The sequence below is a fragment of the Bradyrhizobium shewense genome (assembly GCF_900094605.1).
Lineage (GTDB): Bacteria > Pseudomonadota > Alphaproteobacteria > Rhizobiales > Xanthobacteraceae > Bradyrhizobium > Bradyrhizobium shewense.
On the sequence record NZ_FMAI01000019.1, the window covers coordinates 56,617 to 110,526 of the forward strand.

The 53,910-nt window shown below is 64.9% G+C and carries 57 protein-coding genes (1 of these 57 only partly in view); 33 read left to right on the forward strand and 24 right to left on the reverse strand.

Annotated elements, in window-relative coordinates:
* The 4 genes from mdh to GA0061098_RS29885 form a co-directional block, all read right to left on the reverse strand.
* Positions 1–4, reverse strand: the 5' portion of a protein-coding gene (mdh, locus tag GA0061098_RS29870; RefSeq protein WP_008145224.1) for a malate dehydrogenase. It extends 965 nt beyond the left edge of the window; 4 of the gene's 969 nt are visible here — the first part of the coding sequence; it begins with the start codon at positions 2–4; the stop codon falls past the left edge of the window.
* A 249-nt stretch (positions 5–253) separates the two neighbouring features.
* The gene (gene zapE / locus GA0061098_RS29875; protein WP_091964949.1) at positions 254–1,438 is read right to left on the reverse strand and encodes a cell division protein ZapE; all 1,185 of its coding nucleotides are present in this window, start codon (positions 1,436–1,438) and stop codon (positions 254–256) included.
* Between the two features lie 210 nt (positions 1,439–1,648).
* Positions 1,649–2,185, reverse strand: a complete 537-nt coding sequence (gene thpR / locus GA0061098_RS29880; RefSeq protein ID WP_091965126.1) for an RNA 2',3'-cyclic phosphodiesterase — start codon at positions 2,183–2,185, stop codon at positions 1,649–1,651.
* A gap of 174 nt (positions 2,186–2,359) precedes the next feature.
* Entirely contained in the window at positions 2,360–2,998 is a 639-nt protein-coding gene (locus tag GA0061098_RS29885) for an arylesterase (protein ID WP_165637697.1), read from the reverse strand.
* A gap of 55 nt (positions 2,999–3,053) precedes the next feature.
* Between GA0061098_RS29885 and GA0061098_RS29890 the strand changes: the two genes are divergently transcribed.
* The 4 genes from GA0061098_RS29890 (at position 3,054) to GA0061098_RS29905 (ending at position 8,271) form a co-directional block, all read left to right on the forward strand.
* On the forward strand, positions 3,054–3,773 hold the full coding sequence (locus tag GA0061098_RS29890) for an ABC transporter ATP-binding protein (RefSeq protein ID WP_091964953.1): 720 nt from the start codon (positions 3,054–3,056) through the stop codon (positions 3,771–3,773).
* Positions 3,770–6,340, forward strand: coding sequence for an ABC transporter permease (locus GA0061098_RS29895; protein WP_091964955.1), 2,571 nt, complete (start codon positions 3,770–3,772; stop codon positions 6,338–6,340). Before GA0061098_RS29890 ends, GA0061098_RS29895 begins: the two co-directional genes overlap by 4 nt.
* Before the next feature lie 281 nt (positions 6,341–6,621).
* Positions 6,622–7,413, forward strand: a complete 792-nt coding sequence (locus GA0061098_RS29900; RefSeq protein WP_028139228.1) for a Bax inhibitor-1/YccA family protein — start codon at positions 6,622–6,624, stop codon at positions 7,411–7,413.
* Positions 7,414–7,740: 327 nt separating this feature from the next.
* Complete coding sequence (locus GA0061098_RS29905) at positions 7,741–8,271, forward strand: GNAT family N-acetyltransferase (protein ID WP_091964956.1); 531 nt, start codon at positions 7,741–7,743, stop codon at positions 8,269–8,271.
* Positions 8,272–8,420: 149 nt separating this feature from the next.
* Here the strand turns inward: GA0061098_RS29905 and GA0061098_RS29910 are convergent, their stop codons facing one another.
* From GA0061098_RS29910 to acnA, 3 genes are all read right to left on the reverse strand, one after another.
* Positions 8,421–8,789, reverse strand: coding sequence for a DUF2794 domain-containing protein (locus GA0061098_RS29910; RefSeq protein WP_091964958.1), 369 nt, complete (start codon positions 8,787–8,789; stop codon positions 8,421–8,423).
* A gap of 597 nt (positions 8,790–9,386) precedes the next feature.
* Positions 9,387–10,163, reverse strand: a complete 777-nt coding sequence (locus GA0061098_RS29915) for a DUF1223 domain-containing protein (RefSeq protein WP_091964960.1) — start codon at positions 10,161–10,163, stop codon at positions 9,387–9,389.
* A 235-nt stretch (positions 10,164–10,398) separates the two neighbouring features.
* The gene (acnA, locus tag GA0061098_RS29920) at positions 10,399–13,119 is read right to left on the reverse strand and encodes an aconitate hydratase AcnA (protein ID WP_091964962.1); all 2,721 of its coding nucleotides are present in this window, start codon (positions 13,117–13,119) and stop codon (positions 10,399–10,401) included.
* Between the two features lie 239 nt (positions 13,120–13,358).
* On the opposite strand from acnA, the gene ccmA reads away from it, so the two are divergent.
* From ccmA to GA0061098_RS29945, 5 genes are all read left to right on the forward strand, one after another.
* Positions 13,359–13,961 (forward strand): heme ABC exporter ATP-binding protein CcmA, encoded by a 603-nt coding sequence (gene ccmA, locus GA0061098_RS29925; RefSeq protein ID WP_091964964.1) that lies wholly within the window; start codon positions 13,359–13,361, stop codon positions 13,959–13,961.
* A 301-nt stretch (positions 13,962–14,262) separates the two neighbouring features.
* Positions 14,263–14,931: a heme exporter protein CcmB gene (ccmB, locus tag GA0061098_RS29930; RefSeq protein WP_028150494.1), complete on the forward strand. Its 669-nt coding sequence runs from the start codon at positions 14,263–14,265 to the stop codon at positions 14,929–14,931.
* 91 nt (positions 14,932–15,022) lie between these two features.
* Entirely contained in the window at positions 15,023–15,817 is a 795-nt protein-coding gene (locus tag GA0061098_RS29935; RefSeq protein ID WP_091964966.1) for a heme ABC transporter permease, read from the forward strand.
* Positions 15,814–15,996, forward strand: coding sequence for a heme exporter protein CcmD (gene ccmD / locus GA0061098_RS29940; RefSeq protein WP_091964968.1), 183 nt, complete (start codon positions 15,814–15,816; stop codon positions 15,994–15,996). The genes GA0061098_RS29935 and ccmD overlap by 4 nt, the downstream gene beginning before the upstream one ends.
* Entirely contained in the window at positions 15,993–16,589 is a 597-nt protein-coding gene (locus GA0061098_RS29945; protein WP_091964970.1) for a DsbE family thiol:disulfide interchange protein, read from the forward strand. Before ccmD ends, GA0061098_RS29945 begins: the two co-directional genes overlap by 4 nt.
* Positions 16,590–16,744: 155 nt before the next feature.
* Here the strand turns inward: GA0061098_RS29945 and GA0061098_RS29950 are convergent, their stop codons facing one another.
* Entirely contained in the window at positions 16,745–17,347 is a 603-nt protein-coding gene (locus GA0061098_RS29950) for a septation protein A (protein ID WP_091964972.1), read from the reverse strand.
* A 3-nt stretch (positions 17,348–17,350) separates the two neighbouring features.
* The gene (gene ftsY, locus GA0061098_RS29955) at positions 17,351–18,298 is read right to left on the reverse strand and encodes a signal recognition particle-docking protein FtsY (RefSeq protein ID WP_028139238.1); all 948 of its coding nucleotides are present in this window, start codon (positions 18,296–18,298) and stop codon (positions 17,351–17,353) included.
* Between the two features lie 60 nt (positions 18,299–18,358).
* On the opposite strand from ftsY, the gene GA0061098_RS29960 reads away from it, so the two are divergent.
* Complete coding sequence (locus tag GA0061098_RS29960) at positions 18,359–19,060, forward strand: RluA family pseudouridine synthase (protein WP_165637691.1); 702 nt, start codon at positions 18,359–18,361, stop codon at positions 19,058–19,060.
* Between the two features lie 138 nt (positions 19,061–19,198).
* The gene (locus GA0061098_RS29965) at positions 19,199–20,308 is read left to right on the forward strand and encodes a DUF2336 domain-containing protein (RefSeq protein WP_091964974.1); all 1,110 of its coding nucleotides are present in this window, start codon (positions 19,199–19,201) and stop codon (positions 20,306–20,308) included.
* Positions 20,309–20,323: 15 nt separating this feature from the next.
* On the opposite strand, the gene mtaB is transcribed toward GA0061098_RS29965, so the two are convergent.
* Positions 20,324–21,577, reverse strand: coding sequence for a tRNA (N(6)-L-threonylcarbamoyladenosine(37)-C(2))-methylthiotransferase MtaB (mtaB, locus tag GA0061098_RS29970; RefSeq protein WP_091964976.1), 1,254 nt, complete (start codon positions 21,575–21,577; stop codon positions 20,324–20,326).
* Positions 21,577–22,452 carry a diaminopimelate epimerase gene (dapF, locus tag GA0061098_RS29975; RefSeq protein ID WP_091964978.1) on the reverse strand — a complete coding sequence of 292 codons (876 nt, stop codon included), beginning with the start codon at positions 22,450–22,452 and terminating at the stop codon, positions 21,577–21,579. Before dapF ends, mtaB begins: the two co-directional genes overlap by 1 nt.
* A 227-nt stretch (positions 22,453–22,679) precedes the next feature.
* Between dapF and GA0061098_RS29980 the strand changes: the two genes are divergently transcribed.
* Positions 22,680–23,468, forward strand: coding sequence for a GyrI-like domain-containing protein (locus GA0061098_RS29980; protein ID WP_091964980.1), 789 nt, complete (start codon positions 22,680–22,682; stop codon positions 23,466–23,468).
* Positions 23,469–23,473: 5 nt separating this feature from the next.
* Complete coding sequence (locus GA0061098_RS29985; RefSeq protein ID WP_165637692.1) at positions 23,474–24,187, forward strand: SIMPL domain-containing protein; 714 nt, start codon at positions 23,474–23,476, stop codon at positions 24,185–24,187.
* Between the two features lie 177 nt (positions 24,188–24,364).
* Here the strand turns inward: GA0061098_RS29985 and GA0061098_RS29990 are convergent, their stop codons facing one another.
* Complete coding sequence (locus GA0061098_RS29990; RefSeq protein WP_165637693.1) at positions 24,365–25,429, reverse strand: MBL fold metallo-hydrolase; 1,065 nt, start codon at positions 25,427–25,429, stop codon at positions 24,365–24,367.
* A 332-nt stretch (positions 25,430–25,761) separates the two neighbouring features.
* Here GA0061098_RS29990 and ffh point away from each other — a divergent pair, with 332 nt between their 5' ends.
* From ffh to GA0061098_RS30025, 7 genes are all read left to right on the forward strand, one after another.
* Positions 25,762–27,309, forward strand: a complete 1,548-nt coding sequence (gene ffh / locus GA0061098_RS29995) for a signal recognition particle protein (protein WP_091964984.1) — start codon at positions 25,762–25,764, stop codon at positions 27,307–27,309.
* 86 nt (positions 27,310–27,395) lie between these two features.
* Positions 27,396–27,728 (forward strand): 30S ribosomal protein S16, encoded by a 333-nt coding sequence (rpsP, locus tag GA0061098_RS30000; protein ID WP_008133080.1) that lies wholly within the window; start codon positions 27,396–27,398, stop codon positions 27,726–27,728.
* A 9-nt stretch (positions 27,729–27,737) separates the two neighbouring features.
* Positions 27,738–28,295 carry a ribosome maturation factor RimM gene (gene rimM / locus GA0061098_RS30005; protein ID WP_091964985.1) on the forward strand — a complete coding sequence of 186 codons (558 nt, stop codon included), beginning with the start codon at positions 27,738–27,740 and terminating at the stop codon, positions 28,293–28,295.
* A 33-nt stretch (positions 28,296–28,328) separates the two neighbouring features.
* Entirely contained in the window at positions 28,329–29,084 is a 756-nt protein-coding gene (gene trmD, locus GA0061098_RS30010; protein WP_091964987.1) for a tRNA (guanosine(37)-N1)-methyltransferase TrmD, read from the forward strand.
* Positions 29,085–29,194: 110 nt separating this feature from the next.
* Positions 29,195–29,575, forward strand: coding sequence for a 50S ribosomal protein L19 (gene rplS / locus GA0061098_RS30015; RefSeq protein WP_091964989.1), 381 nt, complete (start codon positions 29,195–29,197; stop codon positions 29,573–29,575).
* Positions 29,576–29,985: 410 nt separating this feature from the next.
* Positions 29,986–31,392 (forward strand): 3-isopropylmalate dehydratase large subunit, encoded by a 1,407-nt coding sequence (gene leuC / locus GA0061098_RS30020; RefSeq protein WP_091964991.1) that lies wholly within the window; start codon positions 29,986–29,988, stop codon positions 31,390–31,392.
* A gap of 94 nt (positions 31,393–31,486) precedes the next feature.
* Positions 31,487–31,696, forward strand: coding sequence for a hypothetical protein (locus tag GA0061098_RS30025; RefSeq protein ID WP_091964993.1), 210 nt, complete (start codon positions 31,487–31,489; stop codon positions 31,694–31,696).
* A 53-nt stretch (positions 31,697–31,749) separates the two neighbouring features.
* On the opposite strand, the gene GA0061098_RS30030 is transcribed toward GA0061098_RS30025, so the two are convergent.
* From GA0061098_RS30030 to GA0061098_RS30040, 3 genes are all read right to left on the reverse strand, one after another.
* Positions 31,750–32,277 carry a hypothetical protein gene (locus GA0061098_RS30030; RefSeq protein ID WP_091964995.1) on the reverse strand — a complete coding sequence of 176 codons (528 nt, stop codon included), beginning with the start codon at positions 32,275–32,277 and terminating at the stop codon, positions 31,750–31,752.
* 143 nt (positions 32,278–32,420) lie between these two features.
* Positions 32,421–32,681: a hypothetical protein gene (locus GA0061098_RS30035; protein ID WP_091965132.1), complete on the reverse strand. Its 261-nt coding sequence runs from the start codon at positions 32,679–32,681 to the stop codon at positions 32,421–32,423.
* 47 nt (positions 32,682–32,728) lie between these two features.
* Entirely contained in the window at positions 32,729–33,004 is a 276-nt protein-coding gene (locus GA0061098_RS30040; RefSeq protein ID WP_165637699.1) for a hypothetical protein, read from the reverse strand.
* Positions 33,005–33,256: 252 nt separating this feature from the next.
* Between GA0061098_RS30040 and GA0061098_RS30045 the strand changes: the two genes are divergently transcribed.
* The 5 genes from GA0061098_RS30045 to GA0061098_RS30070 all read left to right on the forward strand — a co-directional run bounded on the left by GA0061098_RS30045 (position 33,257) and on the right by GA0061098_RS30070 (position 37,032).
* On the forward strand, positions 33,257–33,655 hold the full coding sequence (locus GA0061098_RS30045) for a metallopeptidase family protein (protein ID WP_091964999.1): 399 nt from the start codon (positions 33,257–33,259) through the stop codon (positions 33,653–33,655).
* Positions 33,656–33,736: 81 nt separating this feature from the next.
* Positions 33,737–34,342, forward strand: coding sequence for a 3-isopropylmalate dehydratase small subunit (gene leuD / locus GA0061098_RS30050; RefSeq protein ID WP_091965001.1), 606 nt, complete (start codon positions 33,737–33,739; stop codon positions 34,340–34,342).
* Positions 34,343–34,422: 80 nt separating this feature from the next.
* Positions 34,423–35,208: a glycosyltransferase family 32 protein gene (locus GA0061098_RS30055; protein ID WP_091965003.1), complete on the forward strand. Its 786-nt coding sequence runs from the start codon at positions 34,423–34,425 to the stop codon at positions 35,206–35,208.
* Positions 35,209–35,425: 217 nt separating this feature from the next.
* On the forward strand, positions 35,426–35,845 hold the full coding sequence (locus GA0061098_RS30065) for a hypothetical protein (protein ID WP_091965007.1): 420 nt from the start codon (positions 35,426–35,428) through the stop codon (positions 35,843–35,845).
* Between the two features lie 338 nt (positions 35,846–36,183).
* Positions 36,184–37,032, forward strand: coding sequence for a Crp/Fnr family transcriptional regulator (locus tag GA0061098_RS30070; protein ID WP_245323695.1), 849 nt, complete (start codon positions 36,184–36,186; stop codon positions 37,030–37,032).
* 4 nt (positions 37,033–37,036) lie between these two features.
* Here the strand turns inward: GA0061098_RS30070 and GA0061098_RS30075 are convergent, their stop codons facing one another.
* Complete coding sequence (locus GA0061098_RS30075; protein ID WP_091965011.1) at positions 37,037–37,918, reverse strand: HpcH/HpaI aldolase/citrate lyase family protein; 882 nt, start codon at positions 37,916–37,918, stop codon at positions 37,037–37,039.
* 169 nt (positions 37,919–38,087) lie between these two features.
* On the opposite strand from GA0061098_RS30075, the gene GA0061098_RS30080 reads away from it, so the two are divergent.
* Positions 38,088–38,729: a carbonic anhydrase gene (locus GA0061098_RS30080; RefSeq protein ID WP_091965013.1), complete on the forward strand. Its 642-nt coding sequence runs from the start codon at positions 38,088–38,090 to the stop codon at positions 38,727–38,729.
* A 62-nt stretch (positions 38,730–38,791) separates the two neighbouring features.
* On the opposite strand, the gene GA0061098_RS30085 is transcribed toward GA0061098_RS30080, so the two are convergent.
* Positions 38,792–39,826 carry an aspartate-semialdehyde dehydrogenase gene (locus tag GA0061098_RS30085; protein ID WP_091965015.1) on the reverse strand — a complete coding sequence of 345 codons (1,035 nt, stop codon included), beginning with the start codon at positions 39,824–39,826 and terminating at the stop codon, positions 38,792–38,794.
* A 116-nt stretch (positions 39,827–39,942) separates the two neighbouring features.
* On the opposite strand from GA0061098_RS30085, the gene GA0061098_RS30090 reads away from it, so the two are divergent.
* Entirely contained in the window at positions 39,943–40,731 is a 789-nt protein-coding gene (locus GA0061098_RS30090) for a hypothetical protein (RefSeq protein WP_091965017.1), read from the forward strand.
* Positions 40,732–40,888: 157 nt separating this feature from the next.
* Positions 40,889–41,278 (forward strand): hypothetical protein, encoded by a 390-nt coding sequence (locus tag GA0061098_RS30095; protein WP_201760161.1) that lies wholly within the window; start codon positions 40,889–40,891, stop codon positions 41,276–41,278.
* Between the two features lie 150 nt (positions 41,279–41,428).
* Here GA0061098_RS30095 and GA0061098_RS30100 read toward each other — a convergent pair whose 3' ends face one another.
* Both GA0061098_RS30100 and leuB read right to left on the reverse strand, forming a co-directional pair.
* Positions 41,429–42,070, reverse strand: coding sequence for a DapH/DapD/GlmU-related protein (locus GA0061098_RS30100; RefSeq protein ID WP_091965020.1), 642 nt, complete (start codon positions 42,068–42,070; stop codon positions 41,429–41,431).
* 131 nt (positions 42,071–42,201) lie between these two features.
* A complete protein-coding gene (gene leuB / locus GA0061098_RS30105; protein ID WP_091965022.1) occupies positions 42,202–43,314 on the reverse strand; it encodes a 3-isopropylmalate dehydrogenase in 1,113 nt (370 codons plus the stop codon).
* A gap of 131 nt (positions 43,315–43,445) precedes the next feature.
* Here leuB and GA0061098_RS30110 point away from each other — a divergent pair, with 131 nt between their 5' ends.
* On the forward strand, positions 43,446–44,645 hold the full coding sequence (locus tag GA0061098_RS30110; protein ID WP_091965024.1) for a YbfB/YjiJ family MFS transporter: 1,200 nt from the start codon (positions 43,446–43,448) through the stop codon (positions 44,643–44,645).
* 109 nt (positions 44,646–44,754) lie between these two features.
* Here GA0061098_RS30110 and GA0061098_RS30115 read toward each other — a convergent pair whose 3' ends face one another.
* From GA0061098_RS30115 to GA0061098_RS30130, 4 genes are all read right to left on the reverse strand, one after another.
* The gene (locus tag GA0061098_RS30115; protein ID WP_091965026.1) at positions 44,755–45,537 is read right to left on the reverse strand and encodes a molybdopterin-binding protein; all 783 of its coding nucleotides are present in this window, start codon (positions 45,535–45,537) and stop codon (positions 44,755–44,757) included.
* A 10-nt stretch (positions 45,538–45,547) separates the two neighbouring features.
* Complete coding sequence (locus GA0061098_RS30120) at positions 45,548–46,177, reverse strand: cytochrome b/b6 domain-containing protein (RefSeq protein WP_091965028.1); 630 nt, start codon at positions 46,175–46,177, stop codon at positions 45,548–45,550.
* A 182-nt stretch (positions 46,178–46,359) separates the two neighbouring features.
* On the reverse strand, positions 46,360–46,914 hold the full coding sequence (locus GA0061098_RS30125) for a fasciclin domain-containing protein (protein WP_091965030.1): 555 nt from the start codon (positions 46,912–46,914) through the stop codon (positions 46,360–46,362).
* A gap of 334 nt (positions 46,915–47,248) precedes the next feature.
* A complete protein-coding gene (locus tag GA0061098_RS30130) occupies positions 47,249–48,010 on the reverse strand; it encodes an SDR family oxidoreductase (RefSeq protein WP_091965032.1) in 762 nt (253 codons plus the stop codon).
* An 85-nt stretch (positions 48,011–48,095) separates the two neighbouring features.
* On the opposite strand from GA0061098_RS30130, the gene GA0061098_RS30135 reads away from it, so the two are divergent.
* On the forward strand, positions 48,096–49,625 hold the full coding sequence (locus GA0061098_RS30135; RefSeq protein ID WP_091965034.1) for a malonate--CoA ligase: 1,530 nt from the start codon (positions 48,096–48,098) through the stop codon (positions 49,623–49,625).
* 185 nt (positions 49,626–49,810) lie between these two features.
* Here the strand turns inward: GA0061098_RS30135 and GA0061098_RS30140 are convergent, their stop codons facing one another.
* Positions 49,811–50,671, reverse strand: a complete 861-nt coding sequence (locus GA0061098_RS30140; protein ID WP_091965036.1) for a sulfite exporter TauE/SafE family protein — start codon at positions 50,669–50,671, stop codon at positions 49,811–49,813.
* Positions 50,672–51,190: 519 nt separating this feature from the next.
* On the opposite strand from GA0061098_RS30140, the gene sdhC reads away from it, so the two are divergent.
* From sdhC to sdhA, 3 genes are read left to right on the forward strand one after another with little or no spacing between them, the layout of a single operon-like run.
* Entirely contained in the window at positions 51,191–51,589 is a 399-nt protein-coding gene (sdhC, locus tag GA0061098_RS30145; RefSeq protein ID WP_018318928.1) for a succinate dehydrogenase, cytochrome b556 subunit, read from the forward strand.
* The gene (sdhD, locus tag GA0061098_RS30150; RefSeq protein WP_091965038.1) at positions 51,586–51,990 is read left to right on the forward strand and encodes a succinate dehydrogenase, hydrophobic membrane anchor protein; all 405 of its coding nucleotides are present in this window, start codon (positions 51,586–51,588) and stop codon (positions 51,988–51,990) included. The genes sdhC and sdhD overlap by 4 nt, the downstream gene beginning before the upstream one ends.
* 4 nt (positions 51,991–51,994) lie before the next feature.
* The gene (sdhA, locus tag GA0061098_RS30155) at positions 51,995–53,830 is read left to right on the forward strand and encodes a succinate dehydrogenase flavoprotein subunit (RefSeq protein WP_091965040.1); all 1,836 of its coding nucleotides are present in this window, start codon (positions 51,995–51,997) and stop codon (positions 53,828–53,830) included.
* Positions 53,831–53,910: the final 80 nt, after the last annotated feature.

The following is a 53,910-nucleotide window of genomic DNA, read 5'->3' on the forward strand; positions in this document are numbered from 1 at the left end:
CCATGTGAGCCTGTCCTTTAGACACGTAAGGTGGGGAAAACTGAGAGGGTGGTTATCCCTTTCGCCTCCCCCGTTCAAGTCGCCGGATGCCCAATTGTCGGGCTTGGCGCGATTCCAGCCCGCAGACCTTAAGCCGTCATTCCGGGGCGCCCGCGCCATCGCGCGGGCGAACCCGGAATCTCGAAATGGTAGCGCAAGATTCCGGGTTCGCGCTGGTGCGCGCCCCGGAATGACAGCGCTAGCGAAATAGGACTTAAGTCTCTACCAGCCCCTTGGTGGAGCCGCTTGCGGTGGAATCCTTGCGGCCGTGAGCCAGCGCCAGATAGGATTCCGAGCTCATCTCGATCAGGCGCGAGGCCGTCCGCTTGAACTCCATGGCCTCGGTGCCCTCATGGGCCAGGTAGAGCGAGATCGGGTTGGCGTCAGCCGAGGCCATCAGCTTCACGGCATTGTCATAGAGCGCGTCGATCAGCGTGATGAAGCGCTTGGCAGCGTTGCGCTGGGACTGGTCCATCACTGGAATATGGTCGACCAGGATGGTGTGGTAGTCGTGCGCCAGCCTGAGGTAGTCCGATGCCCCCAGCGGCTTCTCGCAGAGATCGGCAAACGAGAACCGCGCCACGCCATGGGCCGAGCACGGCACGTGCAGGATGCGGCCCTTGATCGAAATGTCGCGCGACTTGCATTTGGCGCTGCCCGACATCCGCGACCAGGCGCGGTCGAGCGCTGCGTCCGCATCAGCGTCCGCCGGCGTCAGCCACATCGGCACGCCCTGAAGTTTTTCCAGCCGGAAATCGGTGCGCGCATCGAGCCGTGCGACGTCCATGTGGTCGGTGATCTGCTTGATGAAGGGCAGGAACAGCGACCGGTTCAAGCCGCCCTTGTAGAGATCGTCGGGTGCGACGTTGGAGGTCGCGACCACGACGGTGCCGAGCTCGAACAATTTGGCGAACAGTCGTCCCAGGATCATCGCATCCGCGATGTCGGTGACGTGGAATTCGTCGAAGCAGAGCAGCCAGCTCTCCTCGAAGATCGCGTTCGCGGTCAGCGCGATGACGTCGCTATCGGCGATCTCGCCGCGCGCGATGCTCTGGCGATAATCGTAGATGCGCTCATGCACGTCCGCCATGAATTCGTGGAAATGCGCGCGCCGCTTGTGCTCGACCGAGGCGTGCTGGAAGAACAGATCCATCAGCATGGTCTTGCCGCGGCCGACCTCGCCATGGATGTAGAGCCCGCGCGGCGCCTCATCCTTGTCACTGCTGAACAGGCGGGCGAGCAGGCCCTGTTTGCGCTGCGGCTTGTAGTCCGCGAGCCGCAGGTCCAGCGCGGCATAGGCTTCGGCGACTTCGGCTTGCGCAGCATCGGCCTCGATCGCGCCGGACGCGATCTGGGCCTGATAGGCTTCGCTGAAGGGGGAACTGGGGGTCGAGAGCATGGCCCTTTACCGCCAGAGACCGGCGGAAATTGCAAGCCGTGAATCGAGGTCAGAGGTATGCGCTTTCGTGTCCCGGACGCGCTGCAGCGCCACCAGCGCGTTCACGCGCGTCTTTGACGCGCTATGCGCTGCTGCGCAGAGCCTGGACCCACTATTTCGTTCATCGCGGAGCACTGGGCCCCGGCTCTGCGGCCGGGGCACGAGCGCGAGCTACGCACACAGCTCGTAGGCGTCCTCGACGACATACGGCCCGCCGCCAGTGGAGGCGCGCGACGAGAACAAGACAAACCGCTCCGCCATGAACGCCTTGCTCGGGAAGTAGCCACGCAGCGAGAGATAGTCGGCGACGTCGCGATCGGAGGCATCGTGCAGCCGGGCGAGCGTGACATGCGGGATGAATTTGCGGCCTTCAGGGTTGAGGCCGATCCGCTGCATCATGCGCTCGAGCTCGGCCTGCAATTCCATCAGCGGCTTGCTCGGCGCGATCGTCGCAACGACCGCTCTCGGCTTGCGACCGCCAAAACTCGTCAGTCCCTGCACCTTCACCTCGAAGGGCTTGCGGTCGACGCGAAACAGCATCGATGCGATCTCGTTGGCGGACAGGCCGTCGATATCGCCGATGAAGCGCAGGGTGACGTGATAATTTTCGGGATCGATCCAGCGGGCGCCGGGAAGGCCACCCCGCAAATTGGAAAGCGTCTGGCTGACTTCGGCCGGGATTTCCAGACCAGTGAACAAACGCGGCATCGTTTCGCACTCCCGATGCTTGGGCATGATCCGTGGGACAGATCATATCCAAATTTTAGAGCCGGTGACGAATCACCGGCACCCTGATTCCTATCGCAGTTGTGTGACTCTGCGAAGCATCGCGCGCCTCACCCCGGTAAAACCCTGGGTATGACGGTTGGCGCTGCCCGCTTTTCAACGTCGTTGCTCAGCGATGGTGCCAAGGAATGCCTCCGCGGTGGGCATGATGTTGCCGACGATGATGTCGACGCCGGCCGCAGTCGGATGAATGCCGTCGGCCTGGTTGAGCTTGGCGTCGGCCGCAACGCCCTCGAGAAAGAACGGATAGAGCGGCACGTCGAATTTCTTCGCCAGATCCGGATAAATCGAATTGAAGCGCGCGGCATAATCGGCGCCGTAGTTCGGCGGGGCCAGCATGCCGCACAGCATCACCGCGATCTTGCGCGCCTTCAGCCGCTGGACGATGTCGGTCAATGCGGCGCGCGTCAAATCGGGATCGACGCCACGCAAGGCGTCGTTGGCGCCGAGCTCGACGATGACGCCGTCGGTTCCGTCGGGGACCGACCAGTCGAGCCGGTCGCGGCCGCCCGAGGAGGTGTCGCCGGACACGCCGGCGTTGGTCATATCGACGGCTATACCTTTGTCCTGCAAGGATTTTTTGAGCTTGGCCGGAAACGAATCCTGGCCCGAGAGGCCAAGGCCCGCACTCAAGGAATCGCCGAGGACCACGAGCTTGATCGGCTTGGCCGCCGGCTGGGCCTGCAACGACGGCGTCGTCGCGATCGTCATCAGCATCAACACGGCTATGTGCATGAACAATCCGTAACGCCTCTCGACCGCGCTATCGGAGTTGCCATATGACCGGACCATGGACACTCGCATCGAACCCTCGTCGCTCACCGCTGCCGCGGACACCATCGCCATCTCCAACGTCAATCTCTCATTGGGCACGGGCGCGGCACGCGTTCACATCCTCAAGGATATCAGCTTGCGGGTCGCCTCGGGCGAGACGGTCGGCCTGATCGGCCCGTCAGGCTCGGGCAAATCCACGCTGCTGATGGTGATGGCGGGGCTGGAGCGTCCTGATAGTGGAGAGGTGGTGGTATCGGGCACGCCTTTCAATGCCCTCGACGAGGACGCGCTGGCCCGCTTCCGTGGCCGCCAGGTCGGCATCGTCTTCCAGTCCTTTCATCTGATCCCGACCATGACGGCGCTGGAGAACGTCGCGGTGCCGCTGGAGCTCGCCGGCAATCCCGATGCCGCAACGCGCGCGGCGCAGGAGCTGCAATCGGTCGGGCTCGGCGACCGCCTGCATCATTATCCGGCGCAATTGTCCGGCGGCGAGCAGCAGCGCGTCGCCCTCGCCCGCGCGCTGGCGCCCGATCCCGCGATCCTGGTCGCGGACGAGCCGACCGGCAATCTGGATGAGGCCACGGGAAAACAGATCGTCGACCTGCTGTTCAGCAAGCATGCCGAGCGTGGCATGACGCTGGTGCTGGTCACGCACGATTCCTCGCTCGCGCATCGCTGCGACCGCGTGATCCGGCTGCGTTCGGGCCGCATCGACACGCAGTCTGCGTCGGCATGAGCGCCTCGGCCGAACGGTTCGCGAAGCCAAACGGCGTCGCGCTGTCGCTGCGTTACGCGCTGCGCGAATTGCGCGGCGGCCTGCGGGGTTTCTACGTCTTCATCGCCTGCATCGCGCTCGGCGTGATGGCGATCGCCGGCGTCGGCTCGGTGTCGGCGAGCCTCTCCGACGGGTTGGCCCGCGAGGGCCGCACGCTGCTCGGCGGCGACGTCTCCTTCGTGCTGTTCCAGCGCGAAGCGAAACCTGAAGAGGTCGCCTTCCTGCGCTCACGCGGCACGGTCTCGACCGCGGCGACCTTGCGCGGCATGGCGCGCGCGGCCGACGGCCAGCTCGCACTGGTCGAAATGAAGGCGGTCGACGACACCTATCCGATGCTGGGACAGCTGACGCTGGCGCCACAGCTGCCGATGTCCGACCTGCTCGCAGAGCGCGATGGCGCCTTCGGCGCTGCCGCCGATCCGACGCTGCTGGCGCGGCTCTCGCTCAAGACCGGCGACCGCGTCACCATTGGCGCTGCGACCTTCCAGATCCGCTCAACCGTCGAAGCCGAACCCGACAAGCTCGCTGGCGGCATCGGCTTCGGCCCGCGCTTCCTGATCAGCGAGGCCGGCCTGCGCGCCACCGGCCTGATCCAGCCCGGCAGCCTGGTGCGCTGGGTCTACCGGGTGAAGTTGCCCGATACGGCGAACAACGAGCGCGCCACCGAAGCCTTCATCGCCGACGCGCGGAGCGCCGCGCCGCAGGCCGGCTGGGAGATCCGCAGCCGCTCCAACGCCTCGCCGCAGCTCGAACGCAACATCAACCGCTTCACCCAGTTCCTGACGCTGGTGGGCCTTGCCGCGCTGCTGGTCGGCGGTGTCGGCGTCGCCAATGCCGTGAAGAGCCATATCGACCGCCGGCTCGAAGTGATCGCGGCCCTCAAAGCCGTCGGCGCCACCGGGCGCGACGTGTTCGGCATCTATCTCGCGCAAGTTCTCCTGCTCGCGGGCATCGGCTCGATCATCGGCCTTGCGCTCGGCGCCGCCATGCCGTTCGCGATCGTCGGCCTGTTCGGCAAGCTGCTGCCGCTGCCGGTGGTGCCGGCCGTGCATGCCGACGAGCTGGCGCTGTCCTTCGTTTATGGCCTCCTGACCGCGCTCGCCTTCGGCCTGTGGCCGCTCGGGCGCGTCCACGACGTGCCGGTGGCCGCGCTGTTCCGCGACACCATCAGCTCGGAATGGCATCGGCCGCGCGCGAGCTATCTCGTGTTCATGGCCGTCGTGATCGCGCTGCTGATCGCGGTCGTGATCGGATTGTCGTTCGACAAGCGCATCGCGGCGGTGTTCGTGGCCTCCTCGGTCGTCGTGTTCGCCCTGCTACGCGGCATCGCCGCCCTGCTGATGGCCATCGCGCGGCGGCTGCCGCGGACGCGGCTGCCGATGCTGCGGCTGGCGATCGCCAACATCCACCGGCCGGGCGCGCTGACGCCCTCGGTGGTGCTGTCGCTGGGGCTCGGCCTCGCCGTGCTCGTCACCATCACCCAGATCGACGGCAATCTGCGCCGGCAGTTCCTCGCAGCACTGCCGGACCGCGCGCCGTCCTTCTTCTTCATCGACATCCCGAGCACGCAGGCCGAGCAGTTCGACGGCTATCTGCGCCGGATCGCGCCGGGCGCGACGGTCGAGGACGTACCGATGCTGCGCGGCCGCATCGTCGCCGCGCGCGGCGTGCGCGCCGAGGAGCTCAAGCCGACCACCGACTCCGAATGGGTGCTGCAGAGCGACCGCGGCCTGACCTATACCGGCGAGCTGCCGAAAGGCTCCAAGGTGGTCGAGGGCGAATGGTGGAGCGCCGATTATTCCGGCCCGCCGCTGGTCTCGATGGAGAAGAAGATCGCCGACGGGCTCGGCCTCAAGCTCGGCGACGAGGTCGTGGTCAATGTGCTCGGCCGCGACATCCCGGCTAGAATCGGCAATCTGCGCACCATCGACTGGCAGGGGATGGGCATCAACTTCGTTCTGGTGTTCTCTCCGAACGCCTTCAAGGGCGCCCCTCACACCCACATCGCGACGCTGACGGAAACCGGCGGAACTGCGGCAGGCGACGGCAAGATCATCAAGCAGGTCGCCGACGCCTATCCGATGGTGACGAGCGTGCGCGTGCGCGAGGTGATGGAGACGGTCGGCTCTGTCGTGACCAATCTGGCGCTGGCGATCCGCGGTGCCAGCGCCGTGACCCTGATCTCGGCGATCCTGGTGCTCGGCGGCGCGCTCGCCGCCGGCCATCGCCACCGGGTCTACGATGCGGTGATCCTGAAGACGCTGGGCGCGACGCGGCTGCGGCTGCTCGGCGCCTATGCGCTCGAATACCTCCTGATCGGGCTCGCGACCGCGGTGTTCGGCGTGATCTCCGGCAGCATCGCGGCCTGGATGATCGTGACGCGGCTGATGACGCTGAGCTTCGTCTGGCAGGCCGGCAGCGCGGCCGGCGTGGTCGCGGCCGCGCTCGTCGTCACCGTCGGGCTCGGGCTCGCGGGCACGCTGCTGGCGTTGAACAAAAAGCCCGCCACGGTGTTGCGGAATTTGTGACAAAATGTAGCGGAGGGCCGCACGAGAGCGAAATCGCACGATTTCTGCGATTAACCACGACTGCTCGTCAGGTTCGCGTCAGGATTGCCGCCAAGGGCGACATTCAGCCGCGCGTGGAAGGTTGCAGCGAATGTGTTAGTTTCCCACATATCGAATGGGTTCGGAGCCCCGATTGTTAGCCAAAATTTAGTCGGTTGGCGTCGGTATCCGAGATAGAGTTTGACGAACCGGCGGCATGGCGACCCTCGTGCCGGACCGGACCAACCAACGGGAATTCGACCATGTCGGACCTAGACCGTAACTACGCTTCTCCTTTCGGCAGGGCCGCCGGGCGTGTTGACGCCGCGACGGTCGATGCCGGCCTGCGCGCCTATATGCTGCGCATCTACAACTACATGAGCATCGGCCTCGCCATCACCGGCCTTGCCGCGCTCGGTGTCTACATGGCTGCCGTGACTGATGTCCCGACCGCGGACGCCGTCCGCGTCGGCAAGCTGTTCCTGACGCCGTTCGGGTACGCGATGTTCGTCAGCCCGCTGAAATGGCTGTTCATGCTCGCGCCGCTTGCCATGGTGTTCGTGATCTCGGCGGGCATCAACCGTCTGGCTCCCTCGACCGCCCAGATCCTGTTCTGGGTGTTCGCGGCGCTGATGGGTATCTCGCTGTCGTCGATCTTCCTGGTGTTCACGCACACCTCGATCGTGCGGGTGTTCTTCATCACCGCGGCCACCTTCGGTGCGCTGAGCCTCTACGGCTACACCACCAAGCGTGACCTGACCGGCATGGGCTCGTTCCTGTTCATGGGCCTGATCGGCATCATCATCGCGAGCCTGGTGAATCTATTCCTGGCGAGCTCGATGCTGCAGTTCATCGTGTCGGTGGTCGGCGTGCTGGTGTTCGCGGGCCTCACCGCCTGGGATACCCAGCGGCTGAAGAACGACTACATCTACGGCTACGCCTCGGCTGGCGGTGACATCGCAGAGCGTGCGGCCATCACCGGCGCGCTGTCGCTGTACCTGAACTTCATCAACCTGTTCACGCTGCTGCTGCAGCTCCTCGGTCAGCGCGACTAAGCGCAACGACGAGAGAACGGATAGGAACCCCGGCCGAAAGGCCGGGGTTTTTATTTGGGCGCGAGGTGGCGCCCGTAGCCCGGATGGAGCGCAGCGCAATCCGGGACAGTCCTTTCCGCGGATTCGGCGGCCCCGGATTAGCTCCGCTCCATCCGGGCTACAAGACCACGAGTGCCGCCTCTCCCTCCTCGTCATTGCGGGCGCAGCGAAGCAATCCAGAGTCCCTCCGCGGATGCATTTCTGGATTGCTTCGCTGCGCCCGCCATGACGGGTGTGGCAACACCGTTGCCCCTTTCAGCGGAAGCGGGAAGGCTCTAATCTTCCGCCATGTCCGCACCTGAAATCAGGCCTGCAACCGAGGCCGACCTTCCCGCCATCACCGCCATCTACCAGCAGGCCGTCCGCGAGGGCACCGCGACGTTCGAGCTGGAACCGCCTGACCTCGTGGAGATGACGCGCCGTTATCGCGCGCTGGTCGACGGCGGCTATCCCTATTTCGTCGCCATCCTCGACGGCCGCGTCGCCGGCTATGCCTATGCCGGCGCCTACCGCCCGCGCCCGGCCTACCGCTTCACGGTCGAGAACTCGATCTATCTCGATCCCTCCTTCCACCGCCGCGGTGTCGGATCAAAGCTGCTGGAGCGGCTGGTCACCGAATGTGAGGCGCGCGGCTTCCGCCAGATGATCGCGGTGATCGGCGATTCCGCCAATGCCGGCTCGATCGGCGTGCACACCAGGGGCGGCTTCAAGATGATCGGCACACATCCCAATGTCGGGCTGAAATTCGGCCGCTGGCTTGATACGGTGATGATGCAGCGCGACCTCGGCGAGGGCGCGAAGACGGTGCCGGGGAAGTAAGCTCGGTCTTGTGGCCCGGATGGGGCTCGCCACATCACTGCTGCCGTAGGGTGGGCAAAGCGAAGCGTGCCCACGATTCGTGGCGATTGAGAAACGGTGTGGGCACGGCGCTTTGCGCCTTTGCCCACCCTACGGCACCGGTCGTGCGGCTACACCACCGCCAGCTTCCGATCGATCACCAGCAGCACGCGCTCCAGCTCGTGGCCGCGGCGCAGGATCAGGCCCGTCGCCGAGATCACGCTGTACATGCCCTGCTTGCGCGCGAGCCGCGGATCCTTCTCGATGCGATAGATCGGTACTTCCGAGGCACGGCGATAGACCGAGAACACGGCGCGATCCCTCAGGAAGTCGATGGCATAGTCGCGCCATTCGCCGTCGGCGACCATGCGGCCGTAGAGATTGAGAATACGGTGCAGCTCGAGCCGGTTGAACGTCACCCGGCTCAGTTGCGTCGTCGCCGCGGCGGGGCGCGCCGCCGCGCGCTGCTCGCTCGGATCGGCATCCTCCGACAGACTCATGGAGCGCTTCCTCATCGCACGGCATGACCCGAATCCGCGAAGACCGTCCCCGGAACCTGGATCATGACAGCTGCATGATTGCGCCAACCGGCCACCGCCGCAAGGGGCTCCTGATTCAACCGGTCGAATCGGTTACGATTCGGGGCACACGCTATGGTGGAACTCCCTCGCGGCAAACCGTCACGGGATCGTTAGCAGGAATCATACTCTCGCCGCTTTTCCGCCTAGCGACTGCCGCCCTGCATTGCGAAAAGACTCACGTGCGTTGACCCGGTCCTTTCGGTTCCGGATTCCTCAGCCCCCAGCCCCCCGGGGTCGAACAGGATCGGGTCTGTACGCGCAACAAGGAGGGCCAACGCAAGTTGGTCCTTTTTTGTTTGTGTCGGGATGTTTCTGCTTCGGCGAAATTCTTCTCTCATCAGCGCCAACAGTCTCTCCCCTCATCCTGAAGGAGCCGCGCGTCCTTCGCGCGGCGTCTCGAAGGATCGAGGCCGAGCTGCGTGAGCGGGGCGATGCGAAGCATCGTCCGGTAGACGCGCGCAAGGGCGCGCTCCTCACCATGAGCGTGGCAGTGAGTACGACGCGAGAGAATTGAAATCAGTGCAGCGACGTGTAGGCCGCGCCCAGCATCGAGCCGGGCTTGTCGCGGCTGCCGTCCTGGACATAGACCACCGCGCCGTCGACGCCGTCGCGCGTGAGGTTCTCGATCGGCACCGTCCAGCTTTCCGAACGCCCGGTCCAGTCGCCGACCTTGAGCAGGCTGCGCACCACGTTGTGATAGGTGACCTGTTGTCCGCGATTCTCGCCGCGGGTGATTGCGATCGGGACCGACTTGGCGATCGAACAGATCCAGACCTCGCCATGCGAGACGGCCGGCTCGTTGCTCGCCGCCACCGACACGTTGATCTGCTTGCCCGCGAGCGACATCGTCACCGGCACGCTCATCACGCCGGTGCCCTTGTCGGTCTTGCCGATCGCGCTCTCGATGCCGGCACGATCGCTGCCGATGACATGGGTGGAGCCGTTGACCACAACCTGCGGCGTGTAGACTTCGCGGTCGCCGCGCATGCGCGAATAAGCACGCTGCCGTGCAGAGAAGCGCGAATCCGCCAGCGTATCCTTCCAGCCAAGATAGTCCCAATAATCGATCGGCATGCTCAGCGCGATGATCGACGGGTCTTTGGAGAGATCGCCGATGATCTGGTCGGCGGGCGGGCAGGAGGAGCAGCCCTGCGAGGTAAACAATTCGACAACGGCGCGGGGATCAGCCTCGGCAGGACGGATGACGGCGACGATCGCACAGATGCCGAGAGCTCCCGACCAGAGGGCACCGGACCAACGTGAAACCAGATGAGAAGCCGTCATTGTTGTCATGTCGAACGCCGCACACCATTGCTCGTGGAAAGGGAAATCTTATCGCCGGATGGTCACCGTAGTCTTACGGGGCGCGACACACCCGACCGCCCAGGCCAACCATCCGAAGGGAGGTTTTCCGCCGGGCGGGCCCATCTGGAGCATGCCGCAAACGCACGAAGGCGGCCTTGTGATAGGCCGCCTTCGTTTAACCTTCTACTCACGTCGCGGTGAGCCACCGTTCACAAATTCGCGCTTAGGCCGCGAGCTTGCGCAGCACGTAGTGCAGGATACCGCCGTTCCGGTAGTAGTCGAGCTCGTCCAGCGTATCGATGCGGCAGAGCAGCGAAACGCGCTGCAACGAACCGTCGCCCGAGACGATCTCCGCGGTCAGCTTCTGGCGCGGCTTGAGCTCGCCGACGAGGCCACGCAGCGTGACCTTCTCGTCGCCCTTGAGGCCGAGCGACGACCAGGAGGTGCCCTCCTCGAAGGTCAGCGGCAGCACGCCCATGCCGACCAGGTTGGAGCGATGGATGCGCTCGAAGCTCTGGCAGATCACGGCGCGCACGCCGAGCAGGCGGGTGCCCTTGGCGGCCCAGTCGCGCGAGGAGCCGTTGCCGTATTCGGCACCGGCGAACACCACCAGCGGCACCTGCTCCTGCTGATACTTCATCGCGGCGTCGTAGATCGACATCTGCTCGCCGTCGGGCCAGTGTTTTGTCAAACCGCCCTCAGGGATATTTCCATCCGCACCCTTGAGCATAAAATTCTTGATGCGGATGTTGGCGAAGGTGCCGCGCATCATCACTTCATGGTTGCCGCGACGCGTGCCGTATTGGTTGAAGTCGGCGGGACGCACCTGGTGCTCGCTGAGATACTTGCCGGCGGGCGAGGTGAGCTTGATCGAACCGGCCGGCGAGATGTGGTCGGTGGTGATCTTGTCGCCGAACATGGCGAGGATGCGCGCCTCGACGATGTCGGTGACCGGCTCCGGCTCCTTCTTCATGCCGTCGAAATAGGGCGGGTTCTGCACATAGGTCGACGACATGTTCCAGCGATAGGTCTCGCTCTCGACCGTCTTGATCTTGCGCCAGTTGGTGTCGCCCTTGAACACGTCGGCATACTTCTTCTTGAAGATCGACGCGGTCACGAACTTCTTCATGAAGGCGTTGATCTCCTTGGTCGTCGGCCAGATGTCCTTGAGGTACACCGGCTTGCCGTCCTTGCCCTCGCCGAGCGGCTCCACCGCGAGGTTCTTGGTGACGCTGCCCGCGAGCGCGTGGGCTACGACCAGCGGCGGCGAGGCCAGGTAGTTCGCCTGCACGTCCGGCGAGACGCGGCCTTCGAAGTTGCGGTTGCCAGAAAGCACGGCGGCGGCGACGATGCCGTTGTCGTTGATCGACTTCGAGATCTCCTCGGGCAGCGGACCTGAATTGCCGATGCAGGTGGTGCAGCCGAAGCCGACCAGATTGAAGCCGACCTTGTCGAGATCCTTCTGCAGACCGGAATCGGCGAGATAGCCGGCGACGACCTGGCTGCCCGGGGCGAGCGAGGTCTTCACCCACGGTTTGGCCTTGAGGCCCTTCGCAGCGGCGTTGCGCGCCAGGAGGCCGGCGCCGATCAGCACGCTCGGGTTCGAGGTGTTGGTGCAGGAGGTGATGGCGGCGATCACGACGTCGCCGTGGCCGATCTCGAAGTCCTTGCCTTCGACGGCGAAGCGCTTGCTGGGCTCCTCGGCCTTCTTGTACTCGGTGCCGAGCGCAAGCGAGAAGCCTTCGGCGACCGACGGCAGCGCGATGCGGCCTTCGGGACGCTTCGGACCGGCCATCGACGGCACGACGTCGGCGAGATCGAGCGTCAGCGTCTCCGTGAACACCGGATCGGCCGACTTGGCGGTGCGGAACAGCCCCTGCGCCTTGGCATAGGCCTGCACCAGCGCGACGCGCGGCGCCGCACGGCCGGAGGTCTTGAGATAGTCGATCGCGGCGGCGTCAACCGGGAAGAAGCCGCAGGTCGCGCCGTATTCGGGCGCCATGTTGGCGATCGTCGCCTTGTCGGCAACCGAGAGATTGTCGAGGCCCGGGCCGAAGAACTCGACGAACTTGCCGACAACGCCGAGCTTGCGCAGCATCTGCGTCACGGTGAGCACGAGGTCGGTCGCGGTGACGCCTTCCTTCATCGCGCCCTTCAGCTTGAAGCCGACGACGTTGGGCAGCAGCATCGACAGCGGCTGGCCGAGCATGCAGGCTTCCGCCTCGATGCCGCCGACGCCCCAGCCGAGCACGGCCAGACCGTTGACCATGGTGGTGTGGGAGTCGGTACCGACCAGCGAATCGGGATAGGCGACCTCGAAGGTGCCGGTCTTCTTGCCGACCGTCATCTTCTCCTTCTTGGTCCAGACCGTCTGGGAGAGATATTCGAGATTGACCTGGTGGCAGATGCCGGTGCCGGGCGGCACGACGGAGAAGTTCGAGAACGCCTTCTGACCCCACTTCAGGAACTCGTAGCGCTCCTGGTTCTGCTTGTATTCCTCGGCGACGTTCTTGCCGAAAGCCTTGTTGTCACCGAAGAAGTTCACGATCACGGAATGGTCGATGACGAGATCGACCGGCACCAGCGGATTGATCTTCTCGGCATCGCCGCCGAGCTTCTGCATCGCGTTGCGCATCGCGGCGAGGTCGACCACCGCGGGCACGCCGGTGAAGTCCTGCATCAGCACGCGCGCCGGGCGGAAGGCGATCTCATGCTCCAGCGACTTCTTGCGCAGCCATTTCGAGACCGCGACGATGTCCTCTTTCTTGACCGAGCGGCCGTCCTCGTTGCGCAGGAGGTTCTCGAGCAGGACCTTCATCGAATAGGGAAGTTTCGAAATTCCCTTCAGACCATTCTTCTCGGCCGTGGGCAGGCTGTAATAGACATAGGTCTTGGCGCCGACCTTGAGGGTCTTTTTGCATTTGAAGCTGTCGAGCGAGGTCATGTAGGAATCCCAATTGTTAGTTATACCCGGCAGGGTATTTTAACACCGTTAGCGTATCAGGCTGGGCCGCTTGCAGGGGCAGGTTGAGTTGCTGCATCAAGTAGTTCCGGGCTTATAGAAGCTTTCTAACCGCGCCGCCACAGCCACAATCGTACCGCAGCATTCGCGAGCCAAAAATTCCCATGCGCTACCCCAAGTTTTCCTGAGGCCCGGCTTTGAGCGGGGTGGCACGAAGCAAGATGCAGCTGTCCGGACGCGGGATCGTTTGCGTGCGCGGCGGCCGCGAGGTGTTTGCCGGGCTCGATTTCGAGGCCGTCGCCGGCGAAGCGGTGGCGGTCGTCGGCCGCAACGGGTCGGGCAAGACCTCGCTGCTGCGGCTGATCGCGGGCCTGCTCGTTCCGGCAGGCGGCACGATCGCGCTGGAGGGCGGCGACGCCGAGCTGACGCTGCCCGAGCAGTGCCACTATCTCGGCCATCGCGATGCCCTGAAGCCGGCGCTCAGCGTGGCGGAAAACCTGACTTTCTGGGCCGATTTCCTTGGCGGCGAGCGTTTTGACTTCGCCGAGAGCCTTGCCACGGTGGGGCTCGAGCATGCCACCCACCTCCCCGCCGGCTTCCTGTCGGCCGGCCAGCGCCGCCGGCTATCGCTGGCGCGCCTTTTGACCGTGCGCCGCCCGGTCTGGCTGCTCGATGAGCCCACCAATGCGCTGGACGTGACGGGACAGGACATGTTCGGCGGCCTGATGCGCGAGCACCTGTCGCGCGGCGGCCTGATCGTCGCGGCGACCCATGCGCCGCTGGGGATCGATTCGCGGGAGCTGCGGATCGGGGGTGTGGCGTGAGGCGACACGACCCTCAGCTTTCCGAGCGGCGGGGCCCCGCTCTCTCCGTTCCCTCCCCCCATGTGGGGTCTGAGGCGAGCGAAGCTCGCTCTCGAGGTCAGGGAGGGGGGTGCCACACGGCAAGACGTCTCGGTTCTAGCCTTCAAAAGGCGGGCGCTCTGTTGCTGGCGATGCGTTTCCAACGAGCATCTCTCCCGGGGCTACCCCTCTCCCCCGCCCTCCCCCACAAGGGGGGAGGGAGCGCACTGCGCCTGCGGCTCGATGCCATCAAACCAAGCGACTCCGCCGCCGGAGCGATCCCATGACCGCCCTCTCCGCCCTCATCCGCCGGGACATCAGGATCGCGCTCCGCGTCGGCGGCGGGGCGCTGATTGGCGTGCTGTTCTTCCTGACCGTAGTCGTCCTGATGCCGTTCGCGGTGGGGCCGGACCTGGCGCTGCTGTCGCGGCTGGGGCCGGCCATCCTCTGGCTCGGCGCGCTGCTGGCGAGCCTGCTCACCCTCGACCGGCTGTTCATGGCCGACCACGAGGACGGCTCGCTCGACCTGATCACGATGAGCCGGACGCCGCTGGAACTCGCCTGCGCCGCCAAGGCGCTGGCGCATTGGCTGGCCGCCGGCCTGCCGCTGATTGTCGCAACCCCCGTGCTCGGCCTCTTGCTCAACCTCGACATGGTCGCGACCGGCGCGGTGGCGCTGACGCTGCTGGCGGGCACCCCGGCCCTGACCTTCACCGGCATGATCGGTGCGGCGCTGGCGGTGACGCTGCATCGCGGCGGGCTGCTGATGGCGGTGCTGGTGCTGCCGCTGTCGATCCCGGTGCTGATCTTCGGGGTTGCGGCCTCCCAGGCCGTGATCGTCGGTCCGATGACGTTCGGCGCGCCGTTCTCGATCCTGTGCGCGCTGTCCCTGGTCAGCCTCGTGATCGGCCCCTTCGCAGCCGCAGCGAGCCTGCGGCATGGGCTCGACTGAGATGCGCGCGACTGACCTTGACCCCGATCAACTTTCGTCCCTCGCTTTCGTGCTGATTGCCTGAGCGGCCACCGACGATTATCAGGGTACCATGACGCTGATCGACCTCGCCAACCCCACGCGGTTCCTTGCGCTGACAGCGCGGGTCCTGCCGTGGCTTGCGGCCGCGACCGTCCTGCTGCTTGCAATCGGTCTCTATCAAGCCGCGCTTGCGCCCGATGACTATCAGCAGGGCGCGACCGTGAAGATCATGTTCATCCACGTGCCGAACGCCTGGCTGTCGATGTTCGTCTGGGGCGTGATGAGCATCGCCTCGCTGGGCACGCTGGTGTGGCGGCATCCGCTCGCCGACGTCGCCGCCAAGGCCGCAGCGCCGATCGGCGCCGCCTTCACCTTCCTCGCACTGCTGACGGGCTCGCTGTGGGGCCGTCCGATGTGGGGCACCTATTGGGAGTGGGATGCGCGGCTGACCTCGGTGCTGATCCTGTTCCTGATGTATCTCGGCCTGATGGCGCTATGGCGCGCGGTCGACGATCCCTCGCGCGCCGCACGCGCCGCCGCGGTGCTGACCCTGGTCGGCGCGCTCAACCTGCCCATCATCAAGTTCTCGGTCGACTGGTGGAACACGCTGCACCAGCCGGCCTCGGTGATGCGCATGGGCGGCTCGGCCCTCGACAAATCGTTCCTGATTCCGCTGCTGGTGATGGCGGTCGCCTTCACGCTGCTGTTCGTCACGCTGCATCTGGCGGCGATGCGCAACGAAATCCTGCGCCGCCGGATCCGCTCTCTGCAAATGATGCAGGCGAGCCGTGTCGCGTTCTCGAACGAAATGGGCGCCGGGTCGCGCGGACAAAACGCGTCGAAAGAAATTGGGGCCGCAGGATGATGTCGCTCGGTCCTTACGCATCCTTCATCGTGACGTCCTATGCCGCAGCGGCCCTCGTGGTCGCGATCCTGATCGGCTGGATCGTGCTCGACTATCGCAGCCAGACGCAGCGCCTGCGCGTGCTGGAGGAGCGCGGCATCACCCGCCGTTCCGGCCGTAGCGCCATGGACGCGTCATGAACGAGCAATCGACCTCCGCAGCGCCGCAGCGCCGCACTTTCCTGATGGTGCTGCCGCTGATTGCGTTCATCGCACTGGCGCTGCTGTTCTGGTTCCGGCTCGGCAGCGGCGATCCCTCGCGAATTCCCTCCGCGCTGATCGGCCGTCCGGCGCCGCAGACGGCGCTGCCACCGCTCGAGGGATTGCAGATCGACAACGCGCAGGTGCCAGGCCTCGACCCCGCCGCGTTCAAGGGCAAGGTCAGCCTGGTCAATGTCTGGGCGTCCTGGTGCGTGCCGTGCCACGACGAGGCGCCGCTCCTGACCGAGTTCGCCAAGGACAAGCGCTTCCAGCTCGTCGGCATCAATTACAAGGACGCGTCGGACAATGCGCGGCGGTTCCTCGGGCGCTACGGCAACCCGTTCGGCCGTGTCGGCGTGGATGCCAACGGCCGCGCCTCGATCGAATGGGGCGTCTACGGCGTGCCCGAAACCTTCGTCGTCGGGCGCGAGGGCACCATCGTCTACAAGCTGGTCGGCCCGATCACGCCGGACAATCTGCGGACGGTGCTGTTGCCGCAGATGGAGAAGGCGCTGAGCGCAGCGGGAAGCTGACGCCGCGCTCGTGCCGCACGCTCAACTGTCATTGCCCGACTTGATCGGGCGATCCAGTATCCCAGAGACGTCAGTCGTATACGGAAAAGCTGCGGCGTACTGGATGCCCCGGTCAAGCCGGGGCATGACAGCGGTATGTGGAGCGACGCCTCGGCCTAGCCCTTCCTCACGTCCCCCGCGTCCGCCTCGCTGGTCTCCAGCGACGCCGGCTCAACACCGTAGCGCTTGGTCAGCGGCATCTGGGCGATGGCGAAGATCATCGTGATCGGGGTCACGCCGAACACCTTGAAGTTCACCCAGAAGTCGGTGCTCTGGGTGCGCCAGACGATCTCGTTCAGCACCGCCATGCCGGCGAAGAACAGCGCCCATCGCAGGGTGAGGATGCGCCAGCCCTGCGGCGTCAGATTGAACATCTGGTCGAACATCACGGCGATGAAGGAGCGCCCGAACAACAGGCCGCCGCCGAGGATCGCGGCGAACAGGCCGTAGATGATGGTCGGCTTGAGCTTGATGAAGGTCTCGTCGTGCAGCACCAGCGTCAGCGTGCCGAACACCAGCACGATCACGCCCGTGACGATCGCCATGATCGGGATGTGGCGCGTCACCACATAGGATGCGACCATTGCCGCCACGATCGCGACCATGAAGGCGCCGGTCGCCGCGAACAGGTTGAACTTCGCATTCACGAAGAAGAACACGAGCAGCGGCCCGAGCTCGGTCGCCAGCTTGAACAGCGGATGCGGCTGGGTCTTGTCCATTCTTCAGCTTTCGATTCCGGCAATGGCGCGGGCGAAATCGCGCGCGGTGAACGGCGCGAGATCGTCGACGCCTTCGCCGACGCCGATGAAATGCACCGGCAGTTTGAACTTTTCCGCGAGCGCCACCAGAATGCCGCCGCGCGCGGTGCCGTCGAGCTTCGTCATCACGAGGCCGGTGACCCCGGCGGTGCGATGGAAGGCCTCGACCTGCGACAGCGCGTTCTGGCCGACAGTGGCATCGAGCACAAGCAGCACCGCATGCGGCGCAGTGTCATCCACCTTGCGGATCACGCGCACGACCTTTTCGAGCTCGTTCATCAGCTCGGCCTTGTTCTGCAGCCGGCCGGCGGTGTCGATCAGGAGCACGTCGATATTCTGCTCCTTCGCCGCCGTCAGCGCGTTGAAGGCAAGGCTCGCCGAATCCGAGCCCTGCGCGCCCGCGATCACGGGCGTCTTCGTGCGCTCGCCCCACACCTTCAGTTGCTCGATCGCCGCGGCGCGAAACGTGTCGCCGGCAGCCAGCATCACCTTGCGGCCTTCGGAGGCGAATTTCTGCGAGAGTTTTCCGATGGTGGTGGTCTTGCCGGAGCCGTTGACGCCAACCACGAGGATCACGAACGGCTTCCTGGCCGTATCGATCTCGAGCGGCTTTGCCACCGGCGCCAGCACCTTCTCGACCTCGGTGGCGACGACGTCCTTGACCTCGTCCGCCGAGATCGCCTTGTCGTAGCGTCCGGTGCCGACGGCGTCCGCGATCCGCACCGCGACTGAGGTGCCGAGATCGGCGCGCAGCAGCACGTCCTCGATGTCGTCGAGCATGGCGCGGTCGAGCTTGCGCTTGGTGACGAGGTCGGCGACCGCGGTCCCGAGCGAGGACGAGGTGCGCTTCAGCCCGTTGGACAGACGGCGCCACCAGCTCAGCTTGGGGGGATCTGACGTGGTATCGTTCATGGCGGGGGTGTGTTAGCCGTTCCGTCTGCCAAACGAAAGTCTTGACCGAAAGTCTTGCAATTGCTCGATGTTCCCCAATTGACGGCCGATGAAATTCTGGCCCGCGTGCTCCATCGCGACGGGCTGATGCTGATCATCGACAAGCCGGCCGGCCTGCCGGTGCATCGCGGTCCCAAGGGCGGCGCCAATCTGGAGGATTCCTTCCACGCGCTGTGCTTCGGCCTGCCGCGACCGCCGGTGCTGGCCCACCGGCTGGACAAGGACACCTCCGGCTGCCTCGTGCTCGGCCGCCACCGCAAGGCAACGGCCTCGCTCGGCCTCCTCTTCAAGCACGGCAAGATCGGCAAGACCTACTGGACCGTGGTCGAGGGCGGCCCCGCCGAGGACGCGGGCACCATCGATATGCCGCTCGGCCGGCTCAATGCCGAGCGCGGCTGGTGGCAGAAGCCCGATCCTGAGGGACAGAAGGCGATCACCAACTGGAAAGTAATGGGCCGGGGTGACGGTTTTACCTGGCTCGCCATGGAACCGGTGACCGGGCGGACCCATCAATTACGGGTGCATTCGGCCGCGACCGGCTGGCCGATCTTCGGCGATAACATCTACGGCAACGGCCCGCGTTTCGGCGAGCCGAAGCTGCACCTGCATTCGCGCGAGATCGTGGTGCCGATCTCCCGGAACAAGGAGCCCGTCCGCGTCGTGGCGCCGGCCCCGCCCCACATGCACGAAAAGCTCCGCGCCTGCGGCTGGAACGGGGAATAGCCTTTCAGATCCTCATAGTGAGGAGCTTAGCAGTGCCGGGCTACCGGCCCATGGTTTACGAAACGTTCAGTGCTCGCCGCTAATGATGACGGTTGCTTAGAACAAGCTTCTGTAACCGCTCAGGATGAGCAGGGCGTGATGTCCAAGGCCGAGCTATCGATCATCGACGAGGTCGAATCCGCGATTCGCGCAGGCTCGGCGGAAAAGGGCCTGGAAACGGCCCGGCGCGTCACCGATCTGTTCCTCTCCTCCGCCGGCAGTTTCGACGACGAGCAGATCGCGCTGTTCGACGAGGTGCTCGAGCGCCTGATCGGCACCATCGAGCTTCGCGCCCTTGCCGACATGGGCGCACGCATCGCGCTCGCCGAGATCAGCGCGCAGCTGGCGCCGGTCGCGCAGGCGCCGCCCTCCGTGATCCGCCGCCTCGCCAGCAATGACGAGATCCGCATCGCCGGTCCCGTGCTGCAGGAATCCGCCCGCCTCGACGACGGCGAGCTGGTGAAGATCGCATCATCCAAGGGCGAGCCGCATCTGCTCGCGATCGCCGGCCGCTGGTGGCTGAAGGAGATCGTCACCGACACCTTGCTGGCGCGCCGCTATCCCAGCGTCAGCCGGCGGCTCGCCGCCAATCCCGGCGCGCGCGTCTCCGGAAACGGATTCGCCGCCATGGTCGGGCAGGCCGAGGCCGATCCCGAACTTGCCGTCAGCGTCGGCGTCCGCCTCGACCTGCCGTCGGAGCTGCGTCGCCGGTTGCTGCGCTCGGCGAGCGATGCCGTGCGCGCCCGCCTGCTGTCGCGCGCGCCGCCGCATCTGTTCGAGGAAATTCAGAGCGCGATCGCCGCCGTCACCGTCGGTGTCGATCGCGAGATGTCGGGCGTCCGCGATTTCGAAGGCGCCAAGCGGGCAATTGCAATGCTCAAGGCGACCGGCCAGCTCAGCGAAACGACGCTGTTCGGTTTCGCCACACAGCGGCGCTATGAAGAGACCGCCGCGGCGCTGGCGGCCCTGTCTGGATCGACCGTCGAGGTGATCCGCCCGCTGATGCAGAGCCTGCGCGACGACGGTTTGCTGGTGCCGTGCAAGGCGGCGCAGCTCAGCTGGGAAACCACCACCGCCGTGCTCGAAAGCCGTTTTGCCACAGGCGCCATGAAGCCGGCCGATCTTGCAAGAGCGCAAGGGCACTACGCGCGGATGACGCCGGAGAATGCAAAGCGGACGCTGCGGTTCTGGCAGGTCAGGGCGTCGTAGCTTCTTCCCAGCGAGTTATACGGTGAGCCGCTCGCCGTCACTGCCAGCAATCACAAGCGGCACGACGCTCCCGACCCGCCCGCCCGCAATCGCCACCGGCAGATAATGCTCCGTGCGGCCCTGCCCCTCGCTCTCGATCAACACGTCGCGTGTCGCGCCGATCTCGGCTTGCAGCCGCCTCCGCAGCGCCACTTCGCCCGCCGCACGCAGCCGCTTCGCGCGTTCCTTGATCACGCCGCCCGCCACCTGCGGCATCCGCGCGGCCGGCGTGCCGGGGCGGGGCGAATAGGGGAAGACGTGAAGGAATGTCAGGCCGCATTCCTCGACCAGATCGAGCGAGCGCGAGAACATCTCCTCCGTCTCGGTCGGGAAACCCGCGATGATGTCGGCACCGAACAGGACATCGGGGCGCAGGCGGCGGACCTGCTCGCAGAACGCGATCGCATCTTGCCGCGAATGGCGCCGCTTCATGCGCTTCAAGATCATGTCGTCGCCGGACTGCAACGACAGATGCAGATGCGGCATCAACCGCGCATCATCCGCGATGGCATCGAGCAGATCGTCATCCGCCTCGATCGAATCGATCGAGGAAATGCGCAGGCGCTTCAACTCCGGCACGTGCCGCAAGATCTGCTTCGTCAGCATGCCGAGCTTCGGCGCGCCCGGAAGGTCAGTGCCGTAGCTGGTGAGATCGACACCGGTCAGCACGATCTCGGCATGGCCGCGTTCGGCCAGCGCCCGCACCTGCTCGACCACCGCGCCCATCGGTACCGAGCGCGAATTGCCGCGGCCATAGGGGATGATGCAGAAGGTGCAGCGATGATCGCAGCCGTTCTGCACCTGCACGAACACGCGCGGCAGGCCGCTCGTATAGCCGTCGATGAGATGCGGCGCCATCTCCCTCACGGCCATGATGTCGCTGACAGCGATCTTCTCGCCGGCGCCGAGATCGAAGGCATCGCGCGCTTCGCGCCAGGCTTCGCCGCGCATCTTGTCGTCATTGCCGACGACGCGATCGACCTCGGTCATGTCGGCGAACATCGCAGCTTGCGTCTGCGCCGCGCAACCGGTGACGACGATGCGCGCCTCGGGCCGCTCGCGCTTCAATTTGCGAATCGATTGCCGCGCCTGCGCCACCGCCTCGTTGGTGACGGCGCAACTGTTGACGACGATGGTGTCTGAAAGGCCAGCACCCTCGGCCTCGCGGCGGATCACTTCGGCCTCGAAGGCATTGAGGCGGCAGCCGAAGGTGACGACGTCGACGGCCATCAGGCGGCCGGCGCAAACAGCGCCGGATCGAATTTGCCCTCATATTCGAAGGTCGCCGTGCCCGTCATCAGCACGTGATCGTCGCGTTCGCGCCATTCGATGCCGAGCTTGCCGCCGGGCAGCGTGATCTCGACATCGCGCTCGACACGCTTCAGGCGGGCCGCGGCCACTGCCGTGGCGCAGGCCGCCGAGCCGCAGGCCTGGGTCAGGCCGGCACCGCGTTCCCAGGTGCGAATCGTGATGTGCTGGGGATCGACGATATGGGCGAGCGTGATGTTGGCGCGCTCCGGGAAGATCGGATGGTTTTCGAGCAGCGGACCGAAGCGCTCGAGATCGTAGGCGTTGACGTCGTCGACCCAGAAGATCGCATGCGGATTGCCCATGCTCACGACGGAAGGCGAATGCAGGATGGGATTGTCGATCGGCCCGATCTGCAATTCGATATAGCGGGTATCGCGGAACTCTTCCGCCAGCGGAATGTCCTGCCAGCCGAACTTCGGCGCACCCATGTCGACGGTGTAGAGATCGGGTGCCGGCCCCTGCCAGGCATTGAGCAAGCCGGCCGCCGTCTCGAACGTCGCGGCGGTCTGCCCGTTCTTCTCGAAGATGCGCCGCACCACACAGCGCATGCCGTTGCCGCAGGCGCCGGCCTCGGAGCCATCGTTGTTGTAGATGCGGATGAAGGCTTCGGTGCCGTCGAGCTGCGGCTTCTGCAGCACCATGAGCTGGTCGTAGGCCACGCCACCGTTCGCGGACGCCACCGCGCGGGCGTCGTCCGGCGTCACCTTTGCTGCGGAATCGCGCATGTCGACAACGACGATCTCGTTGCCGATGCCGTTCATCTTGGCAAATGCGTGGTTGGCCAGCGCGCTCATGAAAATTCCCGAATTTCGCCTGTCTTATATGGCGATCCTTGGCGGCTTGGCCAGTGATTTGCCGCCGGGCGCCAGGAGGACTGCCAGGAGGGCTGCCATGACGCATCTGTCATGGGACGAATTTGGCAACCGCGTGTTAGAACGGCGAAAGTTCGCGCGAACCGGGACGCGCGGCCGGGCGCAGGACGGATTTAGGCCTTCGTGGACAGGGCCTTGGGGAGAATAAAATGATCAGGTTTCGTCGTCTCGCTCTGGCCGCGCTGATCCCGGCAGCGGCCATGTCGCTTGGCCTGTCCGAGGTTCTGGCGCAGGCACCGAGCCCGTCGCCCGCCGCGTCGGCAAGTCCCTCTTCGACAAGCCCTGCGCCGGCGCCATCGGCGTCCCCCTCCCCGGCCGCAAGCGCTTCGCCCGCGCCCGCGCAAACCCCCTCGCCGGCGGCCAGTGCCTCGCCTGCGCCGGCGGCAACGCCGTCGCCTGCCGCCAGCGCCTCACCCGCAGCCAGTCCGACGGCTCCACCACCCGCGGCCGCCGCGACACCCGCCCCGGTGCAGACCGCCGATCCGTTCGGCCTGGAAACCACGCTCGAGGCCAAGAAGGTCGTGATGGTCAAGGGCACTGCCAATTGGGACTCGGCCTTCGACACGCTGATCGACGCCTTCAAGGCGCTGAACACGCTCCTGGACAAGCAGGGCATCAAGCCATCAGGCAATGCGATGATCGTCTACACCTCGACCGACGACACCGGCTTCACCTTCCTTGCCGAGATCCCGGTCGAGCAGGATCCCAAGAACCTGTCCAAGGACATGAGCATCGGCAAGTCGCCGGAGGGCAAGGTGCTGAAATTCGTCCATCGCGGTTCCTACGACAACATGGACAACACCTACGAGGCGATCACCAATCACCTCGACGACAAGAGACTGGAAGCCAAGGACACCTTCATCGAGGAATACCTCACCGATCCCCTGAAGACGGCAGAGGACAAGCTCGTGATCAACGTTTTCGTGCCGCTGAAGTGAGACCAATGAAAAAGACTGCCGTACTTGCTACGTCCCTTGCCGCCGTTTTCGCCGCAACGCTGCTGTCAACGCCCGCGCTTGCCGATGATTTTCCATCCGCCATCACGGTGAGCGGCGAGGCCAACATTTCTGCGGCGCCCGATCTCGCGCAGATCGACGCCGGCGTCGCCAACGACGCCAAGACGGCGAAGGAAGCGTCCGATGCCAACAACGCCGCGATGGGCAAGGTGCTGCTGGCGTTGAAGGGCGCCGGCATTGCCGAGAAGGATTACCAGACCTCGCGGCTGTCGCTGCAACCGCAATACGGCCAGAACAAATCCACCGGCGCATCCCCGGTGGTCGGCTTCCGCGCTTCGAACCGCGTCACCGTAAAAATTCGCGACGTGACCAAGGTTGCCACCATCATCGACACGCTGGTCGGCGCCGGCGCGAATGATATCGGCAACATCTCCTTCGAGGTGACGCAAGCCTCGAAGCTGCTCGACGACGCGCGCGAGCAGGCGGTCGTGGACGCCCGCCGCAAGGCCGAGATCTACGCCAAGGCCACCGGCGTGACGCTGGGCGCTCCGCTCAGCGTGTCCGAAGGCGGCGCCCCGGTGCCGCTGTTCAAGGCGCGGATGGCAACGCCGACGGCAGCGCCGCAAGCCGCGGTTGCGCCCGGCGAGGAGACGCTGTCGGTGACGGTGAATGTGAGCTGGGCGATCAAGGCGGGGCAGTAAGAGGCACACTGCCCGCCCAAACAACGGTGGTCGTCCCCGCGAAGGCGGTGACCCATAACCACAGGGAGCAGTGCGGGGCAAAACTCCCACTCCGAATCTTCGCCAAACATCTCCCTGTGGGTATGGGTCCCGGATCTGCGCGCGCTTGACGCGCGCTGGTCCGGGACGACAGCGGGGCTAAATCTCCACCACCTGCCCCGGCTGCATCGCCACGAACCGCTCCTGCGGAAGCTTCGCGGCGTCGAGCGCTTCCACCAGCGCCTTGGCCGGCGCGTCGATCGCCTCATCCGTGAGCTGGAACGTGCCGTGATGATGCCCGAGCGCGGCCTCGGCGCCGCAATCGCGTAGCGCCTTCACCGCGTCCTCCGGATTCATATGCTGATCGCGCATGAACCAGCGCGGCTCGTAGGCGCCGATGGGGAGAATCGCCAGCCGCAGCTTCCCATGCTTCTCGGCGACGCGGCGAAAATGCCGGCCATCGCCATACCCGGAATCGCAGACGACGTAGATTTTCCCCGCAGGCGTCTCCAATACAAAACTCGCCCACAGCGCCTTGTTGCGATCGAACATGCCGCGCGCCGTCCAATGCCGGGTCGGCACCACGTGCACGGCGATGCCGCCGCCGAGCTCGACGCGGTCGTGCCAGTCGAAGGCCTCCACCTTGATCGTGGAATCCCAGCTGCGCATCGTCACGTCGTTGCCGAGCGGGGTGACCACGCGCGGGGCAAAATTCTTGGTGAGCCGCGATAGCGTCGCGATGTCGAGATGATCGTAATGGCCGTGCGAGACCAGCACGACATCGATCTTCGGCAGCTTCTCGAAGGCGATGCCGGGATCGTTGTGCCGCTTCGGCCCGGCCCAGGCGACCGGCGAGACCCGCGTCGACCAGACGGGGTCGACCAGGATGTTGAGGCCCCCGGTCTGGATCAGCCAGCTGGCATGCCCGACGAAGGAGAGCCGCACCTTGTCGCCGTCGACGCGGGCGGGCGGGGTGTCAGCATGGGGGCTGGGCGCCCAGTCGGGCCAGGTGGCGCGCTGCCGCTTGCCGCCGAGCTGCCAGCGCAGCACCTCCCGAAGCGATTTCGGCGGCGCGCCGTCCGGATCGAAGAAGTTCAGACCGTCGAAATGATCGGAGGCGGGACCGTCATAGGTTTTCATGCGGGACATCCAAAGGGACGGGACACCGACCAGGGCGCCGGCCCCGGCAAGCAGTCCGAACAGGCGGCGGCGGGTGATCGGCACGGCGGGCTTCAGGAATGGTGGTGGAGGTAAGTCATCACCTTCTATATGGGCGGGGCCGAAGGAAAAGGAACCGGCCGTCAAAAGGGCCCTGTTTTCAGGATCTTACCCTGGCAAGGCCGCCCCGGCGCCCTAACTTTCCTTGACTTTTGAGCGTGAGCGGCGTTTAACCCGGCCACTTTCTCGGAAAGGCTTTCTTTTCGACCCGCCGACTGGTCCTCGAGGCCAGAGGTCAACGCCCGACAGCGCTGTGCGCCCTCGGGCGTAAAGGTGTTTGGACTTTCTTCTCCCTCGCCCCGCTCTTGCGGGGGGAGAGGTAAAACAGGACAACGGCATTGTTCGACAATCTGTCGGAACGGCTTGGTGGCATTCTCGATCGTCTGACGGGGCGCGGTGCGCTGACCGAAAAGGACGTCGACGCCGCGATGCGCGAGGTGCGCCGCGCGCTGCTGGAAGCCGACGTCGCGCTGGAAGTGGTGCGCAGTTTCACCGAACGCGTCCGCGAGCAGGCGATCGGTGCCACCGTCGTCAAGTCGGTCACCCCCGGCCAGATGGTGGTCAAGATCGTCCACGACGAGCTGATCAACACGCTCGGCGCCGAAAGCCAGACCATCGACGTCAATTCCGTGCCGCCGGTGCCGATCATGATGGTCGGTCTGCAAGGCTCCGGTAAAACCACCACCACTGCAAAGCTCGCCCGCCGTCTGGTCCAGCGCGACAAGCGCAAGGTGCTGATGGCCTCGCTCGACGTCTATCGCCCGGCGGCGATGGAGCAGCTGGCCGTGCTCGGCCGCGACCTCGACATTCCGACCCTGCCGATCGTGGCGGGACAGCAGCCGCCGCAGATTGCCAAGCGCGCGCTGGAAGCCGGCAAGCTCGGCGGCTACGACATCGTGCTGCTCGACACCGCCGGCCGCACCACGCTCGACGAAGATATGATGGCGGAAGCAGCCGCGATCAAAGCTGCGGCCAATCCGCACGAAGTGCTGCTGGTTGCGGACTCTCTCACCGGTCAGGACGCGGTCAACCTTGCGCGCGCGTTCGATCAGCGCGTCGGCCTCACCGGCATCGTGCTGACACGAGTTGACGGCGACGGCCGCGGCGGTGCTGCGCTGTCGATGCGCGCGGTCACCGGCAAGCCGATCAAGCTGATCGGCACCGGTGAAAAGACCGACGCGCTGGAAGATTTCCACCCCGACCGTATCGCCGGCCGCATCCTCGGCATGGGCGACGTGGTCTCGCTGGTGGAGCGCGCCGCCGCCAATATCGACGCCGAGAAGGCCGCGCGCACCGCCGAGCGCATGCGCAAGGGTCAGTTCGACCTCAACGACATGCGCGAGCAGCTGCTGCAGATGGCCAGCATGGGCGGCATCAGCGGGCTGATGGGCATGATGCCCGGCATCGCCAAGATGAAGAACCAGATCGCGGCCGCGGGGATCGACGACAAGATCCTGAAGCGCCAGGTCGCGGTGATCGATTCCATGACGCGCGACGAGCGCCGTCATCCCGATTTGCTCAAGGCCAGCCGCAAGAAGCGTATCGCTGCAGGGTCCGGCCAGAGCGTCGAGCAGGTCAACAAGCTGCTCAAGATGCACCGGAACATGGCCGACGTGATGAAGGCGATGGGCTCGGGCAAGCGCGGCCCGCTCGCCGGCATCGCGCAGGCCATGGGCTTTGGCGGCGGTATGAAGCCGCCCTCGCCGGAAGAGATGAAGGCGCTGCAGGAGAAGATGCAGAGCGGCGGCGGACAGGGTTTGCCCAGTTTGCCGAAGGATCTGCCGGCCGGCTTGCGTCAGGGCCTGCCGAATGTGCCGGGGCTCACGGGCCTCAGCGGCAAGCCGATGCTGCCGGGCCTCGGCGGCTTCCCCGGCAAGAAGAAATGAGGAATTCGTCGCACGGGATCGATAAGCGTCCCGCGCAACGCGGAATACCAATCAACCGAACAAACTGTACTTTGAAGGAGAACTGAATGTCCGTCGTTATCCGCCTCGCCCGCGCAGGCACCAAGAAGCGTCCCGTCTATCACGTCGTCGTCGCCGACTCGCGCTTCCCGCGCGATGGCCGCTTCATCGAGCGTCTCGGCTATTTCAACCCGCTGCTGCCGAAGGACAACGAGACCCGTCTGAAGCTCGACATGGACAAGGTGAAGGCCTGGCTCGCCAAGGGCGCGCAGCCGTCCGACCGCGTGGCGCGTTTCCTCGACGCTGCCGGCGTCAAGAAGCGCGAAGCGCGCAACAATCCCGAGAAGGCCGTGCCGCGCAAGGAGCGCAAGGCGCAGGCCGAAGCCGCCGCGAAGGGCTAAGGCTAGATCATGTCGGCGCTGGTCTGCGTCGCGCGGATCGGCGCCGCGCATGGGGTGCGCGGTGCGGTCAAACTGTGGACCTTCACCGAGGATCCCTTTGCCGTGAAGCGCTACGGTCCGCTGCTGTCCAAGGACGGCAAGCGCCAGTTCGAGGTCGCAACGGCGCGCGAGGCCCGGGATCATCTGGTCGCGACGTTCAAGGGCGTCACGACCCGCGATGAGGCCGAGCGCCTCAACGGCATCGAGCTCTACGTCGCGCGCGACAAGCTGCCCGCGACCGACGCGGACGAATATTACCACACCGATCTGATCGGGCTCGCCGCCGTCACCACGGACGGCGATGCGCTCGGCCGCGTGCTCGCGATCCACAATTTCGGCGCCGGCGACATCATCGAGATCGCGCCCCCAAAAGGCACGACGATGCTGCTGCCGTTCACGAACGCAGTGGTGCCGGAGGTCGACATCGCCGGCGGCCGCGTCGTGATCGCGCTGCCGCAGGAGGTCGAGGGCGAGGACGAAAACAACGATCCCTCCGCGAGTCGTCCCCGCGAAAGCGGGGACCCATAACCACAGCCCGTGGTTTTGGCTAAGCTGATCGACATGACCAATCCCTCACCCTGGCGCGCGACGGTGCTGACGCTGTTTCCGGAGATGTTTCCGGGACCGCTGGGCGTGAGCCTGGCTGGCCGGGCGCTGGCGTCCGGGCTCTGGGAGATCGAGGCGCGGGACATAAGGGCGTCCGCCACCGACCGCCACCGCAGCGTTGACGACACCCCGGCCGGCGGCGGGCCGGGCATGGTGCTGCGGGCGGATGTTCTGGCGGCGGCCATCGATGCCGCCGAGATCGCCCCCGAGCGGCCGCGCCTGCTGATGAGCCCGCGCGGTCGGCCATTGACCCAGGCCCGGGTTGCCGAGCTCGCCGGGGGCCCCGGCCCCCTGATCGTCTGCGGGCGCTTCGAGGGGATCGACCAGCGGGTGATCGACGGGCGGGGCCTGGAAGAGGTCTCGATCGGGGATTACGTGCTGTCCGGGGGCGAAATCGCCGCTTTGGCCCTGATCGACGCCTGTGTGCGGCTGCTGCCGGGCGTGATGGGCAAGGAGGCCTCGGGAACCGAGGAAAGCTTCTCCGATGGCCTGCTTGAGTACCCCCAATACACCCGCCCGCAGCTGTTCGAGGGAGCCCCGATCCCGGAGATCCTGACCTCCGGCGACCATGCCAAGGTGGCCAGCTGGCGGCGGGCGCAATCCGAGGCCCTCACGGCAGCCCGGCGGCCCGATTTATGGGCCCTGATCCCCCCCAAGCCGGCGAATCGGGTCGGTCGCCAAAAAACGCCAAAAAACAAGACAGACGGGTGACAAACGCTCCGGCTTGCCTTATAGGAGCGGCCACATCCGCAATAGCTGGATCAACGAATTTCGCGCAGCCCCCGTTTCTCACGGCTGGGCGCGCCGATGGAGATTACCCCATGAACCTGATCCAACAGCTCGAAAAAGAGCAGTTCGACAAGCTCTCCGCCACCAAGGAGATTCCGGAATTCGGTCCCGGCGACACCGTGATCGTCAACGTGAAGGTCGTCGAAGGCGACCGCACCCGCGTGCAGGCCTATGAAGGCGTCTGCATCGGCCGTTCCGGCGGTGGCCTCAACGAGAGCTTCACCGTTCGCAAGATCTCCTACGGCGAGGGCGTGGAGCGCGTGTTCCCGGTGATGTCGCCGATGATCGACTCGATCAAGGTGGTGCGCCGCGGCAAGGTGCGTCGCGCCAAGCTCTATTATCTCCGCAGTCTTCGCGGCAAGTCCGCCCGCATCGTCGAGAAGACCGAGCACGCCAAGGCCGTCAACGAGTAGGCTCCGCCATCAGGCAAGTTTTCGAAAGCGCGGGGCTCGGCTCCGCGCTTTTTTGTTTTGCCCACCGTCATTGCGAGGAGCTCTGGCGACGAAGCAATCCAGACTGTCTGCGCGGGCGCATTCCTGGATTGCTTCGCTCCGCTCGCAATGACGAACTTGAAGCCCTCGCGCTTTTACCGCTGCATGCTATATAGCTTCTAGAATGTTTCCAGATCCGACCAGCCTCGCCCCCGTCAAGCGCATCGTCATCGACGATCGCTCGCGGCTGCCTGGCCGGTTCTTCGGACGTTTCGCGACCTCGGCAACGTCAGAGCTTACGCGCGCAGCCTAAAAGCTGCGCTGACGATTTTGTTGCCCGCGCGCCGCGCGCGCCTATCCGCTGACATAACATTCTTTCGGAGCTGACGCTCATGTCCAAGCCGACCACATTGTACGACAAGATCTGGAACGACCATCTGGTGCACGAGGCCGAGGACGGCACCTGCCTGCTCTATATCGATCGCCACCTGGTGCACGAGGTGACCTCGCCGCAGGCGTTCGAAGGCCTGCGTGCCACCGGCCGCAAGGTTCACGCGCCCGAGAAAACGCTCGCCGTCGTCGACCACAACGTGCCGACCACCGATCGTACCAAGCCGAATCCCGATCCTGAAAGCATCGAGCAGATCAAGGCGCTGGCCGAGAACGCCAAGGAATTCGGCATCGAATATTACAACGAGTTCGACAAGCGCCAGGGCGTCGTCCACGTCATCGGCCCCGAGCAGGGTTTTACCCTGCCCGGCACCACCATCGTCTGCGGTGACAGCCACACCTCGACGCATGGCGCGTTCGGCGCGCTCGCGCACGGCATCGGCACGTCGGAAGTCGAGCATGTGCTGGCGACGCAGACGCTGATCCAGAAGAAGGCCAAGAACATGCGCGTCACCGTCGATGGCAAACTGCCCGATGGCGTGACGGGCAAGGACATCATCCTCGCCATCATCGGCGAGATCGGCACCGCGGGCGGCACCGGCTACGTGCTGGAATACGCTGGCGACGCAATCCGTGCGCTCAGCATGGAAGGCCGCATGACGGTCTGCAACATGTCGATCGAAGGCGGCGCGCGCGCCGGCCTGGTTGCGCCCGACCAGAAAGCGTTCGACTTCCTGCGCGGCCGCCCCAAAGCCCCGAAGGGCGCTGACTGGGACGCGGCGATGCGCTACTGGGAAAAACTGCGCTCCGACGAGGGCGCGCATTTCGACAACGAGTTGCGCCTCGATGCCGCCAAGCTGCCGCCGATCGTGACTTGGGGCACTTCGCCTGAGGACGTCATCTCGGTGACCGGCATCGTGCCCGATCCTGATAAGATCGCGGACGAGGCCAAGCGTCTCTCCAAGCATCGCGCGCTGAAGTACATGGGCCTGACCGCGGGTACGAAGATCACCGACATCAAGGTCGATCGCATCTTCATCGGCTCCTGCACCAACGGCCGCATCGAAGATCTGCGCGCTGCGGCAAAGATTGCCGAAGGCAAGACCGTTTCAGCGCATGTCAACGCCATGGTCGTGCCGGGCTCCGGCATCGTGAAGGAGCAGGCCGAGGCCGAGGGTCTGGACAAGATCTTCCTCAAGGCCGGCTTCGAATGGCGCGAGCCCGGTTGCTCGATGTGCCTTGCCATGAACCCGGACAAGCTGGCCCCGGAAGAGCGCTGCGCCTCGACCTCGAACCGCAATTTCGAGGGCCGCCAGGGTTTCAAGGGCCGCACCCATCTGGTGTCGCCGGCGATGGCGGCAGCGGCGGCGATCGCGGGTCACTTCGTCGACGTCAGGGACTGGCGCTAAGCTACTGCCTGCAATTGTAGCGATCGCGGCAAACCGCCGTTAAACGATCGCCTGACACTCTCGTCCTCGCGAGGTTTTCGCGAGGACGCGCGCCATGGCCAATAAGCCTGAATATGTCGACCTGATCGGCGAGGCCACGCGCCAGCACCGCCGGCGCGCGCCACGCTTGCACATCGTCGCCAAGCCCGAGGTCGAGGAGACCTCGAAGCTCAGCCGCTGGCCGCCTTCGATGTTCAAGCAGTGGAAGGTCGAGACCCTGATGCGGTGGAAAGCTTCGTCTTGGAAGCTGAAGGATTGGCTGTAGCCGCCGGATAGACAAAGGGCGCCGCTAAGGCGCCCTTTTCACTTTGGTCGTGCTTACCAATACCGATACGGACGATGCCAGCGGCAGATGCGGCGCGGGCCGTAATAGGTCCAGATGACCCGGCAGCGGCGCGGATAGTGGTAGTAGGGATAATAGCCGCCGACATAATAGCGCCGGTGGAAGTGGCGATGGCCGAAATGGGGACGATAGCCCCAGTGGCGGTGATAGCCGCCATAATGACGGAATCCGCCGTAGCGAATGCCGCCGCCGTGGAAGGCCGGCCCGGCGCGGAAGCCGCCGCCATGAAAGCCGCCGCCGCGGAAGCCGCCGAAATGTCCGCCGCCACCGCGGAAGCCACCGCCGCCGTGAAAATGTCCGCCACCACCATGCCCACCGCCGCCGTGCCGGACCTGCGTGACGAGGTCGTCGGCCGCAGCTTTCGTCGCAGGTGACGTCGCCGGATTGATCAGGGTGAGCGCTTCAGCGCGATGCGCGCTCCCGGCCGACAGCATCAGCGTCGCCGCAGCCGCAATCCCGAGCAGGCGCATCGGGCCTGCCCTGAGACCCAAACTCCTCAGCATGGACTTCTCCCTGAATCTGGACAGCGGAGAGGCGATGCTCGTTCCCGGCCCGCGTCATCCCTGTTCAATTGCAGTCGCTCCCGAGGGCAAGCTAGGGGCGGCGACGTGAATGCCTCGTGAACGAACGGCGTAGCGCTGCGACGTCACCAGAACGGCCCGTAGCCGAACACGAATGGTGCGGGCACGCCGTAGGGATAAGGACGGTAGTGGACGGGCCGCGCGTAATAGCGGGGATCATGGCGCACGACAGGCCGCACAATGCCATGGGTTCGCGCGGGTCGCCGCACATCGAAAACCGCGATCCCGGCCGAGGCCTCCGGAATCGTACCCCTTTGCGCAGCGAAAGCGCGAGGCAGGCCCGCCGCTAGCGCGACGACAACGGCCAATGCAAACCATCTCGCCATGACGCCCCCTTGAGGCTCCCGCGCTGCGCGCAGGCGTCGAACCGGCATCAGCCGGGGCGCCAGTAGCAGCTCATGCGCGGCACGATCACCGTGCCGCTGGGCCGGAATTCCTGCACATAGGTCGCGTTGCATTCGCGGACCGCATTGGGACCCGGATTGTAGCGCGGATAGACGCCGTCAGGGCTGTAATAGGGCGTGACTCGCAAGCGTGGCGGTCGCTTGCGTGTCGGCGGGGCATCAGGCGGGGCTGCCTGGGCGAGGCGAATCTCGGGGCCCGCGGTCTGCGCCTCGGCGCCAACGCAAAACGGCGAAAACAACCCCATGCACAGTAGCGTCAGCGCTGTTTTCGCTCGCATTTTTCCGCCCACCTGAAACGTCCCATTCGAGGCCCACGCTCCCCGTTTTGGCGGCGCCCGTCAACCTCGCCGCGCTTTATAAAGCGGGATGCATCAGCGGGAAACCCGCGCTGGAGCCCGTTTCAATGGAATTGAAACCGGCTCCAGATTCTTACTTTGACGCGTTTTCTTCACGCGAAGCGGTATCCACTTCGCTCGAAAACGCTTTAGAACAGCCCCATGTGGACAGAATTGAAAGCGCCTTCGCTGGCCGAGATGGAAGCGACGGCACACGACATCTTCGAGCGCCTGCCGGCGGAATTTCGTAGGCTGTGCGAGGGCGTGATCCTCCGCGTCGACGACTTCCCGACCGAGGAGGTCCTGGACGAGATGGAATGCGAGAGCGAGTTCGACCTGCTCGGCCTGTTCCAGGGCGTCGGCCTGCCGCAGCAGAGCTTTGGCGACGTGGCGCGGCTGCCCAACATGGTCTGGCTCTACCGCCGGCCGATCCTGGACTACTGGGCCGAGCACGACGAAAGCCTGGGCCATATCGTCCGCCACGTCCTGATCCACGAGATCGGCCATCATTTTGGCCTGTCGGACGACGATATGGCGGCGATTGAGGCGCAGGCAGAGTAGACCTGCCCAATTCGGCCTAGGATTCCGACCCCGATCGCGATAAATACCTGTTCCCCTAGACCCATCCGGGAAAGCGCAACCATGGACAAGTTCACCACGCTGGAAGGCGTCGCGGCGCCGCTGAAGATCATCAATGTCGACACCGACATGATCATTCCGAAGCAGTACCTCAAGACCATCAAGCGCACCGGCCTTGGCAAGGGGCTCTTCTCCGAGCAGCGCTACAAGGACGACGGCAGCGAGAATCCGGATTTCGTTCTCAACCAGCCCGCCTATCGCAATGCCAGGGTGCTGGTCGCCGGCGACAATTTCGGCTGCGGTTCGAGCCGCGAGCATGCGCCCTGGGCGCTGCTCGACTTCGGCATCCGCTGCGTGATCTCGACCTCGTTCGGCGACATCTTCTACAACAACTGCTTCAAGAACGGCATTCTGCCGATCCGCGTCTCGCAGGAAGACCTCGACAAGCTGTTCGACGATGCCGAGCGCGGCGCCAATGCGACGCTGACGATCGACCTGCCGAACCAGGAGATCCGCGGTCCCGACGGCGGCAAGGTCAAGTTCGAGATCGATCCGTTCCGCAAGCACTGCCTGATCAACGGCCTCGACGACATCGGCCTGACGATGGAGAAGAAGTCCTCGATCGACACCTATGAGGACAAGCGCAAGCGCGAACGCGCCTGGGCCTGAGCTCGCGTCTTCATTCAGCCCCGGTGCTATCAGCGCCGGGGCTTTTTCTTTGTCTCGCTTATCCCGTATAGCTTCGCCGCATGCTGCCCGAGATCGTCACCTTCTGGCACGGCCCGATGGACGCACTGCGCCAGACCTGTCTGCGCTCGCAGCTCGCGGCCGGCCACAAGGTCACCGTCTACAGCTTCGACACCATTCCCGGCCTGCCCGCCGGCGTCGCAAACGCAGATGCCGAAGCGATCCTGCCGCACGCGTTCTCGGAACGCTTGCGGCCACCGCAACCGGACGGAAGCTGGCGCGACTGGACCACGCTGCAGTTCAGCGATTTCTTCCGCATGAAGCTGATGGCGAAGAATCTCGGCCTCTGGCTCGACGCCGACGTGCTGCTGCTAAAGCCCGTCGAGATCAATCCGGCAAAGCCCTACTTCGCCTGGGAGCGGCCGCGCCAGCTCGGCAATTCCGTGATCTACCTGCCGCCCGGGCACGGCATCGTTGCCGCCTTCGAGGAGCTGATGGAGCAGGAGGAGCTGACGCCGAACTGGCTGTCGGTCCGCCACCGCATCACCTTCATGATGCGCCGCCTGCGCGGCGGCTCAAGCCGTCTCTCGGATATCCGCGTCGCGATCTTCGGGCCCGCGGCACTCACCGCACTCGCGCGCCGCACCGGTGAGCTCGCCTGCGCGCTGCCGAAGCAATCGTTCTACGCGGTGCATGCCGAGCCAAAATTGTTCTTCGATCCCTCGAGCTATCTCGGCCTCGTCACCAACCCCGAGATCATCGGCCTGCACATCTCGCCCAAGGGCCGCGGTGGCGAGAAGCCGATTCCAGGCAGCCTGTATGCCTGGGCGGCGGAGCGGTTTAGCTGAGCACTTTCGTGTCCCGGACGCGGTGCGGCACGTAGTGACGCTCCGCAGAGCCGGGACCCATCTTGTCGCATTTCTGGGTCCCGGCTCTGCGCAGCAGCGTTGCACGCTGCAGCGCGTCCGGGACACGCGACCGCTTTTCAATTTGATCCAGCGCAACGCGCGCCTGCACCATTGTGCCTAATCTGGCTCTAACTCCACGATCCCAACGGAGCCTCGCATGAGCACCGCAAGCAGGCCATATCCCATCGTCCAGGACCTCATCGACTCCTTTGCGAGCTGGCTGAAGCATCGCCGCGAGCTGAACGAGATGCGGCAGCTCGATCGCGCCGATTTCGACCGGATCGCGAGCGACTTGAGAATCGCGCCTGACGATCTCGAGGAACTGGTCCGCCACGGCAAGCATTCTGCCGACGAGCTGCCAATGATGCTGCAGCAGCTTGGCATCAGCGCCGAAGGGCTGGGCCGCGCGCAGCCGCTGCTGCTCCGCGACATGGAGCGGGTCTGCTCGCTCTGCAACAACAAGGGACAATGCGACCGCGATCTGGCCGACGGCACTGCCGCGGAGAACTATCACGGCTATTGCGGCAACGCCGCGACGCTGGAATCGCTCGATCGCGCCGATGTCGCGCCGCGGTGAGGCGGCGCAGAAGATTTCGCTCGCCGCACACTCATCAATCCCTACCTTGGATCGGCGCAAGGATGTCTGCTGTACCGCTGATAGCCGGGTATAGCAGATCTCCCCAGAGGTCCGCGCCGGGTCAAGGTTAAACTCGCGCGCTGCCGCAACCATCACTGGTCGATCAGCACGTGGTGCACCTCGCCGAGCGGCAAAAGATCGCGAATAGTATGATGTATGCAAGATCCCGTTTGCACGAGGAGGATTCCGGCAAGGTCTCCGCAATTATCCGTGCTTGATCTCGACGAATGGCTCTGTTTGGATAGTTTCCCTTCGGGCAATTCGTATTTCGGATAATCATGGCAAATGAAGTAGATCGATCCCATCGTTCATTGGGTGCGCGTTCACAAGAAAGCATCGTGACCGTCCACCGCGCGGGCATCGGGAATCGGTTACTGGCGGCGTTGCCGCCGGCGGATCTCGGCTTGCTCACGCCCTACTTCCAGAAGGTCTCGTTCGAACCCGATGCCGTCCTGGTGCGGTCGGGCGATGAGCTCGACCCGGTTTATTTTCCCCATAGCGGCGCAATCGCCTTCATGCTCGATATGCCGGACGGGCAAACGGTCGCAACCACCTTGATGGGACGGGAAGGCGCTTTGGCCTCGTTCTCCGTGCTCGGCCCGTCGCTTTCATCCGTGACCGCGGTTACTCGCATAGCCGGCACAGCATCGCTGATTTCCGCCGCCAAATTTCGCGCCGCCTTTGCGCAAAGCACAGCCATCAGGAACGTCGTGCAGGTCCACGCCCGCGCGGTGTTATTGCAGCTCCAGCACGTAGCCGCTTGCAACGCGCTGCACCGGGTGGATGGCCGCATGGCGCGGTGGCTCCTGCAGCTTCACGACCGCGTGCCCGACGACCGGCTTCCGGTGACGCAGGAGGCGCTTGCGCAACTCCTTGGGGTGCGACGGACGACAGTAACTCTGACGATGAGCAAGCTACGCGAGGCCGGCGCGGTCCCGTCCGACGGGCGCGGGTTTGTAGAGATCGATCGGGCGCGGCTCGAGAAGGTCGCCTGCGATTGTTATGCGCTCATGCAGCACAACATCGATCGGATGTATTGCGAGGAATTGGCCGCACCGTCCTCTGCTCTTGGCGAACGGAAGATGGCCGTTTGTCGCGGAAAAGCGGATATCGCTTTTTCGAGTTGACGCTTCAGCCCTTGCTCATCGCGGCAATAGCATCCGCGATTGCGATCGTGCGCCGGGCCATGTCGGCGTGCAGTCGCTCGACCATTGCGCCGTCGAGGCGGATCGCGCCGCGCGAGACGTTCTCCGGCAGCTCGAACGCCGCGATGATTTTTCGCGCGCGCGCGACCTCCTCCTCGGGCGGCGTGAAGATCGCGTTGCAGGCGTCGATCTGCGAGGGGTGGATCAGCGTCTTGCCGTCGAAGCCGAGATCGCGGCCCTGCGCGCATTCGGTGGCAAAGCCGTCGGAATTGGCGATGTCGCTGTAGGGGCCGTCGAGGATTTCGAGGCCGTGGGCTCGCGTCGCCAGGATGCAATGCGTGATCATCGGGATCATCGCGGCGCGGCCGGGCAGCATCTTGATGCGCGTTTCGCGTGAGATGTCGTTCGGGCCGAACACGAAACCGGAGAGACGCCGCGATTGATCGCGCCCGGCCTCGGCCAGCTCCTCCGCGTGCAGCACGGCGCGGGCTGTCTCGATCATGGCCCAGACCTTCACCGTCGGCGCCGCGCCAAGCTCGGTAAGACGGAGGCCGATCGTATCGAGATCTTCGACACTTGAAACTTTTGGAACCAGGATTCCGTCGGGCGAGGCCTTGGCGGCCATGGCGAGATCGTCGGCCCACCAGGGCGTGTCGAGGCCGTTGGTCCGGATCAGGATCTCGCGCTTGCCGAACCCCTTGGCGGCGATGGCCGCCGCAATTCCATCGCGCGCGGCCGCCTTGGCGTCGGGGGCGACGGAATCCTCGAGATCGAGGATCAGGCCGTCGGCGGCGAGATTGCGCGCCTTTTCCAGCGCGCGGGGATTGGAGCCGGGCATGAACAGATGGCTGCGGCGCGGGCGGGTCATGCAAGCGTTCCCTTCGGTTTCCTCAGGCGGCTGTAGAGCACGATCCGGAAAACTGTGCGGCGGTTTTCCGGCAAGGATCATGCTCAAGCCAACAGCCACAGGCGATAACATCTGGCCTGCCTATTCGAAAGGCTTGTTCGCCCCGGCGGTATATGTTTAGGCATAGGCCATGACCGCATTCCCAGAGCATTTGCTGGAAGGCTACAGGGCCTTCGCCACCCAGCGGCTGCCGACCGAGCAGACCCGCTACCGCGACCTGTCGGTGAAGGGGCAGTCGCCGGAAGTGATGGTGATCGGCTGCTGCGACAGTCGCGTCTCGCCCGAGGTGATCTTCGACGTCGGCCCGGGCGAATTGTTCGTGGTCCGCAACATCGCCAATCTGGTGCCGGTGTATCAGCCCGACGGCAACGCGCATGGCGTCTCGGCCGCGCTGGAATATGCGGTGACGGTGCTGAAGGTGAAGCACATCGTGGTGCTCGGCCACGCCCAATGCGGCGGCATCCGCGCCTTCGTCGACAAGATCGAGCCGCTCACGCCCGGCGACTTCATCGGCAAATGGATGCAGATGTTCATCAAGCCGGGTGAAGTGGTCGAGCAGCGCGAGCGCGAGACCATGGCGCAATTCGTCGAGCGCATCGAGAAGGCCGCGGTGTTCCGCAGCCTGGAAAACCTGATGACGTTCCCGTTCGTGCAGAAGGCGGTCGACAGCGGCCAGATGCAGACCCACGGCGCCTATTTCGGCGTCGCGGAGGGATCGCTGTTCGTGCTGGACAAGGCGAGCAAGGAATTCAAGAGGGCGAATGGTGAGTAGCGAATGGCGAGTTGCGCATAGAAATCTCTATTCGCCATTCGCTACTCACCACTCGCCTGCTTTCAGGCCGCCTTCTTCTTCGCGCTGATCAGCTTGCGGTTGATCAGCACTTCCGCGATCTGGATCGCGTTGAGCGCGGCGCCCTTGCGCAGATTGTCGGACACGCACCACAGCACGAGGCCGTTCTCCACCGTCGCGTCCTCGCGGACGCGGCTGATGTAAGTCGCGTCCTCGCCGGCCGCTTCGTACGGCGTGGCGTAGCCGCCGGGCTCCTGCTTGTCGATGACGAGGCAGCCGGGCGCCTTGCGCAGGATGTCGCGCGCTTCATCCGCACTGATCGGATTCTCGAACTCGATGTTGACGGCTTCGGAGTGGCCGACGAACACCGGCACGCGCACGCAGGTGGCGGAGAGCTTGATCTTGGGATCAAGAATCTTCTTGGTCTCCGCCATCATCTTCCACTCTTCCTTGGTGTAGCCGTCCTCCATGAAGACGTCGATGTGGGGGATGACGTTGAAGGCGATGCGCTTGGGGAATTTCTTCGCGATCAGCTCGTCGTTGGTGTAGACGGCCTTGGTCTGCGAGAACAGCTCGTCCATCCCGTCCTTGCCGGCGCCCGAGACCGATTGATAGGTCGAGACGACGACGCGCTTGATGGTCGCCTTCTCGTGCAGCGGCTTGAGCGCGACCACGAGCTGCGCGGTCGAGCAGTTCGGGTTGGCGATGATGTTCTTCTTCTTGAAGCCTTCCGTCGCGCCTGCGTTCACTTCCGGAACGATCAGCGGCACGTCCGGATCCATGCGCCAGGCCGACGAGTTGTCGATCACGACCGCGCCGGCGGCGCCGATCTTCGGCGACCATTCCTTCGATACCTCGCCGCCGGCCGACATCAGGCAGATGTCGACGTCGGAGAAGTCGTAATGCTCGAGCGCCTTGCACTTCAGGGTGCGGTCGCCATAGGAGACCTCGACACCGACGCTGCGGCGTGACGCCAAGGCCACGACCTCGTCCGCGGGGAATTTGCGCTCATCCAGGATGTTGAGCATTTCCCGTCCGACATTGCCGGTCGCGCCGACGACTGCGACTTTGTAACCCATCGTTCACTCTCCGATGAAAAAGCCCGTTCCCGAAGCTGACGCTTAAACAGGAAGAGCAGCGCTTCTATGCGAGAACCGGCCTCAAGACAACGTTGGACCATGCCTGAAGGCCGTGGATGCAGTCGCCTGAGGCCAGCACGGCCGTTAGCCCTACCCAGATCCAGCTGACGCTCTTGGCTATCGCCGATGAGGTCGTCGGCACGCTGGCGCATCTGGTCGCCTATGTGGGGGCGCTCGCGCTGTTTGCCATCCTCGCCCTCGCCGCGCTGGGCCAGCTGCCCGAGCTGCGCGGCGATGATCCCGCAGACAAGCCGGGCTGGAGCACGGGCGACCGATCGCACCCGGCCTTCGCCCTTAGCCGGATCGATTCATCAGAGAAAACAGCCTCTTACACCATCCTTCGGCATCCCGAAGGCGGCCGCAAAGACGTGATGCGGTGGGCGAGCGCGGCGGACCAGCCGCTGGCCGAGCTCGAAATCTATCGGGAAGGCGGCGAGTTCGATGTGGCCCGTCCTGTAGCAATGGACCTCGCCATCCAGATGGGTCTCGGGGCGGCCACCTCGCTCGAGCAAGCCGGGCTAATCGAGACGAAATTCGGTCCCGTCGCCCTGTTCCGGCCGATCGGCACGGACAAGGGGACGCCGGCTTGCCTCGGCTACCTCAAGCGCAACGAGGAGCCGGCCTTGCAGATCTCCGGCTTCTCCTGCCAGGGCGATACCCTGCCCGCCCGGCGTGCGGCGATCGCCTGCACGCTGAACCGGCTGACGCTGCTGACCTCCGGCAACGAGCCGAAGCTGGCGGAATTGTTCGCCCGTGCCGAGCTGAAGCGCCGTGCTTGCGACCTCGCGGGCTCGCCGGACTGGCTGCTGGGCGCCGCCAACGCGCAATTGCGCGGGGCGCTTTGATCGGCATCAAGCCCAAGTGGCTGGTATTGATGCAACTTTTGCCAGCGCGCACGATTATTCCGAGCTGGTGTGACCCAATAGACCTAGTTGCAATCACCCCGGCCGGGCTACTATGGGGGTGAAATCGACTGGCGGCCTGCCGCCTGAAGGGGACGTGATGAGCTCGAAATTCTCTGCCAAATTGGCGACCTTGTTTGCAGCGGGCGCCGTGATTGCCATGTCCTCTGTCATTGGTTTGGCGACGCCGGCCTCGGCCGACAACAAGACCAAGCGCTATGACGAGCGCGGCCGGCACTATTACGGCCCGAGCGGCCCCAACGCCGTCTACCAGCAGGGCCGCACCCGCATCTATGTGAGCAAGCGCTCCTGGCTCGACGGCGGCACCGAGGTCAATCCGGGCGACCGCAAGTTCTCCGACTACGCCTTCCCGCCGGCGGTTGGCTATCCGTCCTTCGCCCGCGAGAACCTCAACCGCCCGATCGACCGCCAGCCGCTCTCGCCGCCGCAGGACGTCGGCGGCTATCCGCAGAATTTCCCGCTGTACTGAGCGGACAGCGATCCGAATCAAAAGGCCGGGCTTACGCCCGGCCTTTTTGTTTTGGCGAGATGCCGTAGGGTGGGCAAAGGCGCTGAAAAAGCGTCGTGCCCACGCTGTCTCTCAATGGCAAAAAGATGCGTGGGCACGCTTCGCTTTGCCCTACGATTCCGCAAACACCGGATCATAGCGCTTGCAAAACTCTTCGATCACTTCGGAGCGGAAATCGGCGAGGCGCCCGAAGATGAGCTCATCCGGCCAATCCCACCAGGCGATGCGGCGCAGGCTGTCCGCAACGGAATCAGGAAAGCGCTTGCGGATCGGGCGCGCGGGAACGCCGCCGACGATCGTGTAGGGCTCCACATCGCGGCTGACGACCGCGCCTGCCGCAATCACCGCGCCGTCGCCGACGTTCACGCCGGGCAGCAGGATGGCGGCGTGTCCGATCCAGACATCATTGCCGACGATCACTCGGTCGCCGCGGCGGTCCGCGAAGAAGTCACGATCACGCGTTGCGCCCGTCTCGTAATATTCCGGGCAATAGGTGAAGCGATGCTGGGACGGCCGGCCCATCGGATGATTGGGCGCACCGATCCGCACCGAATTGGCGATGGCGGTGAATTTTCCGATTTCCGCGTCGGCGACCTCGCAATTTTCGCCGAGATAGGAGTAGTCGCCGAGCGAGGCATATTCGATGCGGGTATGGCTGAGGACCTCGCAGCGGCGGCCGATCTGCGCCTCGCGCTGGCGCACCGTGTCATGGATGATGGTTTCCGCGATCTTGGGGCGGGGCGAGGTATCCATGAGGTGCTCCGAGAGCAGGTGCCGTAGGGTGGGCAAAGGCGCAACGCGCCGTGCCCACCATCTTTTTCTAATCGCACTCAGAACGTGGGCACGCTTCGCTTTGCCCACCCTACGAGAGCTGCGCTTGCCGCTTACGCGTGCAGCTTCTGCAATTCCTTCAGGATCGCTTCGCCCATCTGCGTGGTCGAGGCGGCCGTGGTGCCTTCCGACTTGATGTCGGCGGTGCGCAGGCCGCTGGCGAGCACGGCGGCGATCGCGGCGTCGACCTTGTCGGCGAGCGCGCCCATGTCGAAGGAGTAGCGCAGCGCCATGCCGAAGGACGAGATCATCGCAATGGGATTGGCGAGGCCCTGGCCTGCGATATCGGGCGCCGAGCCGTGCACCGGCTCGTACAGCGCCTTGCGCTTCTTGCTCTTGACGTCGACCTCGCCGAGCGAGGCCGAGGGCAGCATGCCGAGCGAACCCGTCAGCATCGCCGCGATGTCGGACAGCATGTCGCCGAACAGATTGTCGGTGACGATGACGTCGAACTGCTTCGGCGCCTTCACCAGCATCATGCCGCCGGAATCGGCGAGCTGGTGCTCGAGCGTGACATCAGGATATTCGCGCTTGTGGACCTGGGTCATGACCTCGTTCCAGAGCACGCCCGACTTCATGACGTTGCGCTTCTCCATCGACGTCACCTTGTTCTTGCGCTTCCTGGCAAGCTCGAAGGCGACGCGGCCGATGCGCTCGATCTCATAGGTGTCGTAGACCTGGGTATCGACGGCGCGCTTCTGGCCGTTGCCGAGATCGGTGATGGTCTTGGGCTCGCCGAAATAGACGCCGCCGGTGAGCTCGCGCACGATCATGATGTCGAGGCCCTCGACCGCCTCGCGCTTCAGGCTGGAGGCATCGGCCAGCGCCGGATAGCACACGGCGGGACGGAGGTTGGCGAACAAGGCCAGATCCTTGCGCAGGCGCAGCAGGCCGGCCTCCGGGCGCACCTCGTAGGGCACCGCGTCCCACTTCGGGCCACCGACCGCGCCGAAGATGATGGCATCGGCGGCAAGCGCCTTGGCCATGTCGCCTTCGGAGATCGACACCTTGTGCGCGTCATAGGCGGAGCCGCCGACGAGGCCGGTATCCGTCTCGAACTTGGCGATCCCGGCCGAATTGAGCCAGTCGATCAGCCGCTTCACCTCACCCATCACCTCGGGGCCGATACCGTCGCCGGGAAGCAGCAGCAGTTTGTGGGTCGCCATGGTCGTTTCCTCTGAGATCGATTTCGGCCGGAGTGCTAGAGCGGCGTTGCGCGCTTGGCAAGACACCATTGCCGGGGTGCGGCTGTGCAAGGCGGACGGAGCCTGCCACACTGGGTAGGCCGGAGTACCCCTTGCACGTCCAAGACCGCCCGCCCTACGCGCATCCCGCGCGGCTGATCCTGACCCTGTCGCTGGCGGCCACCGTCGGGCTCGGCATCGGCCGCTTTGCTTATGCGCTGGTGCTGCCCGACATGCGGGAGGACCTCGGCTGGTCCTATTCGGCCGCCGGATTCATGAACACCATCAACGCCGTCGGCTATCTCGTGGGCGCGCTTGTGGCCTCGCGCCTGATCCAGCGCGTCGGCTGGGCGCCCGCGATCCGCGGCGGAACCCTCGCCTGCCTCGCCGCGCTCGCCATTTGCGCGCTGACGGGGAATTTCGTCGCGCTGAGCCTGGCGCGCCTCGTGCTGGGTCTCGGCGCCGCGGCCGGCTTCGTCGCCGGCGGCGCGCTGGCTGCGACCATCGCCCAGTCACGCCCGGAGCGGGCCAATTTCCTGCTCAGCCTGTTCTATGCCGGGCCCGGCATCGGCATTCTGTCCTCGGGACTGATCGCCCCGTTCACGCTGCAATATTTCGGACCGGGCTCGTGGTGGATGGTGTGGTGGGCGCTGACACTGCTCTCGGCCGCGATGACCGTGCCGCTGTTCCTGATCCGCATCGAAAGCGGCGCGCGTTTCTCGGAAGGCAGCCACGCCGCCTTCGCGATTCGTCCTGTGCTGATCTACCTCGCGGGCTACTTCCTGTTCGGCGCCGGCTACATCGCCTACATGACCTTCATGATCGCCTATGTGCGCGACGGCGGCGGCGGGGCCGCAGCGCAGGCGGCGTTCTGGGGCCTGATCGGCCTGTCCGCCTTCGTCACACCCTGGGCCTGGCGCGGCGTGTTGGCGCTCGATCGCGGCGGATTGGCCACCGCCATCATCCTCGGCACCAACGCGTTAGGAGCGGCCCTGCCGATGCTCGGGCATTCGCCGGCTTGGCTCGCGGTCTCGGCCGTGGTGTTCGGCGTCGCCTTCTTCGCCGTGGTCGGCTCGACCACCGCCTTCGTGCGCTTCAACTATCCGCCAGGGATGTGGCCGACCGCGATCGCGGCGATGACGATCTCGTTCGGCGTCGGGCAAACGCTGGGGCCGATCGTGGTCGGCGCGATCACGGACGCGCTGGGGAGCTTGAGCTACGCGCTGAATGTATCGGCAGCGCTGCTGGCGCTGGGGGCGGTCGCGGCGTTGTGCCAGCGGAAAGTGGGGCCAGCCAAGGAACCGGTGCTGTAGGGTGGGCAAAGGCGCACTTGCGCCGTGCCCACGATCTCTCTCGGATTGCAACAAGCGCGTGGGCACGCTTCGCTTTGCCCACCCTACGGCAGCTCCGCCGGAACGACGATCAGCTCCCGCTAAACGAATTATACCCCTGGTCTTCCCAATAGCCGCCCTTGTAGTCGTTGGTGACTTCCATCGAGACCACGTATTTCGGGTTCTTGAAGCCGAGCTTTGTCGGCACGCGGATCTTCATGGGGAAGCCGTAGGCGCGCGGCAGGATCTCGTTCGCGTATTTGAACGTCATCTGGGTCTGCGGATGCAGCGCGCTGCGCATGTCGAGCGGCGAATTATAGCCGTCCTTGTCGGCACACTGGAACCAGACATATTTGGCCCGCGTGTCGGCGCCGATCAGCTTGAGGAAATCGCGCAAGGGTGTGCCGGTCCAGCTGCCGATCGCGCTCCAGCCCTCGACGCAGATATGGCGGGTGATTTGCGTGACCTCAGGCAGTTTGTAGAGTTCGTCCAGCGTCCACGACTTCTTGTTGTCGACGAGGCCTCGTACCTCGAGCTTCCAGTCGGCGCCAGCGACGTCGGGCGCGTCGTCGAGATCGTAATAGGCATTGAACGGAAACGGCTTTGTAATCGCGCTCTCGGGAAAGGTCGGCGCCAGCGCATCGGGATTGAAAATGAAGGCCTGCACCGCGTCGTTGAATTTCGAGACCTGCTTCAGCATCTCCTCGGCCGAGGACGAGTCGATCACATCGCAGCCGGTGAGCAGCGTCAGCGCGCCGAGGCTGGCGCCGCCCGCGATGAAGCGGCGGCGGGTGACGTCGGGCATCGTCTTGATGGAATCCTTGATCAAGAGCCGCTTGTCGACGCCGGGGATCAGGAATGAACGCTTTGCCATGTTATCCTCCTCAGCGGCCGATGATCATGGCGCGCAGGCTCTTCGGCACGAGCAACGCGAGCAGGACGTGAACGACGAGGAACGCGCAGATCGCGGCCATGCAGAAGAAATGGATGTAGCGCGCGGTCGGGTAGTCGCCAAACAGCGTGACCAGCCAATGCAGCTGAACCGGCTTCCACATGCCCAGCCCCGTGAGCACGATCAGCACGCCGACCACGATGATGCCGGCATAGAGCAGGCGCTGCACGTAATTGTAGACGGTGAGGTCGTCATGGCCGAGCTTGAAGGTCAGCGCTGCCCTGACGTCATGGAGCACGCCTGACGGGGTGATTGGAAACAGTTTCTTGCGGAAGCGGCCGGTGGCGAAGCCCATGATGAGATAGGCGAGGCCGTTGATCATCAACAGCCACATCGCGGCAAAATGCCAGAGCAGGCCGCCGCCGAGCCATCCACCGAGCGTGTACTCGCGCGGAAAACTGAAGCCGAACAGCGGCGAGGCATTGTAGATCTGCCAGCCCGACAGGATCATCAGGATCATGGCCAGGGCATTGACCCAGTGCATGACGCGGACCCAGGCCGGCTGGATCACTTTGCCCGGGGCGGCGCTGACCTGCTCGTCGGTGACTGTGAGGCTCGACATGATGGTTCCGTCCTGGACGTCGTGTGACACCGATTATACGCCGATGCGCCCGCTTTCGTTACGCCCTGTCCGCCATCGAATCGATAGCGTCGGGCTATGGCGGTCACAATAAAGCGAGCCGGGTGCCCCCGGCTCGCCGTTTCGTCGCATCCTGTTCGGGGATGAAACAGGATCGCGCGGTGTTACGTCGCCGGCATCAGCACGGTGTCGACCACATGGATGACGCCGTTGGACTGGTTGACGTTGGAGATCGTGACCATCGAGGTGCCGCCCTTGGCATCGACGATCCAGGTCTTGCCGTCCATCTTCTTGACCGTCAGTTCCTCGCCTTCGGCGGTCTTCAGCTTCTTGCCCTCGGTGAGGTCGGAGGCCTCGAGCTTGCCGGGCACGACATGGTAGGTGAGGATCTTGGTCAGCGTCGCCTTGTTCTCGGGCTTGACCAGATTGTCGACGGTGCCGGCCGGCAGCTTGCCGAAGGCGGCGTTGGTCGGCGCGAACACCGTGAACGGACCCTTGCCTTCCAGCGTCGGCACCAGGCCGGCCGCCTTCACCGCCGCGACCAGCGTGGTGTGGTCCTTCGAATTGACCGCGTTCTGGACGATGTTCTTGGACGGGAACATCGCGGCGCCGCCGACCATGACGGTCTTCTCCTCAGCGCGGACAGGCGCGACGACGGTCGCGGTGATGGCCAGTGCGCTGACGGCGGCGGCGGCGAGATAGGCAATGCGCTTCGACATGGAAAGTCTCCCGATTGAATTGTAACCGGCGATGGCCGGTCTTGAGTTGGGGCAACAACGGCGGCTGCGACCTGTTGGCGTGAAGCAGCAGCGCCGTCGTTGGACCGAACTACGGGAGGATTCGCCGTGCGGTTTCGGAGAAAAATTCTTTGTGATGCGTGAAACTATGGGGCGGCGTGTCCGTGTGATGCGCGAGCACGCCAAGCGGACGGTGCCGTAGGGTGGGCAAAGCGCAGCGTGCCCACCAACCGCAAATGGAGAGAGGTGGTGGGCACGGCGCTTCGCGCCTTTGCCCACCCTACGGCAATGTGCCCGTTGAGACAGTGTACGAACCTCAATCCCTGTTGTTCGGCGTCTGGATGAATCCGCGATTATGCGTCGGGCTGATCAACACCTCGTTGATGCAGACCCGGGCCGGCATGCTCGCGATGAAGGCGATGGTGCGACCCAGATCTTCGGATTGCAGCATCCTGGCCTGCTCGTCCTCGCTCGGTACCACCGGGCGCAATTTCAAGATCGGCGTCGCCACCTCGCCCGGCATCAGGCAGCAGGCGCGCAGCCCGTTGACGCATTCGTCCATGTTGAAGGAATGGGTCAGCGCCAGCACCGCATGCTTGGTCGTGGTGTAGGCCGGGCCCGGCATCTTCGAGACGTGGCGGCCAGCCCAGGACGAGACGTTGATGATCGCGCCGTCCTGCTGCTTGCGCATCGTCGGCAGCACCGCGCGCATGCAATAGAGCACGCCGTTGAGATTGACCTGGACCAGTCTGTCCCAGCCCTCCAGTTCCATGTCCTTCCAGCTGCGCTTGGGAACATTGATGCCGGCGTTGTTGACCAGGAGGTCGATGCGGCCGTGCCTGGCGACGATCTGATCGGCAGCTTTCTGGGCTTCCGCAGCGTTGGAGACGTCCAGCGCGATGGCCTCGGCCGCACCGCCCGCCTTGCCGATTTTGGCAACCACGGTATCCAGGGCGTCCTTGCGCCGGCCCGAGACCACCACCGTCCAGCCGTCGGTCGCCAGCGCCTCGGCGCCGGCCTCCCCGATCCCGCTGCCGCCGCCCGTGACCCAGGCCACGCGTTTCCCAGCTTTTGTCATGCAAACTGTCTCCGTTGCTTCATCGGGGCGGTTTTTGCTAATCCAGCCCTCGGTTTGACCGGCCTTCGCCGGCGAGGAATGTTGCATGAACCCAGCTGCCAACGCCAACCTGTTCTCCCGCCTGTTCGACGGCCTGGACGATCCGAAGCGCCTCGCGATCGAGACGCATGACGGCGGCCATATCAGCTATGGCGAGCTGATCGCGCGGGCCGGGCAGATGGCGAATGTGCTGGTCGCGCGCGGCGTGAAGCCGGGCGACCGCGTCGCGGTGCAGGTCGAGAAATCCGTTGCCAATATCGTGCTGTATCTCGGCACTGTCAGGGCCGGCGCGGTCTACCTTCCGCTCAACACTGCCTATACGCTGAACGAGCTCGACTACTTCATCGGCGATGCCGAGCCGTCGCTGGTGGTCTGCGATCCCTCCAAGGCCGAAGGCCTCGCCCCGATCGCCGCCAAGGTGAACGCCGGGGTCGAGACGCTCGGAGCTGACGGCAAGGGCTCACTGACCGAGGCCGCCGACAAGGCCAGCAGCGAATTCACGACTGTCGCGCGGGCGAACGACGATCTCGCCGCCATCCTCTACACCTCGGGCACCACGGGCCGCTCCAAGGGCGCGATGCTGACGCATGATAATCTGGCGTCGAACTCGCTCTCGCTCGTCGGCTACTGGCGCTTCACCGACAAGGACGTGCTGATCCACGCGCTGCCGATCTATCATACCCACGGCCTGTTCGTGGCGACCAACGTGACACTGTTCGCCCGGGCGTCGATGATCTTCCTGCCGAAGCTCGATCCGGATTTGATGATCAAGCTGATGGCGCGCGCCACGGTGCTGATGGGCGTGCCGACCTTCTACACGCGCTTGCTCCAGAATCCTGCGCTGTCGAAGGAGACGACCAAGCATATGCGGCTGTTCATCTCGGGCTCGGCGCCGCTGCTGGCGGAGACCCATCGCGAATGGTCGGCGCGCACGGGGCACGCGGTGCTCGAGCGCTACGGCATGACCGAGACCAACATGAACACGTCGAACCCCTATGACGGTGAGCGCGTGCCCGGCGCAGTCGGCTTTCCCTTGCCCGGCGTCTCCGTGCGCGTGACCGAGCCCGAGACGGGCAAGGAGCTGCCGCGCGAGGAGATCGGCATGATCGAGGTCAAGGGCCCGAACGTCTTCAAGGGCTATTGGCGCATGCCGGAGAAGACCAAGTCCGAATTCCGCGACGACGGCTTCTTCATCACGGGCGATCTCGGCAAGATCGACGCCAAGGGCTACGTCCACATCCTCGGCCGCGGCAAGGATCTCGTGATCTCCGGCGGCTTCAACGTCTATCCCAAGGAGATCGAGAGCGAGATTGACGCCATGCCGGGCGTGATCGAATCCGCCGTGATCGGCGTGCCGCACGCCGATTTCGGCGAGGGCGTCACGGCGGTACTGGTCTGCAACAAGGGGGCGGACGTCACTGAAGCCGCTGTGCTGAACGCGCTCGACGGACGGATCGCAAAGTTCAAGATGCCCAAGCGCGTCTTCGTGGTCGACGAGCTGCCGCGCAACACCATGGGCAAGGTACAGAAGAACATCCTGCGGGATACGTACAAGGATATTTACGCGAAGAAGTGAGGGGACTCGTCGCAGGTTGCGACGAGGAGCATCCACAAAACACGCTGTCATGCCCCGGCTTGACCGGGGCATCCAGTACGCCGCAGCCTTTCGAGGCAAGCACTGCCGTCTCTGGAATACTGGATCGCCCGATCAAGTCGGGCGATGACGGCGGAGTGTGTGGTAAGCGCTATGGCACACGCCACTCACAGCCCGCCGACCAGACTCATCACAAACCGGCTGCCGACGATAAACAGATAACACCCGAACGCGACTTCCAGCGTCCGCTTCGACATCGCATGCGCGGCTCTCACGCCCAGCGGCGCGGTGACGAGGCTCATCGGCATCACCAGCACGGCGCCGATCAGCGAGACGTAGCCGAGCGCGAATGGAATTTGCAGGGCTGCGACGGCCGGATAGTTCGCCGCCGCCGGCCAGCCCGCATAGATGTAGCCGAGCGCGCCGGGGATCGAGATCAGCACCGCGAGCGCCGACGACGTCGCCACCGCCTGGTGGATCGGACGGCCGTAGAACGTCATCAGCAGGTTCGAGAACAGGCCGCCGCCGATGCCCATCAGCGTCGAAAGAATACCGACGCAAAAGCCGTAGGCGCGCATCAGCGGGCCCTTCGGCAGGTCGTCGCCGAACTTCCAGCCCTCGCGCGCGAAGATGAGACGGGCCGCCGCGGAATAGGCGACGCAGACGAACACGATCTTGAACAGCCGCTCCGGCGCATAGCGCGCGATGACGCTGCCGGCGACCACGCCGATCACGATCGGCAACCACCAGACCCTCAGGATGGCCGTGTCGACGGCGCCGCGCTTGTAATGCGCCTGGAACGAACGGATGGAGGTCGGGATGATCACCGCGAGCGAGGTGCCGATGCAGAGCGGCATGCGCACCTCCAGCGGCACGCCGGCGATGCGAAAGCATTCGTAGAACACCGGCACGAGAATCGCGCCCCCGCCGATGCCGAACACGCCGGCCAAAAATCCCGAAAGCGCGCCGGTTGCGATCAGCAGCAGCGCGAGCTCGACGATGTCCTTGATATCAAGTCCTGCAATCACCCCTGACCTGCCCCGGCGACTGGTCGCAACTTCTCCGAGACGAGGGTTCGAAGACGGCTGCGTTCCGCAGCTTTAGGCGATCTGGGTTGTTCGGTCGACGCACGGGACGTCCCGGCTGGGGTGGAATGCGGGCTGCGCATATCCGCGGTTCCAGCGAAACCGAGCCAGCGTGCGGCGGCCCGAGTCGCCTTGGCCCTAGAGAGGCGGCTAGGCCGACACGGACCGATTGGTGCGAGCGGCAAGCGGCGGGCAGTGGGTTAGAGGCGTTCCAATAGTGATTTCAATGCGCCCTGCGCACGCCACGAAGTAATGAATTAGTATTCTTAGTTTCGCTGGCGGACCGACGCCCTGGTATACCAAGCCCCTGATTGGCCTTGCTTCATCAAGGCTCTAGAGCTGAACCACGATTCGATTTATGGCAATTTGGAGATTGCACAGGCCAAATCGACTCCGTAAATAGAGCCGACCTTTCCGATCCCCGCGCGCCCCCTGCTGGGCCGCCATAAAACATCAAAGCCCATGACCGCACGGATCGAACGACCCCTCTCGCCGCACATGCAAGTGTACCGCTGGACGCTGACGATGGCTCTGTCCATCATCCATCGCGCCACCGGTATTGCCCTCTATTTCGGAACCCTGCTGCTGGTCTGGTGGCTGGTTGCTGCGGCTTCCGGCCCGGCGGCTTACGCGCACGTCCAGGCCTTCGCCGGCAGCATCATCGGGCGGCTGATCGTGTTCGGATACACTTGGGCGCTGATGCACCATATGCTCAGCGGCATCCGGCATTTCGTGTGGGACCTCGGCTACGGCTTCAAGGCCAATGAGCGGGAAGCGCTGACCTGGGGCGCCCTGATCGGCGGCATCGCGCTGACGGTGCTGATCTGGATCATCGCCTATGCGAACGGAGGTGGACGATGAGCGCATCCGAAACGCCGAAGCGCAGCCTGCGCACCCCGCTCGGCCGCGTCCGCAATCTCGGCGCCGCGCATTCCGGCACGTCCGATTTCTGGCGCCAGCGCATCACAGGCGTCGCCATGACGCTGCTGATGATCCCGGCGCTGGTGATCATCGTGATGCTGCTCGGCCGCAACCAGGTCTACGCTGCGCAGACCCTGAGCTCCATTCCCGTCGCGGTGATCCTGCTCCTCTTCATCTTCGCCAGCGCCTGGCACATGAAGATCGGCATGCAGGTGGTGATCGAGGACTACGTCCATAACGAGAAGCTGAAGCTCGTCTCGATCATGCTCAACAATTTCTTCTCGGTCGCCGTGGCGCTCGCCTCGACCTACGCGATCCTGAAACTGTCCTCCGGAGTGTAACCCCATGGCCACCACAACGAATGGCACGGGCAACGGCGCTCCCGCCACCAACGGCAAAGCCTATCCGATCGAAGACCACACCTATGACGTCGTCGTGGTCGGCGCCGGCGGCGCGGGTCTGCGCGCCGTGGTCGGCTGCGGCGAAGCGGGCCTGCGCACCGCCTGCATCACCAAGGTGTTTCCGACCCGTTCGCACACGGTGGCGGCGCAGGGCGGCATCTCCGCCTCGCTCGGCAACATGCACAAGGACGACTGGCGCTGGCACATGTACGACACCGTGAAGGGGTCGGACTGGCTCGGCGACCAGGACGCGATCGAATACATGGTGCGCAACGCGCCCGAGGCGGTCTACGAGCTCGAGCATTGGGGCGTTCCGTTCTCGCGCACCGAGGACGGCAAGATCTATCAGCGCCCGTTCGGCGGCATGACCATGGACTACGGCAAGGGCCAGGCGCAGCGCACCTGCGCCGCCGCCGACCGCACCGGTCACGCCATGCTGCACACGATGTACGGCCAGTCGCTGCGCCACGCCGCCGAGTTCTTCATCGAGTTCTTCGCCATCGACCTGATCATGGACGACCAGGGCACCTGCCGCGGCGTCATCGCGCTCAAGCTCGACGACGGCACGCTGCACCGCTTCCGCGCCCAGACCGTGATTTTAGCGACCGGCGGCTACGGCCGCGCCTACGCCTCCTGCACCTCGGCCCACACCTGCACCGGCGATGGCGGCGGCATGGTGCTGCGCGCCGGCCTGCCGATGCAGGACATGGAGTTCGTGCAGTTCCACCCGACCGGCATCTACGGCTCGGGCTGTCTCGTCACCGAGGGCGCCCGCGGCGAAGGCGGCTATCTCGTCAACTCCGAAGGCGAGCGCTTCATGGAGCGCTACGCGCCGTCGGCCAAGGACCTCGCCTCGCGCGACGTCGTCTCGCGCGCGATGACCATCGAGATCCGCGAAGGCCGCGGCGTCGGCAAGAAGAAGGACCACATCTTCCTGCACCTGGACCATCTCGATCCCGCGGTGCTGGCCGAGCGGCTGCCGGGCATCTCGGAATCCGCAAAGATCTTCGCCAATGTCGACGTGACGCGCGAGCCGATCCCGATCGTGCCGACCGTGCACTACAACATGGGCGGCATCCCCACCAACTATCACGGCGAAGTCCTGACCAAGAAGGACGGCGACGACAACGCCATCATCCCCGGCCTGATGGCGATCGGCGAAGCCGCCTGCGTCTCCGTGCACGGCGCCAACCGCCTCGGCTCCAACTCGCTGATCGACCTCGTCGTGTTCGGCCGCGCCGCAGCGCTCCGCCTCGCCGAGAAGCTCACGCCCAACGCCAAGCAGCCGGAGCTGCCGGCGAACTCGTCCGAGCTCGCGCTCGGCCGCCTCGACCATTACCGCTACGCCTCCGGCGGCACGCCGACCGCAAAGCTGCGCGAAGGCATGCAGCACGTGATGCAGAGCAATTGCGCGGTGTTCCGCACCGGCGAAGTCCTGAGCGAGGGCCAGAACCTGATCGAGAAGGTCCACAGCGGCATCACCGACATCGCCGTGTCCGACCGCTCGCTGGTGTGGAATTCGGACCTCGTCGAGACGCTCGAGTTCGACAATCTGATCTCGCAGGCGGTGGTGACGATGAACTCGGCCGCCAACCGCACCGAGAGCCGCGGCGCGCATGCGCGCGAGGACTTCTCCGACCGCGACGACAAGAACTGGATGAAGCACACGCTGGCCTGGCTGGACGATGCCGGCAAGGTCAAGATCGAGTACCGCCCGGTTCACGACTACACCATGACCAACGACGTGCAGTACATCCCGCCGAAAGCGCGTGTGTACTGAGCGAACAGTAGCCGTCATTCCGGGGCGATGCGCAGCATCGAGCCCGGAATCTCGAGATTCCGGGTCTGGTCCTTCGGACC

What these genes read in the sequence shown, in the direction of transcription:
- GA0061098_RS30135 (WP_091965034.1), top strand. Translation starts at nt 48,096, where the DNA reads ATGAACCCAGCTGCCAACGCCAACCTGTTCTCCCGCCTGTTCGACGGC.
- GA0061098_RS29895 (WP_091964955.1), top strand. Translation starts at nt 3,770, where the DNA reads ATGAGCGCCTCGGCCGAACGGTTCGCGAAGCCAAACGGCGTCGCGCTG.
- sdhD (WP_091965038.1), top strand. Translation starts at nt 51,586, where the DNA reads ATGAGCGCATCCGAAACGCCGAAGCGCAGCCTGCGCACCCCGCTCGGC.
- rpsP (WP_008133080.1), top strand. Translation starts at nt 27,396, where the DNA reads ATGTCCGTCGTTATCCGCCTCGCCCGCGCAGGCACCAAGAAGCGTCCC.
- GA0061098_RS29890 (WP_091964953.1), top strand. Translation starts at nt 3,054, where the DNA reads ATGGACACTCGCATCGAACCCTCGTCGCTCACCGCTGCCGCGGACACC.
- rimM (WP_091964985.1), top strand. Translation starts at nt 27,738, where the DNA reads ATGTCGGCGCTGGTCTGCGTCGCGCGGATCGGCGCCGCGCATGGGGTG.
- GA0061098_RS30100 (WP_091965020.1), bottom strand. Translation starts at nt 42,070, where the DNA reads ATGGATACCTCGCCCCGCCCCAAGATCGCGGAAACCATCATCCATGAC.
- GA0061098_RS29950 (WP_091964972.1), bottom strand. Translation starts at nt 17,347, where the DNA reads ATGGACAAGACCCAGCCGCATCCGCTGTTCAAGCTGGCGACCGAGCTC.
- GA0061098_RS30085 (WP_091965015.1), bottom strand. Translation starts at nt 39,826, where the DNA reads ATGGGTTACAAAGTCGCAGTCGTCGGCGCGACCGGCAATGTCGGACGG.
- GA0061098_RS30045 (WP_091964999.1), top strand. Translation starts at nt 33,257, where the DNA reads ATGTGGACAGAATTGAAAGCGCCTTCGCTGGCCGAGATGGAAGCGACG.
- GA0061098_RS30055 (WP_091965003.1), top strand. Translation starts at nt 34,423, where the DNA reads ATGCTGCCCGAGATCGTCACCTTCTGGCACGGCCCGATGGACGCACTG.
- GA0061098_RS30030 (WP_091964995.1), bottom strand. Translation starts at nt 32,277, where the DNA reads ATGCTGAGGAGTTTGGGTCTCAGGGCAGGCCCGATGCGCCTGCTCGGG.
- GA0061098_RS29935 (WP_091964966.1), top strand. Translation starts at nt 15,023, where the DNA reads ATGACGCTGATCGACCTCGCCAACCCCACGCGGTTCCTTGCGCTGACA.
- GA0061098_RS30090 (WP_091965017.1), top strand. Translation starts at nt 39,943, where the DNA reads ATGCAGTCGCCTGAGGCCAGCACGGCCGTTAGCCCTACCCAGATCCAG.
- GA0061098_RS30125 (WP_091965030.1), bottom strand. Translation starts at nt 46,914, where the DNA reads ATGTCGAAGCGCATTGCCTATCTCGCCGCCGCCGCCGTCAGCGCACTG.
- GA0061098_RS29905 (WP_091964956.1), top strand. Translation starts at nt 7,741, where the DNA reads ATGTCCGCACCTGAAATCAGGCCTGCAACCGAGGCCGACCTTCCCGCC.
- GA0061098_RS29980 (WP_091964980.1), top strand. Translation starts at nt 22,680, where the DNA reads ATGATCAGGTTTCGTCGTCTCGCTCTGGCCGCGCTGATCCCGGCAGCG.
- ccmD (WP_091964968.1), top strand. Translation starts at nt 15,814, where the DNA reads ATGATGTCGCTCGGTCCTTACGCATCCTTCATCGTGACGTCCTATGCC.
- GA0061098_RS30065 (WP_091965007.1), top strand. Translation starts at nt 35,426, where the DNA reads ATGAGCACCGCAAGCAGGCCATATCCCATCGTCCAGGACCTCATCGAC.
- rplS (WP_091964989.1), top strand. Translation starts at nt 29,195, where the DNA reads ATGAACCTGATCCAACAGCTCGAAAAAGAGCAGTTCGACAAGCTCTCC.
- GA0061098_RS30115 (WP_091965026.1), bottom strand. Translation starts at nt 45,537, where the DNA reads ATGGCAAAGCGTTCATTCCTGATCCCCGGCGTCGACAAGCGGCTCTTG.
- GA0061098_RS30120 (WP_091965028.1), bottom strand. Translation starts at nt 46,177, where the DNA reads ATGTCGAGCCTCACAGTCACCGACGAGCAGGTCAGCGCCGCCCCGGGC.
- GA0061098_RS30130 (WP_091965032.1), bottom strand. Translation starts at nt 48,010, where the DNA reads ATGACAAAAGCTGGGAAACGCGTGGCCTGGGTCACGGGCGGCGGCAGC.
- GA0061098_RS29915 (WP_091964960.1), bottom strand. Translation starts at nt 10,163, where the DNA reads ATGACAACAATGACGGCTTCTCATCTGGTTTCACGTTGGTCCGGTGCC.
- GA0061098_RS29965 (WP_091964974.1), top strand. Translation starts at nt 19,199, where the DNA reads ATGTCCAAGGCCGAGCTATCGATCATCGACGAGGTCGAATCCGCGATT.
- sdhC (WP_018318928.1), top strand. Translation starts at nt 51,191, where the DNA reads ATGACCGCACGGATCGAACGACCCCTCTCGCCGCACATGCAAGTGTAC.
- ccmA (WP_091964964.1), top strand. Translation starts at nt 13,359, where the DNA reads ATGCAGCTGTCCGGACGCGGGATCGTTTGCGTGCGCGGCGGCCGCGAG.
- leuD (WP_091965001.1), top strand. Translation starts at nt 33,737, where the DNA reads ATGGACAAGTTCACCACGCTGGAAGGCGTCGCGGCGCCGCTGAAGATC.
- GA0061098_RS29910 (WP_091964958.1), bottom strand. Translation starts at nt 8,789, where the DNA reads ATGAGTCTGTCGGAGGATGCCGATCCGAGCGAGCAGCGCGCGGCGGCG.
- sdhA (WP_091965040.1), top strand. Translation starts at nt 51,995, where the DNA reads ATGGCCACCACAACGAATGGCACGGGCAACGGCGCTCCCGCCACCAAC.
- leuC (WP_091964991.1), top strand. Translation starts at nt 29,986, where the DNA reads ATGTCCAAGCCGACCACATTGTACGACAAGATCTGGAACGACCATCTG.
- thpR (WP_091965126.1), bottom strand. Translation starts at nt 2,185, where the DNA reads ATGCCGCGTTTGTTCACTGGTCTGGAAATCCCGGCCGAAGTCAGCCAG.
- leuB (WP_091965022.1), bottom strand. Translation starts at nt 43,314, where the DNA reads ATGGCGACCCACAAACTGCTGCTGCTTCCCGGCGACGGTATCGGCCCC.
- ftsY (WP_028139238.1), bottom strand. Translation starts at nt 18,298, where the DNA reads ATGAACGATACCACGTCAGATCCCCCCAAGCTGAGCTGGTGGCGCCGT.
- GA0061098_RS30040 (WP_165637699.1), bottom strand. Translation starts at nt 33,004, where the DNA reads ATGGGGTTGTTTTCGCCGTTTTGCGTTGGCGCCGAGGCGCAGACCGCG.
- trmD (WP_091964987.1), top strand. Translation starts at nt 28,329, where the DNA reads ATGACCAATCCCTCACCCTGGCGCGCGACGGTGCTGACGCTGTTTCCG.
- zapE (WP_091964949.1), bottom strand. Translation starts at nt 1,438, where the DNA reads ATGCTCTCGACCCCCAGTTCCCCCTTCAGCGAAGCCTATCAGGCCCAG.
- GA0061098_RS30070 (WP_245323695.1), top strand. Translation starts at nt 36,184, where the DNA reads ATGGCAAATGAAGTAGATCGATCCCATCGTTCATTGGGTGCGCGTTCA.
- ccmB (WP_028150494.1), top strand. Translation starts at nt 14,263, where the DNA reads ATGACCGCCCTCTCCGCCCTCATCCGCCGGGACATCAGGATCGCGCTC.
- GA0061098_RS30095 (WP_201760161.1), top strand. Translation starts at nt 40,889, where the DNA reads ATGAGCTCGAAATTCTCTGCCAAATTGGCGACCTTGTTTGCAGCGGGC.
- GA0061098_RS29945 (WP_091964970.1), top strand. Translation starts at nt 15,993, where the DNA reads ATGAACGAGCAATCGACCTCCGCAGCGCCGCAGCGCCGCACTTTCCTG.
- GA0061098_RS29900 (WP_028139228.1), top strand. Translation starts at nt 6,622, where the DNA reads ATGTCGGACCTAGACCGTAACTACGCTTCTCCTTTCGGCAGGGCCGCC.
- GA0061098_RS30080 (WP_091965013.1), top strand. Translation starts at nt 38,088, where the DNA reads ATGACCGCATTCCCAGAGCATTTGCTGGAAGGCTACAGGGCCTTCGCC.
- GA0061098_RS29985 (WP_165637692.1), top strand. Translation starts at nt 23,474, where the DNA reads ATGAAAAAGACTGCCGTACTTGCTACGTCCCTTGCCGCCGTTTTCGCC.
- dapF (WP_091964978.1), bottom strand. Translation starts at nt 22,452, where the DNA reads ATGAGCGCGCTGGCCAACCACGCATTTGCCAAGATGAACGGCATCGGC.
- GA0061098_RS29885 (WP_165637697.1), bottom strand. Translation starts at nt 2,998, where the DNA reads ATGCACATAGCCGTGTTGATGCTGATGACGATCGCGACGACGCCGTCG.
- GA0061098_RS30075 (WP_091965011.1), bottom strand. Translation starts at nt 37,918, where the DNA reads ATGACCCGCCCGCGCCGCAGCCATCTGTTCATGCCCGGCTCCAATCCC.
- GA0061098_RS30035 (WP_091965132.1), bottom strand. Translation starts at nt 32,681, where the DNA reads ATGGCGAGATGGTTTGCATTGGCCGTTGTCGTCGCGCTAGCGGCGGGC.
- GA0061098_RS30025 (WP_091964993.1), top strand. Translation starts at nt 31,487, where the DNA reads ATGGCCAATAAGCCTGAATATGTCGACCTGATCGGCGAGGCCACGCGC.
- acnA (WP_091964962.1), bottom strand. Translation starts at nt 13,119, where the DNA reads ATGACCTCGCTCGACAGCTTCAAATGCAAAAAGACCCTCAAGGTCGGC.
- mtaB (WP_091964976.1), bottom strand. Translation starts at nt 21,577, where the DNA reads ATGGCCGTCGACGTCGTCACCTTCGGCTGCCGCCTCAATGCCTTCGAG.